Origin of the sequence: Paenibacillus algorifonticola (genome assembly GCF_000971975.1) — a bacterium.
GTDB lineage: Bacteria > Bacillota > Bacilli > Paenibacillales > Paenibacillaceae > Pristimantibacillus > Pristimantibacillus algorifonticola.
The window spans coordinates 1-57,078 of record NZ_LAQO01000049.1 but is presented as its reverse complement, the minus strand read 5'-3'; the positions used below and the strand labels follow the sequence as shown (position 1 = coordinate 57,078).

Annotated in this window: 52 protein-coding genes, 1 rRNA gene and 1 riboswitch; of the genes, 41 read left to right on the top strand and 12 right to left on the bottom strand. The window is 47.6% G+C overall.

Annotation, left to right across the window (positions count from 1 at the left end; translation table 11 throughout):
• Positions 1 to 238 precede the first annotated feature (238 nt).
• Complete coding sequence (mnmA, locus tag WH37_RS30390; RefSeq protein ID WP_046234405.1) at positions 239 to 1,375, bottom strand: tRNA 2-thiouridine(34) synthase MnmA; 1,137 nt, start codon at positions 1,373 to 1,375, stop codon at positions 239 to 241.
• A gap of 218 nt (positions 1,376 to 1,593) precedes the next feature.
• Here mnmA and cymR point away from each other — a divergent pair, with 218 nt between their 5' ends.
• The 12 genes from cymR to WH37_RS30335 all read left to right on the top strand — a co-directional run bounded on the left by cymR (position 1,594) and on the right by WH37_RS30335 (position 12,065).
• Entirely contained in the window at positions 1,594 to 2,013 is a 420-nt protein-coding gene (gene cymR, locus WH37_RS30385) for a cysteine metabolism transcriptional regulator CymR (protein WP_046234404.1), read from the top strand.
• 197 nt (positions 2,014 to 2,210) lie between these two features.
• Positions 2,211 to 3,482, top strand: coding sequence for a Kelch repeat-containing protein (locus WH37_RS30380; protein WP_046234403.1), 1,272 nt, complete (start codon positions 2,211 to 2,213; stop codon positions 3,480 to 3,482).
• A 194-nt stretch (positions 3,483 to 3,676) separates the two neighbouring features.
• The gene (locus WH37_RS30375) at positions 3,677 to 4,819 is read left to right on the top strand and encodes a cysteine desulfurase family protein (RefSeq protein WP_046234402.1); all 1,143 of its coding nucleotides are present in this window, start codon (positions 3,677 to 3,679) and stop codon (positions 4,817 to 4,819) included.
• A 15-nt stretch (positions 4,820 to 4,834) separates the two neighbouring features.
• The gene (locus WH37_RS30370) at positions 4,835 to 5,380 is read left to right on the top strand and encodes a PRC-barrel domain-containing protein (RefSeq protein WP_052737344.1); all 546 of its coding nucleotides are present in this window, start codon (positions 4,835 to 4,837) and stop codon (positions 5,378 to 5,380) included.
• Between the two features lie 3 nt (positions 5,381 to 5,383).
• Positions 5,384 to 5,581, top strand: a complete 198-nt coding sequence (locus WH37_RS30365) for a hypothetical protein (protein ID WP_046234401.1) — start codon at positions 5,384 to 5,386, stop codon at positions 5,579 to 5,581.
• A gap of 253 nt (positions 5,582 to 5,834) precedes the next feature.
• Positions 5,835 to 6,002, top strand: coding sequence for a sporulation killing factor (gene skfA / locus WH37_RS35115; protein ID WP_074905031.1), 168 nt, complete (start codon positions 5,835 to 5,837; stop codon positions 6,000 to 6,002).
• Between the two features lie 91 nt (positions 6,003 to 6,093).
• Positions 6,094 to 7,299, top strand: coding sequence for a sporulation killing factor system radical SAM maturase (gene skfB / locus WH37_RS30360; protein WP_046234400.1), 1,206 nt, complete (start codon positions 6,094 to 6,096; stop codon positions 7,297 to 7,299).
• Between the two features lie 74 nt (positions 7,300 to 7,373).
• A complete protein-coding gene (locus tag WH37_RS30355) occupies positions 7,374 to 8,885 on the top strand; it encodes a CPBP family intramembrane glutamic endopeptidase (protein ID WP_052737342.1) in 1,512 nt (503 codons plus the stop codon).
• 11 nt (positions 8,886 to 8,896) lie between these two features.
• Positions 8,897 to 9,625 carry an ABC transporter ATP-binding protein gene (locus WH37_RS30350; protein ID WP_046234399.1) on the top strand — a complete coding sequence of 243 codons (729 nt, stop codon included), beginning with the start codon at positions 8,897 to 8,899 and terminating at the stop codon, positions 9,623 to 9,625.
• A complete protein-coding gene (skfF, locus tag WH37_RS30345) occupies positions 9,618 to 11,081 on the top strand; it encodes a sporulation killing factor system integral membrane protein (RefSeq protein WP_046234398.1) in 1,464 nt (487 codons plus the stop codon). Before WH37_RS30350 ends, skfF begins: the two co-directional genes overlap by 8 nt.
• Positions 11,082 to 11,098: 17 nt before the next feature.
• Positions 11,099 to 11,605, top strand: coding sequence for a HEAT repeat domain-containing protein (locus tag WH37_RS30340; protein ID WP_046234397.1), 507 nt, complete (start codon positions 11,099 to 11,101; stop codon positions 11,603 to 11,605).
• Between the two features lie 19 nt (positions 11,606 to 11,624).
• Positions 11,625 to 12,065, top strand: a complete 441-nt coding sequence (locus WH37_RS30335; RefSeq protein WP_046234396.1) for a TlpA family protein disulfide reductase — start codon at positions 11,625 to 11,627, stop codon at positions 12,063 to 12,065.
• Positions 12,066 to 12,105: 40 nt separating this feature from the next.
• Here WH37_RS30335 and WH37_RS30330 read toward each other — a convergent pair whose 3' ends face one another.
• A complete protein-coding gene (locus tag WH37_RS30330) occupies positions 12,106 to 13,464 on the bottom strand; it encodes an Nramp family divalent metal transporter (protein WP_046234395.1) in 1,359 nt (452 codons plus the stop codon).
• Positions 13,465 to 13,721: 257 nt separating this feature from the next.
• On the opposite strand from WH37_RS30330, the gene WH37_RS30325 reads away from it, so the two are divergent.
• The 10 genes from WH37_RS30325 to WH37_RS30280 all read left to right on the top strand — a co-directional run bounded on the left by WH37_RS30325 (position 13,722) and on the right by WH37_RS30280 (position 25,226).
• Positions 13,722 to 14,792 (top strand): AI-2E family transporter, encoded by a 1,071-nt coding sequence (locus tag WH37_RS30325; RefSeq protein WP_046234394.1) that lies wholly within the window; start codon positions 13,722 to 13,724, stop codon positions 14,790 to 14,792.
• A 498-nt stretch (positions 14,793 to 15,290) separates the two neighbouring features.
• The gene (alaS, locus tag WH37_RS30320) at positions 15,291 to 17,924 is read left to right on the top strand and encodes an alanine--tRNA ligase (protein ID WP_046234393.1); all 2,634 of its coding nucleotides are present in this window, start codon (positions 15,291 to 15,293) and stop codon (positions 17,922 to 17,924) included.
• A 59-nt stretch (positions 17,925 to 17,983) separates the two neighbouring features.
• Positions 17,984 to 18,247, top strand: a complete 264-nt coding sequence (locus WH37_RS30315) for an IreB family regulatory phosphoprotein (RefSeq protein WP_046234392.1) — start codon at positions 17,984 to 17,986, stop codon at positions 18,245 to 18,247.
• Positions 18,248 to 18,268: 21 nt separating this feature from the next.
• Positions 18,269 to 18,694, top strand: coding sequence for a Holliday junction resolvase RuvX (gene ruvX / locus WH37_RS30310; RefSeq protein ID WP_046234391.1), 426 nt, complete (start codon positions 18,269 to 18,271; stop codon positions 18,692 to 18,694).
• A gap of 45 nt (positions 18,695 to 18,739) precedes the next feature.
• Positions 18,740 to 19,036 (top strand): DUF1292 domain-containing protein, encoded by a 297-nt coding sequence (locus WH37_RS30305; RefSeq protein WP_046234390.1) that lies wholly within the window; start codon positions 18,740 to 18,742, stop codon positions 19,034 to 19,036.
• Positions 19,036 to 19,350 carry a DUF1292 domain-containing protein gene (locus tag WH37_RS30300; protein ID WP_046234389.1) on the top strand — a complete coding sequence of 105 codons (315 nt, stop codon included), beginning with the start codon at positions 19,036 to 19,038 and terminating at the stop codon, positions 19,348 to 19,350. The genes WH37_RS30305 and WH37_RS30300 overlap by 1 nt, the downstream gene beginning before the upstream one ends.
• Positions 19,351 to 19,439: 89 nt before the next feature.
• Positions 19,440 to 20,537 (top strand): endolytic transglycosylase MltG, encoded by a 1,098-nt coding sequence (gene mltG, locus WH37_RS30295; protein ID WP_046234388.1) that lies wholly within the window; start codon positions 19,440 to 19,442, stop codon positions 20,535 to 20,537.
• A 14-nt stretch (positions 20,538 to 20,551) separates the two neighbouring features.
• Entirely contained in the window at positions 20,552 to 21,484 is a 933-nt protein-coding gene (locus WH37_RS30290) for a peptidase U32 family protein (protein WP_046234387.1), read from the top strand.
• Between the two features lie 26 nt (positions 21,485 to 21,510).
• Positions 21,511 to 22,797, top strand: coding sequence for a peptidase U32 family protein (locus WH37_RS30285; protein ID WP_046234386.1), 1,287 nt, complete (start codon positions 21,511 to 21,513; stop codon positions 22,795 to 22,797).
• Positions 22,798 to 23,159: 362 nt separating this feature from the next.
• Positions 23,160 to 25,226 (top strand): methyl-accepting chemotaxis protein, encoded by a 2,067-nt coding sequence (locus tag WH37_RS30280; protein WP_414812633.1) that lies wholly within the window; start codon positions 23,160 to 23,162, stop codon positions 25,224 to 25,226.
• A 224-nt stretch (positions 25,227 to 25,450) separates the two neighbouring features.
• Here WH37_RS30280 and WH37_RS30275 read toward each other — a convergent pair whose 3' ends face one another.
• Together WH37_RS30275 and WH37_RS30270 are read right to left on the bottom strand one after the other, a co-directional pair.
• Complete coding sequence (locus WH37_RS30275) at positions 25,451 to 26,464, bottom strand: GtrA family protein (protein ID WP_046234385.1); 1,014 nt, start codon at positions 26,462 to 26,464, stop codon at positions 25,451 to 25,453.
• 5 nt (positions 26,465 to 26,469) lie between these two features.
• Positions 26,470 to 27,429: a phosphodiester glycosidase family protein gene (locus tag WH37_RS30270; protein WP_046234384.1), complete on the bottom strand. Its 960-nt coding sequence runs from the start codon at positions 27,427 to 27,429 to the stop codon at positions 26,470 to 26,472.
• A gap of 177 nt (positions 27,430 to 27,606) precedes the next feature.
• Between WH37_RS30270 and WH37_RS30265 the strand changes: the two genes are divergently transcribed.
• Positions 27,607 to 29,439 carry a peptidoglycan D,D-transpeptidase FtsI family protein gene (locus WH37_RS30265; RefSeq protein WP_231594437.1) on the top strand — a complete coding sequence of 611 codons (1,833 nt, stop codon included), beginning with the start codon at positions 27,607 to 27,609 and terminating at the stop codon, positions 29,437 to 29,439.
• An 8-nt stretch (positions 29,440 to 29,447) separates the two neighbouring features.
• Here the strand turns inward: WH37_RS30265 and ytvI are convergent, their stop codons facing one another.
• Entirely contained in the window at positions 29,448 to 30,593 is a 1,146-nt protein-coding gene (ytvI, locus tag WH37_RS30260; RefSeq protein WP_046234382.1) for a sporulation integral membrane protein YtvI, read from the bottom strand.
• Positions 30,594 to 30,761: 168 nt separating this feature from the next.
• Between ytvI and WH37_RS30255 the strand changes: the two genes are divergently transcribed.
• A complete protein-coding gene (locus WH37_RS30255; protein ID WP_046234381.1) occupies positions 30,762 to 32,156 on the top strand; it encodes a polysaccharide deacetylase family protein in 1,395 nt (464 codons plus the stop codon).
• A gap of 246 nt (positions 32,157 to 32,402) precedes the next feature.
• Here WH37_RS30255 and ilvD read toward each other — a convergent pair whose 3' ends face one another.
• Positions 32,403 to 34,088: a dihydroxy-acid dehydratase gene (gene ilvD, locus WH37_RS30250; RefSeq protein WP_046234380.1), complete on the bottom strand. Its 1,686-nt coding sequence runs from the start codon at positions 34,086 to 34,088 to the stop codon at positions 32,403 to 32,405.
• Positions 34,089 to 34,314: 226 nt separating this feature from the next.
• On the opposite strand from ilvD, the gene WH37_RS30245 reads away from it, so the two are divergent.
• Positions 34,315 to 34,785 (top strand): MarR family winged helix-turn-helix transcriptional regulator, encoded by a 471-nt coding sequence (locus WH37_RS30245; RefSeq protein WP_052737340.1) that lies wholly within the window; start codon positions 34,315 to 34,317, stop codon positions 34,783 to 34,785.
• 128 nt (positions 34,786 to 34,913) lie between these two features.
• Here the strand turns inward: WH37_RS30245 and WH37_RS30240 are convergent, their stop codons facing one another.
• Positions 34,914 to 36,296 carry a hypothetical protein gene (locus WH37_RS30240; protein WP_046234379.1) on the bottom strand — a complete coding sequence of 461 codons (1,383 nt, stop codon included), beginning with the start codon at positions 36,294 to 36,296 and terminating at the stop codon, positions 34,914 to 34,916.
• 238 nt (positions 36,297 to 36,534) lie between these two features.
• Between WH37_RS30240 and WH37_RS30235 the strand changes: the two genes are divergently transcribed.
• The 7 genes from WH37_RS30235 (at position 36,535) to WH37_RS30205 (ending at position 43,020) form a co-directional block, all read left to right on the top strand.
• Entirely contained in the window at positions 36,535 to 37,605 is a 1,071-nt protein-coding gene (locus WH37_RS30235) for a BMP family lipoprotein (RefSeq protein WP_046234378.1), read from the top strand.
• Positions 37,606 to 37,677: 72 nt separating this feature from the next.
• Complete coding sequence (locus tag WH37_RS30230; RefSeq protein ID WP_046234377.1) at positions 37,678 to 39,165, top strand: ABC transporter ATP-binding protein; 1,488 nt, start codon at positions 37,678 to 37,680, stop codon at positions 39,163 to 39,165.
• A gap of 4 nt (positions 39,166 to 39,169) precedes the next feature.
• Complete coding sequence (locus tag WH37_RS30225; protein ID WP_046234376.1) at positions 39,170 to 40,222, top strand: ABC transporter permease; 1,053 nt, start codon at positions 39,170 to 39,172, stop codon at positions 40,220 to 40,222.
• Between the two features lies 1 nt (position 40,223).
• Positions 40,224 to 41,147, top strand: coding sequence for an ABC transporter permease (locus tag WH37_RS30220; RefSeq protein WP_046234375.1), 924 nt, complete (start codon positions 40,224 to 40,226; stop codon positions 41,145 to 41,147).
• 44 nt (positions 41,148 to 41,191) lie between these two features.
• Positions 41,192 to 41,863 (top strand): sulfite oxidase-like oxidoreductase, encoded by a 672-nt coding sequence (locus WH37_RS30215; protein WP_046234374.1) that lies wholly within the window; start codon positions 41,192 to 41,194, stop codon positions 41,861 to 41,863.
• Position 41,864: 1 nt separating this feature from the next.
• The gene (locus WH37_RS30210) at positions 41,865 to 42,590 is read left to right on the top strand and encodes a nucleoside phosphorylase (protein ID WP_046234373.1); all 726 of its coding nucleotides are present in this window, start codon (positions 41,865 to 41,867) and stop codon (positions 42,588 to 42,590) included.
• A gap of 22 nt (positions 42,591 to 42,612) precedes the next feature.
• Entirely contained in the window at positions 42,613 to 43,020 is a 408-nt protein-coding gene (locus WH37_RS30205; RefSeq protein WP_269431357.1) for a VOC family protein, read from the top strand.
• Positions 43,021 to 43,119: 99 nt separating this feature from the next.
• Here the strand turns inward: WH37_RS30205 and WH37_RS30200 are convergent, their stop codons facing one another.
• A complete protein-coding gene (locus WH37_RS30200; RefSeq protein ID WP_046234372.1) occupies positions 43,120 to 43,914 on the bottom strand; it encodes an AIM24 family protein in 795 nt (264 codons plus the stop codon).
• A 201-nt stretch (positions 43,915 to 44,115) separates the two neighbouring features.
• Positions 44,116 to 44,159, top strand: a riboswitch (PreQ1 riboswitch).
• Between the two features lie 205 nt (positions 44,160 to 44,364).
• Here WH37_RS30200 and queC point away from each other — a divergent pair.
• The 4 genes from queC (at position 44,365) to queF (ending at position 46,885) form a co-directional block, all read left to right on the top strand.
• The gene (queC, locus tag WH37_RS30195; RefSeq protein ID WP_046234371.1) at positions 44,365 to 45,078 is read left to right on the top strand and encodes a 7-cyano-7-deazaguanine synthase QueC; all 714 of its coding nucleotides are present in this window, start codon (positions 44,365 to 44,367) and stop codon (positions 45,076 to 45,078) included.
• Positions 45,075 to 45,560 carry a 6-pyruvoyl trahydropterin synthase family protein gene (locus WH37_RS30190; protein ID WP_046234370.1) on the top strand — a complete coding sequence of 162 codons (486 nt, stop codon included), beginning with the start codon at positions 45,075 to 45,077 and terminating at the stop codon, positions 45,558 to 45,560. The genes queC and WH37_RS30190 overlap by 4 nt, the downstream gene beginning before the upstream one ends.
• Positions 45,523 to 46,290, top strand: a complete 768-nt coding sequence (gene queE / locus WH37_RS30185) for a 7-carboxy-7-deazaguanine synthase QueE (protein ID WP_231594436.1) — start codon at positions 45,523 to 45,525, stop codon at positions 46,288 to 46,290. The genes WH37_RS30190 and queE overlap by 38 nt, the downstream gene beginning before the upstream one ends.
• Before the next feature lie 97 nt (positions 46,291 to 46,387).
• On the top strand, positions 46,388 to 46,885 hold the full coding sequence (gene queF / locus WH37_RS30180) for a preQ(1) synthase (protein WP_046234368.1): 498 nt from the start codon (positions 46,388 to 46,390) through the stop codon (positions 46,883 to 46,885).
• Between the two features lie 587 nt (positions 46,886 to 47,472).
• On the opposite strand, the gene WH37_RS30175 is transcribed toward queF, so the two are convergent.
• The 4 genes from WH37_RS30175 to WH37_RS30160 all read right to left on the bottom strand — a co-directional run bounded on the left by WH37_RS30175 (position 47,473) and on the right by WH37_RS30160 (position 52,131).
• Positions 47,473 to 48,573: a GerAB/ArcD/ProY family transporter gene (locus WH37_RS30175; RefSeq protein ID WP_046234367.1), complete on the bottom strand. Its 1,101-nt coding sequence runs from the start codon at positions 48,571 to 48,573 to the stop codon at positions 47,473 to 47,475.
• A gap of 28 nt (positions 48,574 to 48,601) precedes the next feature.
• Positions 48,602 to 49,765, bottom strand: a complete 1,164-nt coding sequence (locus WH37_RS30170) for a Ger(x)C family spore germination protein (RefSeq protein WP_046234366.1) — start codon at positions 49,763 to 49,765, stop codon at positions 48,602 to 48,604.
• A gap of 18 nt (positions 49,766 to 49,783) precedes the next feature.
• Positions 49,784 to 51,286, bottom strand: coding sequence for a spore germination protein (locus WH37_RS30165; protein ID WP_046234365.1), 1,503 nt, complete (start codon positions 51,284 to 51,286; stop codon positions 49,784 to 49,786).
• Between the two features lie 431 nt (positions 51,287 to 51,717).
• Positions 51,718 to 52,131 (bottom strand): SDR family NAD(P)-dependent oxidoreductase, encoded by a 414-nt coding sequence (locus tag WH37_RS30160; RefSeq protein ID WP_052737338.1) that lies wholly within the window; start codon positions 52,129 to 52,131, stop codon positions 51,718 to 51,720.
• Positions 52,132 to 52,379: 248 nt separating this feature from the next.
• Between WH37_RS30160 and WH37_RS30155 the strand changes: the two genes are divergently transcribed.
• The 5 genes from WH37_RS30155 to WH37_RS30135 all read left to right on the top strand — a co-directional run.
• The gene (locus WH37_RS30155; RefSeq protein ID WP_082111079.1) at positions 52,380 to 53,954 is read left to right on the top strand and encodes a spore germination protein; all 1,575 of its coding nucleotides are present in this window, start codon (positions 52,380 to 52,382) and stop codon (positions 53,952 to 53,954) included.
• Positions 53,955 to 53,988: 34 nt separating this feature from the next.
• Positions 53,989 to 55,155, top strand: coding sequence for a Ger(x)C family spore germination protein (locus tag WH37_RS30150; RefSeq protein ID WP_052737337.1), 1,167 nt, complete (start codon positions 53,989 to 53,991; stop codon positions 55,153 to 55,155).
• 5 nt (positions 55,156 to 55,160) lie between these two features.
• Complete coding sequence (locus WH37_RS30145) at positions 55,161 to 55,409, top strand: hypothetical protein (protein ID WP_046234364.1); 249 nt, start codon at positions 55,161 to 55,163, stop codon at positions 55,407 to 55,409.
• Positions 55,410 to 55,438: 29 nt separating this feature from the next.
• Positions 55,439 to 56,533, top strand: a complete 1,095-nt coding sequence (locus WH37_RS30140; protein WP_046234363.1) for a GerAB/ArcD/ProY family transporter — start codon at positions 55,439 to 55,441, stop codon at positions 56,531 to 56,533.
• A 338-nt stretch (positions 56,534 to 56,871) separates the two neighbouring features.
• A 16S ribosomal RNA gene (locus WH37_RS30135) occupies positions 56,872 to 57,078 on the top strand; the annotation flags it as partial.

Sequence of the window (57,078 nt, the reverse complement as noted above, 5' to 3'; positions counted from 1 at the left end):
AAGCTACATGATCTATTACAATCATTATCGAGGTCAATGGAACTTAAATAAGCTGCCGCCTGTACGGTAGACAGCAGCTTGAAGTCGCCTAACCTTTTTTTAATTGTCCTTTACAAGGGGTACATTTTACTCCGGGCGATGCCCATCAGGAGAAAGGTTCCTTGCCTTAGCTTGATCTGCTTACTTGTAACTGAAGTTCTTGTTTCAAATGCAGCTAGCCATGCAAGCTAAAAAATGCTTAATGAGCGGCGAGGAAAGCCGCTTCGTCGACTTCAATCTTTTGTACGATGTCGATTGTTCCGCCCGCTAGGCAAACATCGCCATCATAGAGAACGACGGCTTGACCGGGCGTGATCGCCTTTTGCGGCTGATCGAACGCAATATGTGCCGTTCCGTCAGCGCCAGGTGTCACGGTAACGCCTTGGTCTGCTTGGCGGTAGCGGAACTTGGCCGTGCAGCGGAAGGAGCCTTCCGGCTGCTGTGGTGCGATCCAGTTCATGCCGCTGGCGATTAGCCCTGTCGAATACATGCTCGGATGCTGCTCACCCTGCACCACATACAAAATATTGCGCTCCAAATCCTTGTCCGCAACGAACCATGGCTCGCCATTGCCGGAGCCGCCAATGCCAAGGCCTTGGCGCTGTCCGAGCGTATAATACATCAGGCCGTCATGCTTGCCTTTGACTTCTCCGCTGCGAATATCGACCATGTCGCCTTTCTGGGCTGGCAAATAGCCGCTCAGAAATTCCTTGAAATTGCGCTCGCCGATGAAGCAGACGCCGGTGCTGTCTTTTTTCTTCGCGGTGTACAAGCCTGCCTCCTCGGCAAGCCGTCTTACCTCGGGCTTAGGCAGATGGCCAATCGGGAACATCGCTTTCGCGAGCTGCTTCTGGTTCAGCGCACTGAGGAAATAAGTCTGGTCCTTGTTGCTGTCAACGCCGCGCAGCAGCTTCGTTTCGCCATCCGGCGTACGTTCTACGCGCGCGTAATGGCCTGTCGCCAAATAGTCGGCGCCCAGCTCATTCGCTTTTTTGAGAAAATCGCCGAACTTGATTTCCCGGTTGCACATCACGTCGGGATTCGGCGTACGGCCGCGTTTGTATTCATCCAGAAAATAAGTGAATACTTTATCGAAATATTGCTTCTCAAAATTAACCGTATAATACGGAATGCCGATCTGGTCGCATACGCGGCGAACGTCTTCCGCGTCTTCCTCTGCTGTGCAGTGACCAAATTCATCGGTATCATCCCAGTTTTTCATGAAAATGCCGACAACATCATAACCTTCCTGCTTAAGCAGCAGTGCGGTTACGGAAGAGTCTACACCGCCGGACATGCCGACAACGACTCTGGTTTCTTGTTTGGATTTTGCCATTTGCTCACACCGCCTTATATTCAAACTCTAAAACGAGTATCTCTCATTGTAGCATATATTTATCGCTGCACAAAAAACTTTTTTATGAAGAATAACAAGCTTTTCTCGCATGTTGAACGCACTATATGCTAACATAGAAGCTGTATGGGAATACCATGATTTAAACCCAGTCATGGATGGACTAGGCAATACAACTAATGAAAACGAGGTGCCCTTTTATGAAAATATCAACCAAAGGCCGTTATGGCCTCACGATAATGATGGAGCTTGCAGGAAAATTTGGCGAAGGCCCGATTTCTTTGAAAAGCATAGCTGAACGCAATAGTTTGTCTGAGCATTATTTGGAGCAGCTGGTTGCTCCGCTTCGCAACGCTGGACTTGTGAAAAGCATTCGCGGCGCCTACGGCGGCTACATTTTGTCCAAGGAGCCTGAGCATATTACAGCCGGAGATGTGATCCGCGTGCTGGAAGGCCCGATTTCCCCAGTAGATTTTACCGAAGAGGATGATCCAGCGAAGCGTGATCTGTGGCTGCGTATTCGTGACAGCATCGCCTCTGTACTAGATTCGACTACGCTTCAGGACATGGTCAGCTTCCAGGACCCGGGCAAAGCGGATAGCTATATGTTTTATATTTAGATACCTAAAACTTCATACTCAACATCTATTTAAACAGACTGGCTGAAATTCAATTCGCCGGTCTGTTTTTTGTTGCTTAAAAAGGGCGATGAAATCTGTAAAACTTAATTGTATTACATTATTTGCTTTTATAAAAGACTATTAATGCTTAATAATTTGTAATAAAGTTATTGAAAATGAATTTAGGAGCTGAGAATGTGGTTGGCAAATTCAAAAAAATAGGTTTATTTTTAATGGTTTTAAGTATGGTAGTTACGAGTGTGGTCTTGAACCCTAAAGCAGAAGCAGCAGAAACGACTTATGAATGGACCATTAAAGAAAGCATTACTTCACCAAGATCGTCGCCTGCCGTTGTGGAGTATAACGGAGAAATTTACATTTTCGGAGGAGCGGGTACCGGGCAGGAATCTTTTTACGGGACAGCAAGTAATCTTACTTATAAATATGATCCGGTTAGCGATACCTGGACAAGGCTGGCCGACATGAATACTGCAAGAGCCGCTTTTTCAGCAACTGTGTACCAGGACAAAATATATGTGATTGGCGGCTATGCTAGGAATACAGCTACAAGCAAAACGCCTAGAACGCAATCGGTTGAGATTTTTGATCCTTCAACGAATAGCTGGAGCACTGGGGTAGCTTTGCCTGCCGAAAGATCTTGGTCTGCAAGTGCTGTAATTAATGACAATCTTTATGTTTTTGGCGGCTCCGATGATAATAACAGCTACCAGAAAAACGTTTATATGCTCGATCTTGAGGCCAATAAATGGATAAATAAAACCAACCTGCCAGCTGCTCTTTTCAATATGGATGTTGTCCAAATAAACGGGAAAGTATATCTGTTCTCTGGCGAGGCTGTATACGAATATAAAGTTGACACGGATAGCTATAATAAATTAGCCACGATAAATGCTTCGAATTCTTACAATAATGTTGTAGCTGTGAATGGGGAAGTTTATGTGCTTTCCAACAACAAGGTGAGCAAATACAACTTTGAGACTAATACTTTAGAATCTGTAACGAATATGAATAGCACAAGAACGCAGTACGTATCGGCTGTTGTAAACAACAATATTTATGTCATTGGTGGTGTGTCAAATCAATCTCCATCAAAAGCTGTTGAAATGCTTTCCATTTATACCCCGGAGCCAACTCCAACGCCAGAGGTGACACCAACGCCGGAGCCAACGCCAACTCCGACCCCTGTAGTGACGCCGACGCCAACTCCGACCCCAGATACCAACGGCAGAGCTATTCTAATCATTACGATGACCAACGGCCTCGAAAAAGAGTATGATCTGTCAATGACTGAGGTTAATGCTTTTATCGACTGGTATGATGGGAAGGACCGCGGCATCGGAAAAGAACGGTACACCTTCAATAAAACATGGAATATGGGCCCCTTTAAAAGCAGAACGGATTACGTTATTTTTGATAAAATCCTTTTCTTCGAAGTGAATGAATATTGATTTTCAATTCTATCACGCCAGCCGAGAGGCTGGCGTGTTGTGTTGTTAGAGCCGTTGTCGTCTGCATAAAACGAAACAAAGGTTTTACTTTCTTTTTCAGTGCGAGCGGTAGTGCTTGTTGATTCGCCTTGTGCTATACTTTTGAGGATACGATGATAAGTTCTACTTTTATAATAGAAGGAGCTAGACAAGCTATGCACTATTTCGATCATGCCGCAACGACGCCGATGCATCCAGAAGTCGCGCGCGCGATGCTGGAAGTGATGCAGGGTCCGGGAGGCAATGCATCGAGCATGCATGCCTTCGGACGTGCAGCGCGGCAGCATATTAATCGTTCCCGTGACGGGATTGCTGCAGCTATCGGCTGCAAGCCTGCTGAGCTCGTATTTACGTCTGGCGGCACTGAGAGCAACAATATGGCGCTCAAGGGAGTTGCCCGCGCGCAGGCGATGCAAGGCAAAAACCATATTATTACAGCGGAGGCCGAACATCATGCGGTGCTGCATCCATGCGAAGCGCTTGCGCACGAAGGCTTCGAGCTGACGCTGCTTCCCGTTGACGAGCATGGGCAAGTGTCGCTTGCTGATGTGGCTGCGGCAATAAAGCCAAATACGGGGCTTATTAGCATTATGCACGGCAATAATGAGGTAGGAAGTATGCAGCCGATTGAAGACATCGGGCGCCTAGCGCATGAGCGAGGCGTTATTTTTCATGTCGATGCTGTGCAAGCGCTTGGGACAGCCCATTATCAGCTGAGTGAGCTGCCTGTCGATTTGATGAGCTTTTCCGCCCACAAAATCAATGGGCCGCAAGGAGTTGGCGCGTTATATATTGCTGCTGGCACCCCATTTGAGGCGACCTCGCAGGGCGGATCGCAAGAACGCAAGCGCCGTGCGGGCACTGAAAATGTCGCAGGCATTGTCGGTTTTGCCAAAGCTGTTGAAATTTGTGTGAACGAAGCGCAAAATAAGCAACTTTTTTTGAGCGAGCTTCGTATGGTATGGGTAGAGCTGCTTAGGAAAAATGTGGATATAGATATCGTCATCAATGGTGCGGAGCAGACGCTGCCGCATATCGTCAACATCAGCTTTATCGGGATAGATACCGAGACGATGCTGATGAATCTCGATATGGCAGGCATTGCAGCGGCAAGCGGATCGGCCTGTACGTCAGGGGCGCTGGAGCGTTCCCATGTTCTGCGGGCGATGAAGCTGCCGGAGGAAAGGCTGGCTTCCGCCGTAAGATTCAGCTTCGGTTTGGGGAATACTAAGGAGGAACTGGATGCCGCAGCGCAAAAAGTTGCAACGATTGTGCAGCGCATCCGTACTAACGCCTAGGAGGCTTCCCCGGCCGTGATTAAACTACAGCAATTGATCGGTCTGCCCGTGCTGGTCATTCATTCCGGCAAGCGCGAAGGTACGATCAAGGATGCGATTTTCGACTCCCACTGGAAAGTTACAGGACTCGTGCTCGAAAGCAGCGGCTGGTTCGTAAGTGTCGTCAAGACGGTGGACTGGAATGCGGTGCTGACATGCGGCGTAGACGCGATTATTATTTCCGACGAAGCAGCTGTGCAGAAAACAAAGCTTGAGCAGCTGGGCAGAACCTTTTGCACCAGTAAGATTCAGCTCAAGGGTATGCCCATGGTGACCGTACACGGCGTGATGCTTGGACAAGTATCGGACGTTTATTTTCATCCATTTATGGGTACACCAATAGTAGGCTTTGAGCTTACGGACGGTTTTATATCGGATCTGATGGAAGGGCGCAAGTGGCTCAGAGCCCCCGAGGATTCAAATGCCGTGCTGCTCGGGGAAGACGCGATTATCGTTCCTGCTGTCAGTGAAGCAGAATTGGAGCCTGTCGCAGCTTCCAATTCGAAGAATAGGGAGAAATGAAAGATGATGAGATGTCCCAACTGCAATTCGAAAGATATAGGCAAGATAGGTTCCCATCAGTTTTATTGCTGGGGCTGCTTCATTGAACTGACCGTCAACGGAGAGAAAATGTCCGTTTACCAAGTGGAAGAAGACGGGACGCTTAGTTCACTTGATGATCTGTTTTTTGAAGATGAAATGCCACAAATCCATGCAACTTAACGTAAGACGAATCGTTTAATTTGGCGAAGGTATATCCTTGAATTGAAATAAAATAGCAAAGCAACCTAGAGACGGATAAATTAAATTCCGTCTTTTTTTGCATTGTGTAAATTTTTTTTGAACAATTGTTTCACGATTCGACTGAACTTGACAAGAATACATATTTAAATTGGTACTTTTTTGCTATTCCTAATACGATAATTTTAATTTAAAATTGTAATTGTAGTTAAAATATGTAATAGGAGAGTGTTTTATGAAGGAAAATAAAGCGACGTGGGAGTCATCTGTTTCTACTGGTCTGGATAAGCCGGCTGGCACAACTCTTGTCAAATCCATAGGATGTGCAGCGTGTTGGGGAGCTAAAAGTATTTCTTTGACGCGTGCTTGCTTGCCTCCTACCCCTATTAATCTAGCGATATAGAAAACAGGGACACAGAAGAGACCGGAGTTAAGGTTTCTTCTGTGTCCAATTCATTATTCAATTATTTTTAAAAATAGAGATGAGGGATTAAATGGTAAATGATGTTGCTTCTGTCTCATACGAACCCAGTTACTTTCTTCATTTACAACCAGATGGAGCCATGCTGGTAGAGCGTAACAGCATGTATTATTTTCGTTTAAGCGGAACAGCTGTCCAATTGGCCTTATTGCTTGCCAAAACGAAAAGTGTAGAAAAAACCGCAAAAGTGTGGAGCAATATAAATGGAATACCGTTTAGTACAGAGCAATTAATCCATGAATTGAATCAGCATCCGCTCACCGAGAGCTGGATGCAAGGAGCTCTTGGAAAGCTTCGGCTTACAGGATCAACAAAATCTTATTTGCCAATTAGCTGTACACTTCAACTAACAAACGGCTGTAACTTATTTTGTTCTTTCTGTTACGCAAGCTCAGGCAAGCCTTTAGAACAGGAGCTGGCGGTTGAGGATTGGATGGAAATTTTACAGAAGCTTTCAGCGAGTGGCGTCTCGGATATCACCTTAACGGGGGGAGAAGCGAGGCTGGCAAAAGGATTTAAAAGAATCGTAACTACTGCTAGTATATTATTTACAAATGTACATTTATTTAGCAATGGTTTATATTGGAAGGATGATGAAATCGAGCTTATTAGCGCACTTGGCAATATTTTTGTGCAAGTTAGTGTTGATGGTTCAGCACATATACATGACAAACTGCGAGGGAAAAAAGGCGCTTACATAGAATCTATGAGAAACATAAAGCGATTAGCCGAAAGAGGGATACCGTGTCTAATCGCAATGACGGTTAATCCGCAAAATTATGAAGATATCCGTGCTGTTATTCAAGATGCTGTGCATGCTGGAGCCGCAGCCTTCAGAGCAGGTGTTACTTTACCAGTTGGCAGGGCTGACAATCATTATTTTGAACTGAGCAATGAGCAATATTTATACGTGGATGGCAGGTTAAAAGAAGCCGTTAGTGAGTGGGGTGATCGTATGCTTATTACCGATTGGGGAGATGAGGGAAATGAGGGGTGTAATGATTTTTGTACGCCAGGCTACTTAGCTTGGTATATTCGGGCAGATGGAGAGGTCACTCCTTGTCAAATTGAAGGGACCAGCATGGGTCATATTTTAAAAGACTCTCTCGATGATATTGGAACACCTGAGAGGCTGCTGCATGCGCGGAGAAATGCTACTTCTTGCAAGTGTATCGGCAAAGTCGAATTACCCAAAGAGGCGGATTTGCCTTTTGTTTAAATGGACGCTGCCTCCAAAGGAAGGCAATGCCGTTTACGCTTGATTAGGCTATAAAGAAAGGACTGAAGCAAAGAATGGTAACGATCCTCTTCATAGTTGCGGCGATTATTGGGCTTGTTTTGTTTATCAAAAATCGCCCTCGCTCTTACCCGTCTATATTAATGCCTAAAGATCAAGCTATTGCAGTTGCTGCAGATTATTTGCAAATGCTTTGCGGATTAGATGTTTCAGGATGGCGTGCATATGGTATGTATTGGAATGATCGAGAAACGGTAAATCGCTTGCATCATTTAAATATGCTGGATCGTCTTCGGTCGATTTTATATCAATGGGGGCTGGTGGAATCATGGAGAATCCGTTTCGTGAATCAAGGCAGCTCGGTAGCAGTAGGCATAAATGCGAAGGGTGAAATTACATTTTTGCATGTGGATGCAGGCGCACAGCGATTATCGTCTCCCCAGTCATTACTGACAAAGAAAACGCCAGCTGAAATTAAAACGATCCTTGACAGAAACAACAATGGACTATGGGGCAAAGCAAAAACAACAGGGGAAGGCATTCGTGAAGAGGATTTGTCTGATATTGTCACTTATTGGTATATGCTTGAGTCAGACGAGATAAGAATGAAGCTTTCCGTACAAACACAGGATAACTGTATCGTTCGTATACTTAGTGAAACGGATATCCTTACAGAAACGATGGGCAAAGTCGTCAGACAGGAATTTCGTGATTCTGCGCTTAATTTGTCCGGGTTTGTCGGCTCGTTTTTATCGACGATTGCTGGCGTTCTTCTGCTCATTTATGTGGAGGGCTCACATAATTCTATGCTTAGCTTAGGCATAGGCCTAGCCATTGCTGCTGCTGTCCTGCTTACGGTCAACAATGATATTTCGATGAGTATCGTTAATGCGTTTGATTCCCGTTTGACTATTAAATCGGTGTATACAATCGGAATTGTCTCAGCTGTTGTAGCAAGCATCGCTTATGGCAGTATGGCATTCATTACATCGCTTGCGGGGCTAAAATTAGCTGCTCAGCAGTCACTTTTGTTATTTAATGACGCACTCCTGCAAATTACGATAGGTTGTTGTTCAGCATTAGCTGCACTAGGGGTTTTTGCTTATTTATTTAAGCTTCTTGAATCGAGAGGTGTTGTTCGAATATCGCCAGAGCTTTCTGACCGTTCCATTTTTTTATCCGGCTTCAGGCTCAAGCAATGCCTAAGCATTAGTCTGCAAAGCTCTATTTTGGAAGAAATTGTTTTTCGGTTGTTGGGCATTTCAACGCTATTATGGTTTTTTCAAAATGAATGGCTTGCAGTCGCCATCACCTCGATCTTATGGGCATTTTTACACCAAGGAAGCGGGTATAATCCAGGATGGATTCGATGGGGTCAATTAGTAGTATTTGGAATTTTTTTAGGGTTCATATTTATTCATTATGGTTTTCTAGCGGTAGTGGTTGCTCATTTTGTTCATAATTTTGTTTTGCTCTTTATCCCGATTCTTTACTATAAACTACAGTTGAGGAGCACAATTGGGGTCAAGGCGGAGCCTGCTCCACACCACTCTTTCATCAATAAATAAGGAGGCAGCATATGGAGCAGCTGTTGCTTGTGCAGGATTTGGTCAAGCAATATCCCGGCAATGAAGGAGTCGATAACATTGGTTTTACGGTAGAACGAGGGGAAATTGTCGGTCTGCTTGGCGCGAATGGAGCTGGAAAAACGACAACCCTGCGGTGTATTGCAGGTCTCTATAAGCCCCAGAAGGGCACCATTACAATTGATGGGAATAAGGCGGGCTCTGAGCAAGCTCAAAGGCTGCTCTCCTTTATTCCTGATAGTCCCTCCCTGTATCCCATGCTCACAGTTGCTGAACATTTGCAATTTAAAGCCAAAGCTTTTCGTATTCCCCCGAAAAAGCTGGAGGAAGCCGTACTTTTAGCGCTTAAAGAGGTGAATCTGGAGTCATATGCAAACCGTCCTGCTGGCAATTTGTCAAGAGGCCAGAAACAGCGCGTCGTACTTGCAGCAGCTGTAATTCAACAGGCGGACTTATACTTGTTTGACGAGCCCACTGTGGGGCTTGATATTCCCTCTAAAGAATGGTTGGCGCAATGGCTCCTTAAGAATAGAGCCAACAACAAAAGCATTATCGTTTCCTCACATAGTCTTGAGTTTGTTATGGAAACAGCCCAGCGGGTTATTTTAATCAAAAAGGGCCGAATTGTCGCTGAAAGCATGGTCCCAAGCGATGAAGAACAGCGATTGCTCTGGAAAAAAGAAGTGATTGGGCAGCTAGGGGGTCATCTGCCAGATGATTAACCTTGCTGTCTTTTTGCTCAAAAATAGCACGAAGCAATGGCTAACGAATAAGAAGGGCAGCAAATTTATTATTATTGCACCGCTGCTCATTCTTGCATTGTTCACTTTGCTGCAAATGAATGTATTGTCCAAGCCAGAAGAGGCTACGGCACAACTTGTTGGTTGGGTTGTATTAGTTATTTTATTTGTTTTTATTCTCTTTGGCTTATTATCAAATAGGCTTCCTTCCCGTATGGAGGATGTCATGTGGATTTATATGCTGCCTATGTCAATGAGTCGCATCGTCTGGACATGCCTCTGCTGGCAGCTGCTGCTTCGAAGCAGCTTTTGGTTAGGCTCAGCCCTAATTGCAGATACGATTCGCTTTTTGTTGGGTCATACCTATGAGCATTTATTTTTCCAAGCATTCATGAGCTTGGCGGTTATAAGCTTGCTTGAAGTAGGGTTGTTTGCTGCCTCTTCATCGCGAGGGAAATGGGGAGTTTCGATAGCTGTTGGCATGGTCGGTGCAATTGGACTTGTGCTTACTGCGTTTTCTTTCTTTGTTACTCAAATGGAGAAATCTTTATTTCCTTCCATTACTGCGGCGATGGAGCTTCTTGCTTTTTATGTCGGCGCATTTATGATGGGGAAATTTCATCTTGAGGGGTTCCTGTTTGTAGTTGTCTTTATTGTACTGGCTATAGTCGTGATTCAGGCTGCGGCGAAGGGATTGGAATTAAAAGAGAAGCTGACAAGAGAAGCTGATTTTTGGTCTAGCTTCAGCAGCTTTAGTTCGTTGGCCGCTGCTGCGAAGGGGGGGGATCAAGCCAGCTATTGGGGCGGAAAAGCATGGACGGGGGTATTTTCCTTTGTCTGGTTCGAATGGGTTTTATGGCGCAAGCATCGTTCGGCTCTTGTTTTCCAATTCATAGCAGGGGCAGGTTTGGCCATTGTTATGGCTATCAAGTGGCCTTCATGGCTAATGATTTATTTTGGGATTATTTTAGCTTCGGCTTTAATAGGCGGTTTTTTCTCTGGTTTAATTAGACACGCGCAATCGGGAGATTTGCTGCTTTTACCCGGTTCTAGATTGAAAAAAATAGTTTTGCTTGAAATCGTAGATTTAATTCCACCTTTTGCAACCGTATGGCTCTACTACAGCATCAGTATAGCAATCGGTGCAAACCTGTCCTTAAAGCCAATAGCCTTTATAGGTTGGCTGCTTGTTCTTATTGTGGCCATAGCGTGTTTCCGCATAAGCCTCTTTGTCGATGTATTTCTCAAAAACCTAGATATATCTATGGGATCTTATTATAAGAGGCTGTTCATTTATAGTATAGCTATTGCTGGAATCATTTTTATATTATTATTCCTTGACTCAACCTTGATTGAGTTGTCCATCGGAATGCTCGTAGCAGCTGTTATGGCGACTGTAATCCTGTATGGAGTAATCCGTATATATACATATAAATGATATAAGGAGATGTGATTATGTCAGATTTGAAGCCAGTAGATGTCCAGATTATGAAGCTTGGCAGCTCAGATACTAGTGAGGCAATGGGGGCACTGCAGATATTGAAAAATCAAGGGGGACAAGTTATTCCAGCGCTTCTGGAGCAATTGAAGTCGGCGGATGATTCCATACGCACGATGATTGTTGTCGTGTTGGGGGAAATTGGCTATGAAGCTGCAGGCAGCGCTGAACAGGTGGCAGCACTTTTGCTTGAGAGCAATGAACAGCTCAGAATGGCTTCCGCTCTAACATTAACAAGAATTGGAAGTGAAAGTATTTCTCCTTTACTGAAGCTTCTTCATGTGGACAATCGTAAAGCGCAGTTCTGGGCAGCTTGGGCAATGTCCTTTCTAGATCCGGGACAGGTAGACGAACAAGCGATTGAATGTTTAAAGCAGCACCGGGAACAGCCTGATAGCCCGATAGAGGCGTTTGCTGCGGAAGAAGCGCTTGCAAAGGTTTTGGCTCGAAAAATCCAATCCTAATGTTTAAGGAGGGAGTACAGTGGATGCAGCGGTGGCACATAGCCCGAAATGGGAATGGGAGGATGAAGTAAACTGGTTGAACTGCAGCTACAGAAGCGATGAGTCAGAGGGTGACAAAAAGCTTTTTGTTTATTTATGGTCAATCAGCTGTGGCTATTGTAAAGAGATTATTCCAGATATTTTACAGATGCATCAGGATAATGCGTCTTTGTTTCAGCTTGTATCCATTCATGTGCCGATTAGCGACTCAGATTTAGATCGCGAAAAGGTACATGAAGTCGTAGGGAAGCTTGGAATCAATGGACCTGTGCTGCTTGATAATGAACATAGATGGATTTCTCTATATGAAAGTGAGGTACTTCCCTCATTTTATTTATACGATGCACAAGGCAAGTTGGTCAGTTCTAAAGTGGGAATCGGAAATATAAAATCCTATTTGAGCAGCCTGATACACGAATAGGCTGCTCAAATAGGATTTAACTAAAGAAGATAAATAACGGTTAGCCGAGCTCATGCCCGGTAACGAACAAATACAGCACAAGGAATAGATTAAGCGCCGTAATGATGCCGACGCACAGCCAAGCGAGCACTTTGACCCAGGGCTTGTTGGCGAACACGCCCATTTTGGTTCGGCTGCTTGTGAACAGCACGAGCGGAATAATCGCGAAGGGAAGCTGCAAGCTGAGAACGACTTGGCTCCACAGCAGCAGTTCTCCCGTTCCGCGCGTGCCGAACAGCCAAGTGACGATCAGCGCAGGGATGACAGCCAGCAGACGGGTCACAATACGGCGCAGCCAAGGCGGGATCGAAAATTTAATAAAACCTTCCATTACGATTTGCCCCGTTAAAGTCCCCGTAATCGTCGAGCTTTGGCCTGATGCGAGCAAAGCAACGGCGAATAAGGTGCTGGCAATGCTGACGCCAAGCGTCGGGCTAAGCAGCTGATAGGCACCTTCGATTTCCGTTACATTCAAGCCCGTTCCATAAAAGGCCGCAGCTCCCAAAATCAAAATGCTCGAGTTAATCAGAAAAGCTATCGTTAGCGAAACGCCGGAATCCCATTGGGAATATTTAATCGCTTCCCGCCGTCCTTTTTCCGTCCGTTCAAATTTTCTCGTTTGTATGATGGAGGAATGCAAATACAGATTATGCGGCATGACCGTTGCGCCAAGGATGCCAAGGGATACGAAGAGCATAGCCGGGCTGCTCACAATTTCAAACTTTGGCACATAGCCGGAAAGCACCGCTGATATATCCGGCCGCGAAATAATGACCTCGAACACAAAAACCCCGAATATTGTAGCCATCAGTACAATAATGAGCGATTCAATCAGTCGAAACCCTTTCTTCTGCAATAGCAGCAGCAAAAATACATCTAGCGTCGTAATGAGAATGCCGCCTATTAAGGGAAGGCCAAATAGCAAATTCAGCGCAATGGCGGAGCCGATAACCTCGGCAAGATCGGTTGCGATAATGGCAAGCTCGGCGAGCAGCCATAGGATGACAGCGCCTTTCATGCCGACGGAGTCGCGGGTCGCTTGTGCAAGATCGCGGCCGGTAACGATGCCGAGCCTTGCAGACAGATTTTGCAGCAAAATCGCAATTAAATTGGCGATAAGAATAACGGCAAGCAGCGTATAGCCGAATCTTGCGCCGCCTGCTATAGACGTTGCCCAGTTGCCGGGATCAATATATCCAACGGCGACCAGCATGCCGGGGCCAGCGAAGGCGAGAAATTTGCGAAAGCCGCTTGCATTTTTCGGTATATGAATAGAGGAGTTAACCTCTTCAAGGCTGACACTTCCACTCGCGCGGAGCCAGCCAGACTTTTTATCCAGTTGATCGGACTGTGTGCTCATAAAAACCCTTCTTTCGTTTACGCTCAGATGTCGGAGCTGATGCATTTGTTTGTGCCATGAAACAATATTGCTCCTGGGAAACATTTTTGTCAATGAAAAATGTTAAGTGCTAAAGTTTTTTTAAAATCCCTTGTACTTAGTGTATGACCCTTAAAGTTACCTTTCCCATTCAGCATGGATGATTTTCCCCGCTTGTACATATACTGTAGCAGATTGGCCTATGGGCCTATCTGGTAAGCGAGCGGGGGTGAGGGAAAGTGGAACGGTTCACAAAAAGCCGTCTGTTTGTGTGGTTGGTCTATGTGATTCTAGGCTTGCTGGCGCTTTATTTGCTCATATTGGTCAAGCCGATGTTTATGCATATTTATTTTTTTCTGAAGGCGATACTTGCGCCATTTATCGTAGCCATGATTATTTCCTACGTGCTGAATCCGGTTGTTACGATGCTGCATGAACGTAAAGTTCCGCGAACGATGGCTGTACTGCTCATCTATACGGTATTTTTCACGGCGCTGACGGTGCTGCTGGTCAATGTTATTCCGATGCTGGCGATGCAGGTGCAGGAGCTGAATGAGCGGGTTCCGGATCTGACGATGAAGGCGCAAAGCTTGGTGTCGGACATTAACAATACGTCGTTTCTGCCGGACAGCCTGCGCGATGGCATGAACCAGTCGCTGCTACATATGGAGCGGAAGCTGTCGGAAACGCTGATCCATTTTATCAATAATATTGGCTCAGTGCTGAATACGGTGTTTATTGCGTTTATTGTGCCGTTTCTAGCGTTCTACATCTTGAAAGACTTTGAGGTGTTCGAGCGGACGATCATTATGTATGTGCCTAAATCGCATCGTCAAAATACGGTTCGGCTGATGAAGGATATTGACTCGGCGCTCGGCAGCTACATACGCGGGCAGTTCCTCGTCTGTCTGATCGTCGGCGTGCTCGCCTATACCGGCTATACGATCATTGGAATGGAATATGCGCTGCTGCTTGCCGGCATTGTAGCGATTACGAACATTATTCCTTACTTGGGCCCGTTTCTGGGGGCAATTCCAGCGATTCTAATGGCCTCGACCATATCGGTCAAAATGATGATTCTCGTCGCGGTGATCAATACGCTTTGCCAAATTTTAGAGGGCAACATCATTTCCCCGCAGGTGGTGGGGAGGACGCTGCATATGCATCCGCTGGCGATTATTTTCGCCCTGCTGGTTGGAGGAGAGGTGGCTGGTGTGGCGGGTATGATTCTCGCCGTTCCGATTTTCGCGGCGCTAAAGGTCATCGTCCAGCATATGTTTGCTTATTATGTGCGGCGAAAGATTATTTGACAGCGGGCCTTGCTGCCGATATACTCATTTTTAGTACAACTCAAGCAAAAACGACTTCGTCGTCCTTCTGGGACGAGCGAAGAGCTTTGTCGGAGAAATATAAGCCTATGTATAAGTGCAAAACTTATAAATTCTTATATTTTAAATGGAAATCGTTGATGAAAAGGAAGTAAGCTATAGACCGTCAATCAGAGAGGAAGCTTCTTCGCCGTTATCCGGCGTTGGCTGCAAGAGCTTTTATGGCGAAGGATGGCTGAAAGCTGCTTTCGGAGTGTGAATGAACTTCACCGGGAGGACCCGTTATCGTCCATACGAGGAGATTGCTGCTGCATTGCTGTGCCGCTAGATAATAGGGCAAGGCTGATGCCGGCGATAACCAGGGTGGTACCGCGAGTTTTCGTCCCTGTCATAACTGACAGGGACTTTTTGCTGTTTTAAAGCAGGTTTGGCCACAAAATGCAGGCGCAAATAACGAAACTTATTGGAGGCGTATCAACTATGAAGGCTAGTGAAATTCGGGCAAAATGGCTTGCTTTTTTCGAAAGCAAAGGACATACTATCGAGCCGAGCGCATCGCTCGTGCCGCACAACGATCCATCGCTGCTATGGATTAACGCAGGCATGGCGCCGCTGAAAGCTTATTTTGACGGACGTGTCATTCCGGAAAATCCACGGATTACGAATTCGCAGAAGTGCATTCGCACCAACGATATCGAAAATGTCGGCAAAACGCGCCGCCACCATACGTTTTTCGAAATGCTCGGCAATTTCTCCATCGGCGATTATTTCAAGGAAGAAGCGATTACTTGGGCTTGGGAGTTTCTAACGGGCAAGGAGTGGATCGGCTTCGATCCAGAGCGCCTTTCGGTCACGGTTTACCCGGAGGATGAGGAAGCTTACGAGTTCTGGAATAAAAAAATCGGCCTGCCAGAGGAGCGCATCTACAAGCTGGATGAAAACTTCTGGGATATCGGCGAAGGCCCATGCGGACCATGTACGGAAATTTTCTATGACCGCGGCGACAAATACGGCGATTTGAACGATCCAGAATGCTGGCCGGGCGGCGAAAACGAGCGTTTTCTGGAAGTATGGAACCTCGTATTCTCGCAGTTCAACCATAACAAGGACGGCAGCTATACGCCGCTTCCAAACAAAAACATCGATACAGGCGCAGGCCTGGAGCGTTTCGCTTCGATTTTGCAGGACGTAGATTCGAACTTTGATACCGATCTGTTCATGCCAATTATCGAGCGTACGTGTGAGCTTGCTGGCGTACAATATCATGTGAACGATGAGCATGATGTGGCGCTGAAAGTAATCGCCGACCATATTCGTACGGTTGCTTTCGCTGTAGGCGACGGCGTTATGCCTTCTAATGAAGGACGCGGCTACATTATCCGCCGTTTGCTCCGCAGAGCGGTTCGTTACGGAAAAACGATCGGCATCGACCGTCCATTCCTGCATGAGCTGACCGCTACTGTTGGCGAAGTGATGGGCGTATACTACGACGAGGTTGTGTCCAAACGCGAATTTATTGAGAAGGTTATCCGTACAGAGGAAGAACGTTTCCACGAGACGCTATCCGATGGGCTGGCTTTGCTCACGACGCTGGTAGACACGGCGCGCACAGCAGGCGGCAAGGAAATCGGCGGTGAGGATGCATTCCGTCTGTATGACACGTATGGCTTCCCGTTTGACCTGACTGAGGATTTTGCAGCGGAAAATGGCTTGACTGTTGACCGTGCAGGCTTTGACGCAGCCATGGAAGCGCAGCGTGAGCGGGCGCGGGCAGCTCGTCAGGATACAGGCGGCATGAAGATTCAAGGTGGCGCACTTGGCGAATTCACGGTTAAAAGCGAATTTGTTGGCTATAATGAATTGGTAATTGAATCAACAATTACGGCAATTGTGCAAGAGGATGCGCTGATTGACAGCGCAAGCGAAGGCAGCGAAGTGTTTGTGCTGCTTGACCGCACCCCGTTTTATGCAGAGAGCGGTGGACAAATTGGCGACCGCGGCATTATTTCGGGCCAAGGCTTCTCGCTGCAAGTGAAAGATGTGACGAAAGCGCCGCATGGCCAAAGCGTGCATCATGCGCTCGTTGTATCAGGCACAGTGAAGACGGGCGAGAAAGTACAGGCAGCTGTAGCGAAAGCGGTTCGTGAGGACGTCATTAAAAACCACACGGCGACCCATTTGCTTCATAAAGCGCTCAAGGAAGTGCTAGGTACTCATGTCAATCAGGCTGGTTCCCTTGTTGAGGCGGAGCGTTTGCGTTTTGACTTCTCCCATTTTGGCAGCATTACCGATGAGGAGCTTGTAGAAATCGAGCGCCGTGTAAATGAGCAAATTTGGAACAGCACCGATGTGACCATTACGAACAAGTCGCTTGCAGAAGCGAAGGAAATGGGCGCAATGGCATTGTTTGGTGAAAAATATGGCGATGTCGTCCGCGTCGTGCAAGTCGGCGACTACAGCCTTGAGCTATGCGGCGGCTGCCACGTAGCCAGCACTTCGCAAATCGGCGTGTTCAAGCTGGTCAGCGAAAGCGGAATTGGCTCCGGCGTGCGCCGGATTGAAGCTGTTACAGGCCGCCATGCTTACAGCTATACAGAAAGCCAGCTTGATTTGCTGGGGCAAGCAGCAGCATTGCTGAAATCGAGCAATGGGGATGTACCTAAGCGTATTGAAGCGCTGCATGTGCAGGTGAAGGAGCTTGGCCGCGAGAATGAATCACTGCAAGCGAAGCTGAGCAGGATCGAAGCAGGCTCACTTGAGCAGCAAGCGAAGCAGGTCGGCGAAATTACTGTGCTAAGCGCTCAAGTAAATGCGCCATCTATGGATGCGCTGCGCGGCATTTCTGATGAGCTGAAGCTTAAGCTGCCTTCGGCAGTCATTATTCTTGGCGCTGTACAGGAGGATAAAGTTAGCCTCGTAGCGTCGGTATCGGCGGATCTAGTGAAGAAAGGTCTTCACGCTGGCAAAATAATTAAAGAAGCAGCAGCAGTATGTGGCGGCAGCGGCGGTGGCCGTCCTGATATGGCGCAGGCAGGCGGCAAAGATGCTTCCAAATTGGAAGAAGCACTGAAACTTGCGGAAGAACTGGTTCTCGCCCAAGCAAATGTGATATGATGGAAATGTGTATCGATAGTAATCTCATTGAAATGTAGTTGGAAAGCGAGGTGCTGGCGATGAGTTCCATGGATAAAACGATGAAGTTTGATGTGTTGCCGGAAAGTTTGGAAACCTCCTCACAGGACATTTTGCTTACTGTTCATGAGGCACTTCTGGAGAAAGAGTACAATCCGATTAATCAGATTGTAGGCTATTTGCTCTCCGGTGATCCCGCTTATATTCCGCGGCACAACAACGCCAGGAGCCTGATTCGCAAGAAGGAACGCGATGAACTCATTGAAGAGCTTGTCCGGTTTTATTTGAACAATAAGAAAACATAATAGTCAGGAGCCGGACAAGCAATGAGAACAATGGGACTCGATTACGGCGATCGCAACATTGGTGTTGCGGTAAGCGATCCTTTTGGCTGGACTGCGCAAGGGGTCGAGGTCGTGAAGAAGCGCCGTGACAATGGTGAATTGGATCGGCTCGCCGAATTGGCGCAGCAGTATGAGGTTAGTGAGATCGTCTTGGGACTTCCGAAGAATATGAATAACACCATCGGTCCGCGAGGCGAAATTAGCATTGAATTTGCAGAGCAGCTTCGACAGAAACTACACTTGCCTGTTCACCTTTGGGACGAACGGTTGACTACTGTAGCCGCAGAGCGTACTCTCATAGAAGCGGATGTCAGCCGTAAGAAGCGAAAGCTGGTAGTGGACAAAATGGCGGCAACGCTCATTTTACAAAATTATCTCGATTCTAAGGGCTTGCGTCGAAACGAGTAGAAGCTGATTCGGCGCAATGCACAAAACGAAAAGGTGAGGGTTAAGATGACAAAGGATGATATGCAGTTCGAAGAGCCGGAAATTATTTATATTCCGGATGAAGACGGCAATGAAGAAGAATTCGAAGTCATCATGAAGTTTGAAGTGGATGGCTCTGATCAGAAATATATGATGGTCGTTCCGCTCGTTGGTGAGAGCGAAGAGGAAGATGAGGTTTACGCCTTCCGCTATGAGGAAGATGGAGACGATCTCAAGCTGTACACGATTGAAGACGAAGAAGAATGGAACATCGTGGAGGAGACGTTTAATACGCTGCTCGGCGAATTGGAGGAAGAAAATTAATGGATCAAGGCGAGGTACTGATCCCGCAGCCGCTTGAGCGGCTGCGGGAAGCCTTCGGTCCTCAAATCGAGCTGCTTGCGGGCGGCGGCGTTATGGAAACATTCGTCATCAAGGCGGAGTTTAGGCTCGGCTCCTACGTTTATGCTGCGCTCCAGTCGGAAGCGATGAAGGGCGAGGATGAAGTGGAGCTTTTCCGCGTCATTGGCGGTGCTGGCGAAGAGCCGGAGCTGGAAACGATTGAGGATGATGAAGAATGGGAACTGGCGTCCGAGGCTTATGACGATTTGTTATTTGCTGGCGATGAGCGACCTTAAGCAAGCTTTATTATACGTATACATCGAGAAAAAGAGCGGTGCACACCGCTCTTTTTCTCGACGTATTGGGGAATTAGGAGGAAAGCAGGTTGGACAACGCAAAGAGGCAGTCACCTAGGCCTAGCAAGGTTCGTATCGCTTTTTACGTATTTTTAAGCATTTTAGGCGTTATTACTACAGTGGTGGGCGGCGCATTTATTTATGTGTGGCTTCAATTAGAACCAACCAAGACGGCAGAGGCCAAGCAGATTGTTATTCCAAACAGCGCCTCAGCTAGCCAAATTTCCGATGTGCTTCAAGAGGAAGGGATTATTAAAAATGCCCTGATCTTTAAATATTATTTGAAGCTGGAGAAAGAAGGCGGCAAATTCCAGGCGGGCACGTATTCGATGAATCCCGGCATGGATAAGGCAGATGTCATTGCTATGCTGAACAGCGGCAGCACGGTCAAGCAGGAGACGATCCGGTTTACGATTCCTGAGGGACTTACGGTGCTGCAAATTGCCGATAAGCTGGCGGAAGAGAAGCTGATCGACAAGGATAAATTTTTGGAGCTGGCCGATAAACAGCAAACGTGGAGCAATGCGGAGGCGGTCAATGAAATTTCGGCTGATGCCAAGCTGCACCACCGGCTGGAAGGGTATTTGTTTCCGGAAACGTATGAAATGAAGAAGGGCAGTACGGAGCAGGAAATATTAAACCGTATGATTTCCGAGCTTGATGTCAAGCTTGCCCAGCTTCCGAAGGATTGGACCATTCAACTGGAAAAACGCAAGCTGACGATTCATCAGCTGCTTACGATTGCTTCACTGGTCGAGCGTGAGGTGGTCGTTGACGAGGAGCGTGCGACAGTTGCGAGCGTTATATATAATCGCCTGAACAAGCCGATGAAGCTTCAGATTGATGCAACGGTGCAATACGCACTGGATAAGCCGAAGGAACGCTTGTATAATAAGGATCTCAAAGTAGACAGCCCTTATAACACCTATTTGGTAGATGGGCTCCCGCCGGGACCGATTGCGGCACCAAGCCTTAGCTCGATCAAAGCGGCGCTTTATCCGCAGGATACGGAATATTTTTTCTATGTAACGAAGAAAGATGGAACGGGACAGCATCTGTTTGCTAAAACCTTTAGCGAGCATAACAATAATATTGCTAACAGCAACAAGACTGCGCAGTCTAAGTAAGGAGTGTAAGGAACATGGCTGTAAAGCCCGAATTATTAACAACAGCTTCATCTTTGGAAGAGCTGGAGCGCCTGATTGCTGCCGGAGCTGATGCTTTCCTGATTGGAGAAGCTCGCTACGGCATGCGGCTTGCAGGACAATTTGATCTGGATATGATCAAGCAAGCCGTGAAGCTGGCGGCGCCTCAGGGCGTAAACATTTATGTATCGGTAAATAATTTGATCGAAAATAAAGTCGTTGAGTCTTTGCCTAGTTATTTGCAGGCACTGGCTGAAGCTGGGGTAAACGGCGTTATGTTTGGTGACCCGGCTGTATTAATGGCTGCACGGAGTGCTGCTCCTAATATGCCGCTGCATTGGAATGCCGAGATGACGTCAACGAACTATGCGACTGCTGAATATTGGAGAAAACGCGGCGCTACGCGGTTCGTGCTCGCCCGCGAGCTGAATATGGAGCAGGTCATTGAAATCAAAGAAAACTCTACGATGCCAATCGAGGTGCAGGTTCATGGCTTGACGAATATTTATCATTCCAAGCGTTCGCTCGTCAACAGCTATTTGGATCATCAGGAAGACTCCGGCAAGCTTGGCAGCGCCAGCAAGGAGCAAGGACTGTACGTGATGGAGGCTGAGCGCAAAGACGAGCGGTTCCCTATTTATGAGGATGCCAACGGCACGCATATTTTGAGCTCGGATGATATTTGCATGCTGGAAAACTTGCATGAGCTGATGGAAATCGGCGTGGAGAGCTTGAAGATTGAAGGGCTGCTCAAGTCGGTGGAATACAATGAAATCGCAGTGCGGGCTTATCGCAACGTCATTGACGCTTATATGGCTGATCCGGAAGGCTATCGTTTTCAGGATGAGTGGCTGGAGCCGATTACAGAAGCGCAAGATCAGAAGCGTGAGCTGAGCTTTGGTTTCTTTTATAAAGAACAGGTGTATTGAGTAATAGAGCAGGAGGTGCAGCAACTATGACAGTCGCAGAAAGCACGTATTCAGGGGCGACGAGCTCGGTGAAAACCCGCTATCAGGGGAAACGCCATAGACTCGATCGTCCCGAGCTGCTTGCCCCGGCAGGCAATTTGGAAAAGTTGAAATTCGCCATCCATTATGGCGCAGACGCTGTATACATTGGCGGACAAAAATACGGCCTTCGTTCCAACGCAGGCAATTTCAGCTTTGAGGAAATGCGAGAAGGCGTCGAGTTTGCCAATCGCTATGGTGCGAAGGTGTTCGTTGCTACGAATATTTACGCACATAATGAGGACATCGGCGGGCTTGAGGAGTATTTGCGCAATTTGGAGGAAGTCGGCATTTCAGCGATTATCGTAGCTGACCCGATTATTATTGAGACGGCTGCGCGAGTAGCTCCTAAGCTGGAAGCGCATCTGAGCACTCAGCAATCAACGCTCAACTGGCAGGCGGTACAGTTTTGGAAGGAAGAAGGATTGCCGCGCGTCGTTCTTGCCAGAGAAACGAGCTTTGAAGAAATCGCAGAAATCAAAAAGCATGTCGATATTGAAATTGAAGCCTTTATTCATGGCGCGATGTGTTCTTCATTTTCTGGCCGCTGTGTACTCAGCAATCACTTCACCGATCGGGACTCCAACCGTGGAGGCTGCTCGCAGTCGTGCCGCTGGAAATACGATTTGTTCGTTGATGATATGCCGATGTATCCCGAAGGCGAAGATCAATTCACGATGGGCTCTAAAGACCTGTGCATGATTGAATATTTGCCGGAGCTGATTGATGTTGGCGTAGACAGCTTCAAAATTGAAGGCCGCATGAAGAGCATTCATTATGTTGCTACTGTTGTAAATGTGTATCGTCAGGCGATTGATTCCTATTTTGAAGATCCGGAAAATTTCGTACTGAAGCAAGAATGGCTGGATGAAATTTTCAAAGCGGCGAACCGTCCGCTCAACACGGGATTTTTCCTCGATACACCGGGGGCAGAGGATCATATTTATGAGCCGGAAGATAAGCCAGCCCCTTATGATTTTGCCGGAGTTGTTTTGGAATACAACGAAGAGACTGGAATTGCGGTTGTGCAACAGCGCAATTACTTCAAACTGGGACAGGAAGTCGAGTTTGTAGGACCCGGCGGCCGCTTCTTCAAGCAGACGATTACGCAGATGACCGATGACAAGGGACAAGAGCTGGATGCTGCAAGGCACCCGCTTCAGCGCATCCATATTAGGACGCTTGCTCCTGTTGAACCAATGGATATGCTGCGTAAACTAATGATAAAAAAATAACTAGAACTACGACACTGTTTTCGTTTTTCGAAAGCAGTGTTTTTTTTATTATTTATTAATTATTTGTGATATGAAAACCGATATATAGAATTAGGGGCTACATAAGAAAAGAGAGTACAAGGATTCATTGACAACATATTGAACGCTTCTAGAGACCTAGTCTGTAACAAATAAAAAAGGCGGTGTCATCATTGAAAAAAAATGAGGACAAAACTCAGTCGAAGAAAATTACAATGAAAAAAGCAGAAGCAGGAAAAACTATGAAAGCCCTTTCCCGTTTCTGGAGCGGATCTAAGCCGATTATGAAAAAACTAGCTTCGAAGACAGGCAAGTATGGGAAAAGCTCATCCAAGCAGCTTATTATGCTGTCGAAGGAAATGAAGCTGAACCAGGTTAATAAATCGGTAGGAACGAAGCTATTTTTAATTATATTTGCCAGCATCGTAACCTGCGTTCTGGCAGTAGGTCTAATTTCATATTCACAAACGAAAACGATTGTCGAACGGAAAGTTTCCGGGGCCAGCTTTCAGACGGTCAGCCAGGTAACGACGAACTTGAATATTATTTTGGACAACTATGAAGAGATGACGATGCAAATTTTGATTAACAAAGACTTGCATACGCTGATCGGCAAAATGCGCGATGGCGAAGACGATTATACGAGATTTGAAGCAAGCCGCGAGCTGTCAAACAAAATGCAGGATTACGTGCTTGGAAACTCCAGCATTAAGGCGCTCTATTTGCTGCCGCTGGATGACAAGCTGCCCGTTGTAACAGCAGGAAATGCTTCCTCTGTTGCATCCGATGCGATGAAGAAAGAAGAATGGTTTGGGAAGGTCCAAGAGTCGAACGGCAAGGCATTATGGATTGAGACCCAGCCGAAAGGCTTTGGCGGTGCGAACGGTGCGCCAACAATTGGCATCAGCCGTCTTTTGAAGGATAGCACGCTTAATGAGGTTTCCTATATGCTGCTGATTGAAATTAATTTGGTAAGCGTCCAGGAAAGATTCAAGGAGGTATCCTTGGGACTAGGCAGTGAGCTTTCGATCGTAGATGGTCAAAATAACTATATTTCGGCCCCTAACAACGACCTAATTGGCAAGCCAGCTCCAGTCGCGCTGCCAACAGAAGGCGACGCTGCAGTAGAAGGATCGAAAAAGCTGGAAACTAGCGATGGCGAATCTATGCTGACGGTCTACAAAACATTTGATTCCGTTGATTGGAAGCTGCTGGGTCTCATTCCGGTAGATACGTTGGTGGAGGATGCAAAGGTTATTCGCAATATGACGATTATTACCGCGATTGTAGCTGTATTCATCGCGATTGCGATCGGCTTCCTCGTTATTAGAACGATTGCACAGCCACTAACGAACTTGCGCAATTTGATGAACGAGGGGCAACGGGGCAATTTGACGGTTCGTTCTGCTATTCGGAAACGTTCCGATGAAATCGGTGAGCTGAGCGACAGCTTTAACGATATGATGACGCAAATTACCCAATTGGCGAAGCAGGCTACGCAGTCTGCGGATACTGTTCTGCATACTGCAGGCGAGCTGACGGATGTATCACGGAAGACAGCTATCTCTTCACGGGAAATATCGGTTGCAACCGAAGAAATCGCAAATGGCGCCTCAAGCCTTGCTGTTGAAGCAGAGCGCGGCAGCGATTTAAGCGGCAATATTTCGACGCAAATGGAAACGGTGAAGCAGGCGAATGCAGAGATTGTGCGTGCAGCTGGTGAGGTAGAGAAGGCAAGTGAGCGTGGAGCGGCCTATATGGGCGAGCTGAGCCACAAGACTGGACAGACCGAGCAAATGACTCGTTCTATGGTTGAAAAGGTAGACAGCCTCAAAGACAGCACAGGCTCTATCGTGAAAATATTGGATGTATTGAACAATTTGACGAAGCAGACAAACATTCTATCCCTGAATGCAGCGATTGAAGCGGCGCGTGCAGGTGCAGCGGGCAAAGGCTTTATGGTCGTTGCCGATGAAATTCGCAAGCTGGCCGATCAATCCCGTCAATCGATTGATATCGTAGGACAAATCACGGAAAAAATCCAGGAGGAAATTGACAATACGGTTAGCGTATTGTCGGATGCTTATCCTTTATTCCAAGAACAAATTGTTTCTGTGAAGCAGGCGACGGATATTTTCGTAGGCGTTCAGGAGCAAATGGTGCAGTTTGTACACAAGCTGGATTCAGTTACGGATTCTATCGGCGAGCTGGACAAGTCGCAGGAAGTATTGTCCGAGGCGATGACGAATGTCAGCGCAGTAGCGCAGCAGTCTTCCGCAACATCGGAAGAGGTGGCTTCCCTCAGCAGCGAGCAGCTTAGCATTAGTGACGGTCTCGTCAACTTGTCGGAAGAGCTGGGCAGCGTATCGCGCGAGCTGAAAGATTCGCTCTCGAAATTCAAAATCGAATAATATCGACTTTCATTCAGCCGTTTGAACGGGGTGCTTCCCTTGTTCAAACGGCTTTTTTTTAAATTAAGGTGAAAAATGCGTAACGGAATGAAAAGGTTGTGCTGGAGAAGCGTCAGCGTTCGCTTTTACCCTTGCATTTTTACATTTAGAGGCTTATTAGAAGAAATGCAAGGGTAATGGCGATCGGAAGCCAAGCTTTTCATGCAGTGAAGCCCGTTTTCACTCTAATACACATATTTGCGTTGGGCCCAATAACTGAATAGGAAAATGGATGCCTCGGTCAGCAATTTGGCGATAACAAGGGGAATAATCAGCGTTTCATTATAAAAATAAAGTAATCCATAATTCAATAGCAGCACAAGGATGACCAGCAAAAAATATTTAGGCAACGATTGGTGAACTTTGGATACTTTGCCGCCCGTGAACACGTACTTTCTGTTCATTGTATAGTTGAAGATGGAGCTGCATAATCTTGCTGCTACGACAGACAAGAACAGGTTGTGGCTAATGCCTTGAATAAGGAACAAGAGCGTGAAGTCGAGTAACGCCGACAGCAGGGAAGACGTGCTGAACATTAAAATTGGCAAATAAATTCGGAAAGAGTCGATCAGCGGACGAAAATGGGAAGATTTATTATGATCCAAATATACCGTGTCGATATATTCCTCAGTAATTTTATACCCATCTCGGTGGGCAGTCAGCAGCATGTTCATTTCATATTCGAATCGTTCGCCAGGAATCTGGCACAGCCAGTCCAGCATTGAAAGTGAAAAGCCGCGCAAACCGGTCTGCGTATCATAAATTTTAGTGCCAGTAGTGAGGGAGAAGACTGCCCGAGTGACCGAGTTGCCGAAGCGGCTGCGCAGTGGAATGGTTCCGCTAAAACGGCGGCTGCCCAGCACAATGCCTGGCGTTGTCTGACTGAGCAGCTTTTCAAAAATCCGCTTAATGTCATGAGGCAGATGCTGCCCATCACTATCCGCACAGACGACATGGCCCGGCAAACCGGCTTCTTGTATATAGCCGAACCCTGTTTTCAAGGCACGCCCTTTCCCAAGGTTGACCTCGTGGGTCAGAAGGATACAGCCTGAGGCTTCAGCCGCTTCGAAAATTTCGCGGTAGCTTGGCCCGCTTCCGTCATCTACAATGACGATGGGCTCAAGCTGGAACGCATGCAGCTGTTCAATTAAATCAAGCAGTCGATTATCAGGCTCATAGGCCGGAATTAATATAGTCATGATGGTTACTCCTCTTTGATATAAAGTATGTCGCTGACGCCCCGCTCTTGGTTTTTACCAAGCGGGTTGTTGACAACTCTGCCCATGAAATACATCGTAGATGAACCTCCGCCATCCAAATTGTAAGCTTCTGTAGCCCCAAGGCCAGCCATGACTTCGGCAAGCTCGGTCAGTGTCATTCCGCGGCTGTATCCTTCCTTCCGCCCGTCTACGACGACAAACACATAATGGTTTGGAGCGATCATTCCGATCGCGGTTCTCGGATTCGCATTTTGAATCGAGCGGTTTCCGAAATTGGTATCGATTTTGACATTGCTGAAATCACTTGTGATTTTGCCGTCTTGAATCAGTATGGGCCCGAATGACAAAGTATTGGTGACGCCGTCTGCAAGCAGATCAGACGAGGAAATCTCTGTTTCATCATAAGTTTGGATTGTTCCATCATCCAGCAGTGCCAGCGCATCCCGCACCGGATCATCGCGGTACACGGTGCCGTTGCGAATAATGACGCCGTCATCACGGAAACCATAATAATCGCCGTTGATTGCAAAAATGGCATTATTGCTGGAAGCGATGTCCGACGTATTTTCCACAATATTCGTTCCAAAGCTGTTTTCGGCGAATGCAGAGCGCAGGCTGCTGGCATCATTAACGGTGACATCTGCGACAAAATACGTAATCAGGTCTGAGCCAGAGCCTGTCTGCACCTGGTTGATTTTGATTTGGATATCGTCGCTGGTGTAGTTCCAGTCATCTGACGTTGCTTGAACTTCAGTCGTTGTAGAAGCTGCATCGCTTGAGCTATTGGATGTTGCGGCATTGTCTGTTACGACGACTTCGACGTGCTTGATCAAATAACGGTCTGCGAGACCATATGTCAATGAGCCAAGGCCTAAGAGCGTTACGATCGTTGCAATCATCCATATCCGTTTCGTTTTTTTGGTTGCCTTCTTGTGCGTCCTCATAATAGAAGCATCACCTCTTCGTGTAAGTTCTTGAGGGTTATCATACTTGGGGTACCTTAAATGAAACTGAACTATTTTTTGGGGCAACTGAAGTGAGTGTTGGAGAGCATGAGGAAAGGGCGACTCCGTTTACGAGATGGCATTAAGGCCATACTGAGAGGGAAGGGGGCCGTGGAAATGATCAGGCGACGTGCAGCAATTGTAGCAATACTTTTAACGGTTTTAATGGCAGGTTATATGATCAGGCTGGCGACGCTGCAACTGGTGCCAAGCTTGGCGCAGCCTGCTGCACCAATGCTTGGCAAGCATACTGACTGGAAGCAAAAGGCGGCTATTCAGCGGCAGCGAAATTTGGTGCTCGATTCAGGACGCGGCGATTTTATTGATCGTTATGGGCGGGCGATTACGGGGGAAAGCTATTCTGCATTGGCGCTGTTTCCAGTGGAGAGCAAGGCACGGGGAGAAGCGGCAGAGCTGCGCAAGCTGGCGAAGCTATTGCATGTGTCCTACGAGCAGTTAGTGGAAAAATGGGACTCGCTGAAGGGGGCCGATTTTTGGCGGGAGGAAGGGCAGAAGGCGCCTTTGAGTCTATCGGCCAACCAGCTAACAGGACTTGCGCAGCTCCATATAAATGGTGTCAAGGTGCTTCCTTATCATAATCGGTATTTGCCGCAGCTTAATGCCAGACAAGCCATTGGCTTTATAAGCCAGCACCCAGAATGGCTGGAGCAGGCTTATGGGGCGGAGCTGGCGTCAGGCAAGCGCAAGCTGACAGATGAAATCGGTGGTGCTGGACTTGAAAAATCGCTGGATACGCTGCTCCGGGGCAACGGGCCAACGTCGGTATCCTTTTTTCTCGATGGGCAGCGCCATCCGCTTCAGGGGCTGGGCCTGCGGGTTTTTCAGCCGGATAGCGTCTATTATCCGCTGAAAGTAAAGACGACGCTCGATTTAAAGCTCCAGCAGCAGCTCGAGCTTTATGCGGATGCAAATGGCTTGAAAGCTGGAGCAATCGTCGTGCTGGATGTGCAAAATGCGGATATCGTCAGCATGGTATCGAGACCGCAGATGAATCCGCAGCAGCTGGATCGGAATGAGGAAACCGATTGGTCCAATCATGCGCTCCACGCGGTTGCCCCGGGTTCGATTTTTAAGCTCGTAACGGAAGCGGCGGCGCTTGAGGCGGGTGTCACGGACGAAAAAGAAGTGTTCACATGCAGCGGGCAGTATGGGAAATATGGTTTAACGTGCTGGAAGCAGGATGGACATGGAAAGCTAACGCTTGAGGAAGGGTTAGCCCAGTCCTGCAATATTGTGTTTGCGACGCTTGCCGAGCGGCTGAGCGGCTATCAGCTGTATCAGACGGCGGCTGCGCTTGGCATCGGTGATCCGGCTGGCTGGCATGCCGAATCCGCATTTGGCCCGTTTGCCGGACGTTTGCGGCTGCTGGGCGAGGAGGAGAGCGGGCAGTTGTTTGCTACAAGCATCTGGCAGCAATTGAAGGACAAGCCTACCCTTGAAGTAGACGGGGGCATTATGGCCCAAAGCGGAATCGGCCAAAGGGATGTGAGGATGACCCCGCTGCAGGCGGCGAATCTGGTAGTGACGATTTTGCATGGCGGTCAGCGGCTGGAGCCGCGAATAGTGAGTGAAATTCGTTATGCAAACGGACAGCTGATGGTGGAGCTGAAGCCTATGCAAGCTCGGCAGGCGGGAACGCCGATACATGTCAGAACCGCGGGCACGCTGCTCGAAGGGATGAAGGCGGTCACCCAGCGTGGAACGGGACGCTCTATTCGCGAGGGCGTATGGCCAATTGCCGGGAAGTCCGGTACGGCACAGACGCTGCTGAACGGCAAGGAGCGCGTCCACCAGTGGTTCATCGGCTACGGACCGACAAATACGCCGCGATACGCCGTCGCCGTGCTTGCTGAGAACCGAAGTCCCGGTACAAGCAATCAGGCGACGAAGCTGTTTCGCGGCGTTATGGATATTATAGCGGAGCGTTAAAACGAATTTTAAACGTTTGGAGGAGCTGGCGGGTTGCCTGTGCCTCCAGCTCCTGGAGGCGGCACCTGGCTGTCGAATTCGCCTTGCGGCGCTCTGATCCAGCGATGGAAGAAGCCTTGGTCATACAAGGTTTTGAGCAAAATAATGAGCACGGGCGATAAAATGACGCCAGCAATGCCGAACAGCTTGAGCGAAATAATCATAAATGCCAGCATCGTAAAGGCAGATACGCCGAGCGTATCTCCGGTAATTTTTGGCTCCAATAGCTGTCTCGCCAGCACAACAACGATATACAGGACGGACAGCCATACCGCAAGCGAAGTATGCCCCACGATAAACAAATAAATGATCCAAGGAATAAAGATCGTTCCTACCCCCAGCAGCGGCAGCACATCAAAAATAGCGGAGATTACAGCGACTACAAGGGCATTTTTGACACCGAGCAGCAGCAGCGAGATGAAGATGACGAAAAACGTAATCGTAATCATCTTGGCTTGCGCCTTCAGGTAGCCGGAAATGCCCTTTAATACATTTTCACGCAAAAAGAAAAAGGCTTTTTTAAACGTTTTTGGCGTTTTATCCGCCGCTGTTTTTTTCCAGTCATTAATTTCGATACTAAGGAAATAAGCTAATATAATACCGACCAGAAAATTAAACATAAAGCTGGAAAACGAGGAGACGTAGCCGACAGTTCCGGCAAAGATCGCTTTAACCAAATTCGGCACATATTCGGCAGCGCCCTGGATGTATTCTGTAATTTGTGCGACGAGCTCAGGCGGAAGGGCCTGAATTTTATTTTGCACCTGTGTAGTGTTGCGTTCTACCTGCTCCTTGAGAATGGCCTGATATTCCGGCAGCTTGTCCAGAAACTCGGAGCCCTGCTTCGAAATAATGTAACCGAGTCCGGAGAAGACGGATAGAATAAGGATGGAAAACAATAAAATCGATATGCCTGAAGCGATGGATTTTTTTATGCCAATGTTGTTCAGCCTGCGTGCCAGCGGCTCAATACACATAAAAATAACGAAGGAGAAAATGATAGGTGTAGCCAAACGATAAAAATGACTAAAGGCAAGCATAATTAAATAAACCGTTAGCGCGATCAGGGCAATGTCGAATGCGGTTCGCCAATATTTTTTGTAAAAGGGTAGCATAGCTGAAAACCTCTCTTTTCCAAATTCATATATCTCGATTTGATTGTACTATAATTTTAATTTTGATGCCTATTTTTTGTAGCCATATGATACAATTAAAGTTATCGTTGTTGGTTTATCGCCGATTTCATGCAGCTAAAAATATTAATAACGGTGGGGAAAACATATATGGAGAACCTTGTTGTCTGGACTCTTTATTTTTTCTCGTTCTACGCTTTCCTCCCTGCTTTTATCAGCCGTACTTTCGGATTTCGAGTATTTAAGAAAGGCCTGGTAAAGAAGGAAATTGCCCTTACCTTTGACGATGGCCCGGATGCCGTCTATACGCCAAAGCTGCTGGAGTTGCTGGCTCGCTATGATGCGAAAGCGACTTTTTTCATCGTTGGCGCACATGGCGAAGCGCAGCCGGAGCTATTACGCAAAATACATGAGGAAGGCCATACGCTTGGCATACACAATTATGTGCATAAGACGAATTGGTTCATGCGGCCAAGGTCCGTCAAGCGTCAGATCGAGCGTACATGCGAAATAATACGAGAGGCGACGGGGAGCCGTTCCAATTATTATCGGCCTCCTTGGGGCATTATCAATGTGTTTGATTTTGCTGGTATTGGACATTTGCAAATTGTATTATGGTCGTCGATGTTCGGCGATTGGAACAAGAGACTGGGAGCGGAGCGCCTTAAGCGAAAAATGCTAAAGAAGCTTCGCCCCGGCGAGGTGCTGCTGCTCCATGATTGCGGGCAAACGCCTGGTGCCCATCATGAGGCTCCTGCTAATATGCTGGTCGCTCTTGAGGCCTATTTGCAGGAAGGCTCTAAGCAAGGTTATCGTTTTGTTGCGATTGAAGAAATGATTAAGCTGACAGAGCAGGCCAAGGAGCGTCAGCTGTCTTGGTGGAAAAAATCACTTATAACGCTATGGCTGCAATATGAGCGTTTATTCCATCTCCTGTTTCATCTTAAGCAGGTAGGGGAAGAATCACCGGCGTTCCATTATCGAACGATTTCCTACAGCGGCCACCCTATTGAGCTTGCAGAGGGTGGACGTTTAAACAAGGGAGACCGCGTTGTGGAGCTGCATTTTGACAACCGCAAGCTGTCCGGCATTGCTGCAGAAGCAGCTTCGCCACTGGCTGCTGGAATCAGGATGCTGCGGGAAGTAGAAGCTGCATTGCCTATGCTTGCCAGCCAATTGGCGCATGATCCTGAGGCAGTGGATGCGAAGGCGATATATGGCGTTACAATGATTCATCGGGGGGCGGATCGGCTTGGTTTTGAGGTGTTCCCTTTGCCTAGCGGTTTATTTGCTCGCACGACCCGAATTTATTTGCGGCTGCTTATGCGCGTGTTGACGAAGAAACAAAGGAATGCGAAAAGCAAGGAGCGCAGGAAAGCGATTGATCCGTGTATGCTGTTAATGCCAATGAGCAAAATACAAGCTTATCAAAATACGCACGCAGCGCTGCTGCGGGCAAGCATAGGCCAAGAGGCGAGCTTGCAGTCGGCGCCATCTGCTGCAGGGGATTCTGTTCCCGTGAAGGGCAGCACCTCTGCCGTATAATCGGGCTCCGGCGCCTGTTTACAGGCAGCCGGAGTTTTAAATCGCACGGCAGGATGCATTGGCGCTTGAGCTGTACGATCGTTATGAACGACCCGTCTATTCATTCGTTTATCGAATGTTGAAAGAGGTATGACCATACAAAAAGCACGCTTGTTCGCGGTTAACGCGGATAAGCGTGCTTTTTTGTTTTTTCATTTACATAGGGGCAAAAAGAAAAGCAGCGCCGAAGCGCTGCTTGGTGTCATGCTACATTTTCATTACGCCGCCACGGCTGGCGTTTGTAACGAGGTGAGAATAACGCGCAAGGTAGCCGCGTTTGATTTTTGGTTCGAAGCCCGGCCATGCGGCACGGCGTTTCTCGAACTCCTCGTCGCTGATCAAAACGTTCATTCCACGGTTGTTCATATCCAGCTCAACGATATCGCCGTCCTGAACGAAAGCGATTGGTCCGCCTTCAGCCGCTTCCGGTGAAACGTGACCGATACTGATGCCGCGGGATGCGCCTGAGAAGCGTCCATCGGTTACGAGACCGACTTTAGCGCCAAGGCCCATACCAGCGATTTGCGAAGTTGGAGCCAGCATTTCCGGCATGCCAGGTCCGCCTTTAGGTCCTTCATAACGAATAATAACAACATGTCCTTCTTTAACTTTGCCGTTAGCGATGCCAGCAAGAGCTTCATCCTGGGAATCAAAGCAAATAGCAGGACCTTTATGATAGCCGTTAACCGATTTGTCGATCGCGCCGACTTTAATAATTGCGCCGCCTGGAGCGAGGTTGCCGAACAGTACAGCAAGTCCGCCACGCTCACTATGCGGATTATCAATTGTCCGAATAACGTCGGTATTTTGAATTTCACAGCCCTCTACGTTTTCGCGAAGCGTCTTGCCCGTTACAGTGATGCAATCGCCGTGCAGAGTGCCTTCTTTTTTGAACATTTCATTCAATACGGCGCTTACGCCGCCAGCAAGATGCACATCTTCGATATGATAGTCGGAAGCCGGAGCGATTTTAGCCAAATGCGGCACGCGCTCAGCAATTTCGTTGATGCGCTCAATTGGGTAGTCAATGCCTGCTTCATGTGCAAGTGCAAGGGTGTGAAGAACGGTATTGGTGGAACCGCCCATTGCCATATCAAGGGCAAAAGCATTATCAATCGTATCTTTCGTTACGATGTCGCGAGGCTTAATGCCAAGCTCAATCAGCTTCATCAGTTGAGTAGCCGATTGCTTAACGAATTCCTTACGCTCAGGTGCTACGGCAAGAATCGTACCGTTTCCTGGAAGCGCGAGGCCAAGGCCTTCAGCAAGACAGTTCATCGAGTTGGCAGTGAACATGCCTGAGCAAGAGCCGCAAGTCGGACAGCCGAACTGTTCAAGCTCCAGCAAGCCCTTATCATCGATGATGCCTGCTTGGTAAGCGCCAACGCCTTCAAAAACGCTGGAGAGCGAGATCGAACGGCCGTCGGATGTTTTACCCGCTTTCATCGGTCCGCCGCTGACAAACAGCGTCGGGATGTTGACGCGAAGCGCGCCCATCATCATGCCCGGTGTAATTTTATCACAGTTAGGAATGCAGACCATGCCGTCGAACCAGTGCGCATTTACAACGGTTTCCACGGAGTCGGCAATAATTTCACGGCTCGCCAGCGAGTAGCGCATGCCGATATGTCCCATTGCGATACCGTCATCAACGCCAATGGTGTTGAATTCGAAAGGAACGCCGCCAGCATCGCGAATCGCTTGCTTAACCAGCTTGCCGAATTCCTGCAAATGAACGTGACCAGGTACAATATCAATATAGGAATTACAAACAGCAATAAAGGGCTTGTCGAAATCTTCCTCCGCTACTCCCGCTGCACGCAGCAAACTGCGGTGGGGTGCACGGTCAAATCCTTTTTTTATCATGTCTGAACGCATCTTCTTAGGTGCCATTAAAATTCCCTCCTGTATGAAAAGTCGATACCTTTGAGTTTAACACAGAGGACAAGCATTGGCTAGTAATGTTGATGGACTTATATGCTTAAAACGGCTTCTGGCTTGGCTATCAAGGAAAAACACGCTATAGTAGTAGGAAAAGTATAATTAACGTGGTTTTCGTATGGCGTGAAAAAAATATTTCATTGAGCCGTGAAGAAATCCAGTATCGCGAGGGGTATAAATGAATCAGGAAAATACGGAGAAAAGAATAGAAAAAATGCGTGAGATGGACGAAGCCTTTCGCCAGCTTAGACGGCTTATCCATGCAGAATGGAACCGGTTTAATGTACAAGGCCTTGGCATGACGGATGCAAAGATGGTTTTGCTGCTATCGGAGCATGGGCCGCAGAAAGCGTCGGTTATGGCGGAATTGCTGCAAATTACGAGCGGTGCCGTCACCGGAATCGCCGACCGATTAATTAATTTTGGGTATATCGACCGCGAACGCAGCGAAGAGGATCGTCGTATTGTGCTGCTTACGATAACGGATGAAGGGCGTAAGCTCGTTGATGGCATTATGCGGGTTCGCGAAGATTTAATGCTCAGGCTTTACGAGGGTTTTTCACTGGAGGATATGGATATTACCATCAGCATGTTTATGAGAATGAGTGAAAATTTGGAGCGCAAGCGCGAGGACAACAGCGACGCTTAGCCGCGCTGAAGGGCTTGTGCTTCCGCATTCTAGCCCGTCAGCTTCCGCTGCGTTCCTATCATAAAAAGGGATTCGCTTCGTTTTCACGAAGGAATCCCTTTTTATGACCAGCTGGTTCAGTATTAAGCTTACAGTCCTTCGCCATTCAAGTAGTTATGGAATGGTTTATCTACCCAAAACGTATAGGAATTAATGTTGACTGCCGGATCAAGCTTGCGGAAGCCCTCTACAATGTTTTTCGACTGATCATTCAGCGAGAAGGACTGGGCATAATAATAGCCGCTGCCCGTAATTTTATTGTTCGTAATGACCTCGTATTCATCAAGCTTGGTTGATGAATAATAAAGCGGCTGGAACCATGAGCCATAGATCAGGCCAGGCTGATCGGCTTTGTCTTTTTTCGCATATTGCAAAATAATAGGCTGGAAGCGCGCTTTATCCGCTGCATTGTTGAATTCAAAGGCGATATCGAATTCCTTCGCATACGTAATATAATTGCCGTTTTCGATTTGGACAACTTTATAATTTTCAGTATCCTTTGTTGGCGGCTCGCCCCATTCCTTCATGAAGATGTAAGCAGACGTTTTAGGCTCAAGCTGAACTTTGGCGTCAATGCCTTCGCTGCGCAGCAGCCCAATAAGCTGGATGACATGCAGCAGGTCGCTGTGTCCATAATTGAGGGATAGGGATGGCGTGAAGTTGGCGTCAAAACGCGCGTCCTTCAAGTTGTAGCCCGTCACCAAATTATTTTTGAGCGCCGTATCTACAATCGTTTGCAGCTCGAGTGCTTGAATAATATTGGATGTTTTGAAAGCATCATGCAATTGGGCATAAATGGTGCTATCGTTGATGTTGCCGATATAATGCTTGTATTCTCCTTTAAAGGAAAGAATTTGCACGATCAGCGTTTCGGCAAGCTGCGGCGTCAGCCCTTTGCCTTTAATGGCATTGTACTGGGAGGCTGGCAGCAAGCCCGTATCAACGGCTGCGGCAAGCTCTTGTGCTGCCGCTGTTCCGAGAGAGGAAGCCGGAATATTCAGCTTCTTTAGTCCAGCTGTAATTTTCGCCTGTGGGTATGTATGGGCTAGCTCTTGTAGTCCTGCTGCTTTAACGGCGATGTACAAAGCGGAAGCTGCTGTCAATTTTTGCTCAGCGTTTACGGTTGTTGAAGTGAGAATGCCTTGTTTATGAAGGGCAGCTGCTGCAGCATAATAAGGGCTGGTCTCAGTCAGATCAGTGAAGGCAGGAAGCTCCTCCGGCTGCTCCAGCTTAAGCGCATCGGCTACGGCTTGAATGAACTGTCCTTTTGTAATCGTGCTGGTGGTGAAGGTTATACCGAACTTCTCTTTGAGGAACAGCTTGGCTTCGGATGAAGCGGCAGTTGTTGCTGCACTTGTTGCTGTTGTAGTAGAAGTAGCTGCATAAGTAGGGACAGCCGATGATAAAGCGATGGATAAGGCCAGAGATGCGGACAATAAGGATCTGGTTAGTGCAGGATATTTTGTGCTCATAAATTCCCTCCGGTATTGGATATTATTTTCCAAAGTATATTAAATAACTCGGAATAGTACGATTATACTAGCATTGTTACAATTTTGTGTCAACATCGTATTTTTATAACTAACTTTCATGAAAATCATGTAGAATAAACGAGAGTTTTGTCGAATATTCGCTATTGACAAAATCCGATAAGCTTACTAGGATAAAGAGAAAAATACAAGCTATTTTAAGGGAGAGAAACGTACACAAATGAAAAAGACACTGGCGTTAACATTATCATTATTGATGGTTGTCGTTATACTGGCGGCTTGCGGCTCGAATGGAAAGAACAATAGCAGCAGCGGCACGAATGCTGGCACGGCTACTAACGCTGGAACAGCTGCAGCTTCTCCTGAAAATGAAAAGCAAAAACGCGTAGCGCTCGTGCTTCCTGAGCAAATCGGCGTTAACCCGTTTTTCGCATCGATGGATGAAGGCTTCAAAAGAGCCGGCAAAGATTTTAATGTAGAAGTGAAAACGATTGAGTCGACTGACCCTGCTGCATTCGAGCAAAACCTGCGCGCAGCGGTAGCAGACAATTACGATCTGATTATTACAGCAACTTTCCAAGCGGAAGATGCACTTAATAAGGTAGCTCCTGAAAATCCGGACAAGCCATTCGCTATTATTGATACAATTGTTGATCAGCCTAACGTTCGCAGCGTCGTGTTCCGTGAGCAGGAAGCAGCTTACCTGCTTGGCGCAGCTGCTGGCCTTTCCACTAAAACGAATGTAGTAGGCGCAGTAGTAGCGATGGATACACCGCTGCTTAAGAAATACACATCGGGCTTTGAGCAAGGGCTTAAAAACACAAACCCGGACGCAAAATTTTTGATTAACTATGTAGGAAACTTTACGGATTCAGCAAAAGGCAAGGAGCTTGCGCTGCTGCAATATTCCCAAGGTGCAGATTTCGTAGCGGGCATGTCGGCTGTTGGCGATCTTGGCGTATTTGAAGCAGCGAAGGAAAAAGGCTTATACGCTTCCGGTCAAGATATTGACCGTACGGAGCTTGATCCTGAGCATATCGTCCTTTCCCAATTGAAAGGTACAGATGCAGTAGCCTATGAAACGGTTAAAGCATTCGCAAACGACCAATTCGACTTTACAGCGACTGACTACGGCTTGAAGGAAAAAGGTGTAGGTCTTACATTCGTTACACAAGACAGCAAATCAGCACTTAGCCCATTTGTTGGCGAAGATGCGGTTACAAAAGTGAAAGCCATTGCCGATGATATCATTTCAGGCAAAATCGTCGTGGAGCTTCCAGCGGCGAAATAAGAAGAAGCACCGGCTGCCAGCGGGCAGCCGGTTTGCTTGTTGTTGGTTTATTGTGAGAGGAGAGCTGCCCGCATGCTGCTGCAAATGAATAAGATTACAAAATCCTACGGAGCGCTAAAGGCCAATAGCGAAGTGGATTTTTCGCTGCGTAAAGGGGAAATTCATGCGCTGGTCGGAGAAAATGGCGCTGGAAAAACGACATTGATGCGCATATTGTACGGCATGGAGACGCCAACTTCTGGCAGCATCGTTGTGAACGGTAAACAGGTGGCGTTTCATAGTCCATCGGATGCTATTAACAGTAAAATCGGCATGGTGCATCAGCATTTTATGCTTTTTCCGACGTTCACCATTTCTGAAAATATCGTTATCGGCCGTGAGCCTGCCAAAACAGCGCGCTTCGACCGTAAACAAGCTGCACTTATAACAGAGCAATTGGGAACTTCTTACGGCATGCCGGTTGATCCGTGGAAAAAGGTGGAGGATTGCTCGCTAGGCTTGCAGCAGCGCGTAGAAATATTGAAGGTGCTGCATCAAGGAGCAGAAATCATTATTTTGGACGAGCCGACGGCAGTATTGACTCCTCTTGAGGTCAAGGAGCTGCTTATTGCGATCAAGCGGCTGGCCGCACAAGGCAAAAGCTTCATTCTGATCAGCCATAAGCTGCAGGAAATTATGGATGTAGCTGATCGCATTACGGTGCTGCGCGACGGCAAGCTTAGCGGTATGGTTAATGCGGCAGATACGAGTATTGAGGAGCTGTCGCGGATGATGGTTGGCCGCGAGCTGCTGGATTTGCATAAAGAGGCTCCGGCTAGAGGCGAGAAGGTGCTGGAAGCGGTGCAGCTTACGATAAAAGGCGAGCATGGGAAGCCGAAGCTTGATCAAGTGAGTCTCAGCGTTCACGCCGGAGAAATTGTCGGCATCGCCGGTATTTCCGGCAATGGGCAATCGGAGCTGCTGCAGGCGATTTCGGGACTTGCCCCTGTCGATTCTGGCAAAGCTTTGCTGAGAGGCAGAGATGTTACGGGCAAGTCTGTGCGCAGCATTCGTGAGCAAGGGCTTGCTCATATACCGGAGGACCGCTATCAATGGGGAGTGGCCAAGGACGCTACGGTGCTGGAAAATGGCCTAATGGGTCATGCCCGCCGCTATCAGCGCGGAGGCGTGCTGCGCGGCGCTGCTATTCGCCAGCTCGTAAGCGGCTGGGTCGAGCATTTTGGCATTAAGACAGGTTCGATTCATACGAAGGCGCAATATTTATCGGGAGGCAATTTGCAGAAGCTGATTGTGGCGCGGGAGCTTGCCCAGGAAACACCATTTCTAATTGCGGCGGAGCCTACCCGTGGCGTCGATATCGGCGCGATGGAAATTATTCATGGCGAGCTGTTGAAGCGGCGGGCTGATGGTGGAGCGATTTTGCTCGTGTCCTCGGAGCTGACGGAAATACTAAAGCTGTCCGACCGCGTGCTCGTTATGAATGAAGGCCGGATCGTTGGCGAGCTGCCGGGCTTAACGGCTACGGAAGAAGAAATTAGTCTTTTAATGGCGGGAGGATAAACGGGTGGACAAGCTAAAGGGAATACTCAGGGCATTATTGCAGCCGCTTCTCGCCATCGTTGTCGGTCTCGGAGCGGGCGCTATCGCCATTGCGATTGTAGGCGGGTCTGTAACCGAGACATACGCCGAGATGTGGAAGGGCGCCTTCGGCAGTTTTTATTTTTTCACTAATACATTAAGCCGCGCTACACCTATTATGCTGATTGGGCTTGGGGTGGCGCTCGCCTTCCGCGCAGGCTTTTTCAATATGGGCTCCGAAGGACAAATGGTGCTCGGCGCGCTAAGCGCCGCGGTGACCGCGATTTATTTGCCGGGTCCAGCTTGGTTTAAGCTTGTCGCAGCACTGCTGGCCGGCGTAATTGCTGGCGGACTATGGTCTGCTTTTGCCGGATGGCTGGATGCCCGGTTTCGCATGAACTTATTGATTACGACCTTATTGCTCAATTATATAGCATCCTTATTTGCCGGTTATGTCGTTTCCTACCCATTGATGGACAGATCTGGCTCGGCCGCTATGGCGCAGACGGTTATGGTGGACAAGAGCGTGTGGCTGCCAAAGCTGTTTCAAGGGATGAGCCTGCATGCAGGATTTCTGTTCGCGCTGATTGGGGCTATAGCGCTTGCCTGGTTTATGCGTTATATGGTTAAAGGCTACGAGATCCGGATGATGGGCGGCAATCCGCTATTCGCGAGCTACGGCGGCGTTAATCGCGGAAGACTGATGCTGTACAGCATGTTCGTCAGCGGTGGCTTTGCTGGTCTTGCCGGAGCCGGAGAGGTGCTGGGCACGCAATACCGCTATTTGGATGGCGCACTTACTTCACCTGGGTACGCCTGGTCAGGCATTATGGCGACGCTGCTAGCCGGATCGAATCCGCTAGGCACCGCGCTCGCTGCCATATTGCTGGCCGCGCTGCAAACTGGCGGCATGGGTGTCGAGCGCAATACCGATGTGCCGTTGGAAGTATCAAGCATTATTCAGGCCGTACTTATTTTGTTTATTTCCGCAAAGTTTACTTATTCGTTCTTTAAGAAAAAGAAGAAAGCGGGGGCTTAAGGTGGATCAGCTGTTTGATGTTTCCCTGTTCGCTTCGACACTCCGCATGATTACGCCGATTTTGCTTGCAGCGCTCGGCGGTGCGTTATGCGCGCGGGTCGGCCTGTTTAACGTCGGTTTGGAAGGGCTTATTCTTATTGGCGCCTTCTCGGCGATTGTCGGCAACCATTTGACGGGCAGTGTATGGCTCGCCGTGCTGTTCGCTATCGTCTGTGTGCTCGTGTTCTCCTTATTGCTTGCCTATATGGCCATTCATTTGAAGGCGAACGTCATCGTCGTCGGGATTTCGCTTAACTTTCTCGCTCTTGGGCTGACGACATTTTCCTTGCGGGCGATCTTTAATGTCAAAGGCGCTTATTACGATAAAAGCATGGTCGGCTTGCCCAAGTGGGATATTCCGCTCATTAAGGACATTCCCTGGGTGGGAGATGTCGTTTCCGGTCATTCTCCGCTCGTCTATTTATCGATCGCTCTCGTCGCTTGTTTGCAGTATTATTTATTTAAGACCGTTTCGGGCTTCCGCTTGCTTGCCGCTGGACAAAATCCGGTTGCCGCGAGAAGCCTTGGCATCAAAGTGACGCATATCCAGTACGGAGCCGTTCTGATGTGCGGCGTATTGTGCGGGCTAGCTGGAGCGCAGCTGTCGCTTGGTCAAGTAACGATGTTTACCGAGGGCATGACCGCAGGCCGCGGCTTTATCGCGCTAGTTGCGACGATGCTCGGCCAGTCCAATCCGCTTGGCGTTGCGGGCGCGAGCTTGTTATTTGGGTTTATGGATGCGCTCAGCACCCGGCTTCAGGGCTATGCGCTGCCGGTCCATTTTACAATGATGCTGCCTTATGTAGTGACGATTATTGCGATGTTTTTCTTCAAGGATAAAAGCTATTTGGCGGAAGCGCGCAAGGCGAACGAAAGCTCGCGCTAGGGTCGCTGCTGCAAGCCGCATAATTGAAGGAGGTTTGATCCATCATGATCAGTAAAGCTGAACGTTTGAAAAAAGCGCCGGTTCGGCATATTGAAGTTGCTGCCGAAATCGCTCACCGGGTTCCGTCTGGACAAGCGCTGACGGAGCGTTTTCCGATTTTGCATGAGAATGAAGTGCCCGAATATAATATGGCGGAATGGACGCTGACAATCAGCGGAGCTGTCGAGAAGGAAACGGTGTTTTCCTATGAGCAGCTGATGGCCATGCCGCAAACGACGCAAGTAAGCGATATTCATTGCGTGACCCGCTGGTCGAAGCTGGATACGAAGTGGGAAGGCGTCAAATTCAAGGATTTGCTGCCGCTGCTTGGCGTGAAGCCGGAGACCAAATATGTGATGATTCATGCCGATCAGGATTATGAAACGAATCTGCCGCTTGAAGATTTATTGCGGGAGGATGTTTTGCTCGCTCATAGCTATGATGGCGAGCAGCTGACGCCGAAGCATGGCTGGCCGCTGCGCCTCGTAGTGCCGCATTTGTATTTCTGGAAAAGCGCGAAATGGATTCGCGGCTTTGAATTTATGACGGAAGACCGTCCGGGCTTCTGGGAGCGCAATGGCTTCCATAATTACGCTGATCCGTTTGAGGAGCAGCGCTTCTCGGGAGAAGATTTAGGGCTGCCAGAAGATGAATGGCATAAAAAGGAGTGGGATTAACTTGCTGCTGCCGATTTTACAAGTGAATACAGAGGATTTGCCCGCTATTGCTATCGTTTGCGGCGATCCGAAACGCGCCGAGACCATTGCAAGGCATTTGGATGAAAAGCGTGAGCTGGCATTCAGCCGCGAATACCGCAGCTTCGTTGGAACCTACAAGGGAGTACGCCTAGCGGTAGTCAGCCATGGCGTAGGCTCGCCTGGTGCGGCCGTATGCTTTGAGGAGCTGATCAAGGGCGGCGTTACTACGCTAATTCGCGTCGGGACAGCGGGCTCCTATTCGGCTGATTATCCGGCCGGCAGCCTTGTTGTAAGCACGGCTGCGGTTCGCGCAGACGGCTTGACGCGGCAGCTGGTGCCGGAAGGCTTTCCAGCGGTTGCCGATCATGAAGTAAGCAGTGCCCTTTATGCGGCAGCTGTGGCGGAAGGCGGCATTGTGAAAAAGGGCATTACCGTCACGCTCGATGCTTTCTTTACAGGAGTCGTGGACATTCCGCATAAGCAGTACAAGCAGGCTGGGGCGCTTGCGGTCGAGATGGAAATCGCTGCACTTTATATCATTGCAACGCTGCGCGGCGCACGCGCCGGAGCGATCGTCGCTTTGGATGGCTACGCCGATGCAGATTTGGCGCAAGAATATGATCCGCATACGAACGTTGTAGCGGAAGCGATCGAACGGGAAATTGCTGCTGCTTTGAACGCGGTCGTGAAACTGGCAAGCGCATAAATGGAAAGGGAGTGAAAGGCAAGTGGAACAGAACGTATTTGCGTTTTTAATGTTTTCGGGACAAGCTGACGAGGCGATGAAGCTATATGTTTCCGCGTTCGAGGATGCTGACATTGTAAGCACAAAGTATTATCCGGAAAGCGAGCCTGGCGCCAACCCTAAGGTGCTGCATGCTATTTTTTCAATAAAAGGCCAGCAGGTGATGTGCATTGACAACCAGTTCAGCGATTCGCATCCACATGCCTTTACTCCCGCGCTTTCCTTATTCGTAAATTGCAATAGCGAGGCGGAAATGGAGCGGGCTTTCGCGAGGCTGGCGGAAGAAGGCAAAGTATTGATGCCTTTGTCGCCATCGCCCGTTAGCGCTCTGTTCGGCTGGCTGGAGGACAAATATGGCGTGTCGTGGCAGTTGAACTTGCCTGTGCGCTAATATGCGTTAATACGAAAGACCGCTTTCCCTTGTGAAGGGGAGAGCGGTCTTTTTTGTGTGATTGCGTATTCGATAAGGCTAATTTGTTTGGATTGCGGATTAGCGTCTGGCACCTGCTTGAGGTATCGGTTTGTAATCGGTAAGCGGCGCTAGCCACACTAGGCCAGTTCCTCTGTATACGTTAACGAGACCTTCGCCCGAAGCAGCGGAGCCTAAAAGCGATTTTCCTGATTTTTCTACAGTGAAATCAAGGGAGCTTGACCACATCAAAGCAAAGTTGCCGTCTACCTTAAGCACATCATTTTGCAGCTCGACAACAACAGCTTCTTCTGAAGGAATCGGCGCTTCCACAGCGAGCACGCCTTTTCCTCTAACGCTTAAATTAAACAGCCCTTCGCCGCCAAGCGCGGCTGAGGAGAGCGTTTTGCGTGCGCTTACGCTTAATTCGAGTGTCGAGTGGCAAGCTAAAAATAGACCGTCCTCGATAACGATATGGTCATTGTCCACGTCAATGAGCCACAAATAGCGATAGGTCGGCTCCAGCATAATCGTGCCCGTCCCTTTGTATACGGGTTTGACGGCGGTCGTGCCGGATACTGCTCCAGCGACTAAATTTCGCATCAGTCCGCCGACGCCTTTAATGCCGGAATTCATTTCAATATTTCCGATCATATACTGCATGGCTCCTGCGCTCATCATAATTTCATTGTTGCTGAGCTCAATCATCAGCTGTTTTTTGCGCATATTGCTTTGATTCATAAAATAGTTCGCTTGTGCTTCCATGGCGTTTGTGGAGCTGAGATCCTCTTTGTATTCCAAAATGCTGAATCCGCCCATTTGATCTTGAATGAAGACGTTTTTGTTTTCTTTAACATTATTTAATTTAAAAGCCATTGACGCATCTTCCTCCTGTTGCATGCATTTTATTGGATGATGAAGGTGAAGTATTTCCTTTCCCTCATGTATTCGACAAAAAGTCTCACTTTCCTTGTATGAGCCGAGCGACTTCCCTTGTTCAGCGGCCTGCAGCTGTGCTATAGTACGAGAGGTATGAAAATATAAAGTCTGGAATGAACGCCATGGCGGCGCATCACGACAGGAGAGGTTCGCGAACTCCCTCTATAAAAAACTAAGGAAAATGGAATGGCAGGATGAATTCCGTTTTTTAAAATATAAGAAGGTATAAGTTTCACCTTTATACACTCTTATATTTCACCTTTGAAACGGTAGCTTTGCCACCAGAGGATGGCGACAGCCGTTTCACCTTGTTTTATGGGCAAAATGTTCGAAGGATCTCTCTGCATGCTCCGGCTCTCGCCGGCATCGAAGAGAGGAGAATGAAAGATGACAGCAACACAGAAAGCGCAACAGAATCAAGCAGCATCAGGCGGACAAGCGGTGAAAAAAGCCGTCGTCGTATTTAGCGGAGGGCAGGACAGTACGACCTGTTTATTTTGGGCGCTAAAGCGTTATGACGTAGTGGAGGCTGTGACGTTCAATTACGGTCAGCGCCACAAGCTGGAGCTGGACTCCGCAGCACAAATTGCAGAGGAGCTCGGCGTCAAGCATCATGTGCTAGATATGTCACTGCTTAATCAGCTGGCTCCAAATGCGCTGACCAGGGACGATATTGCGATTGAGCAAAAAGAAGGCGGCCTGCCGACGACATTCGTAGATGGCCGTAATTTGCTGTTTCTATCGTTCGCAGCGATACTTGCCAAGCAGATTGGCGCACACACGGTCGTAACCGGTGTATGCGAGACCGATTTCAGCGGCTATCCCGACTGCCGCGACATCTTTATAAAATCAACGAATGTGACACTTAATCTCGCGATGGACTACCCGTTCGTCATTGAGACCCCTTTAATGTGGCTGAATAAAGCACAAACTTGGCAGCTTGCCGATGAGCTGGGCGCCTTCGATTTCGTCAGAAACAAGACGCTGACCTGCTACAATGGCATCATCGCAGATGGCTGCGGCGAATGCCCGGCATGCAAGCTCAGATCGCAGGGCCTCCAGCAGTATTTGTCTTCCCGCAAGGAGGATGTGGCAGAGTGATTCAGCAAATTTACCCTTCCGTTTCACATCCTTACAGCTATGAGCTGAATAAAGATATGCATTTTGCCGCCGCGCACAGCATTCCGAGCGCAGATGCAGGCAAATGTGCGCAAGTCCACGGGCATACGTATTTCGCCAATGTTACGATCGCTGGCGATGAGCTGGATGCATCCGGTTTTCTGGTCAATTTTGCACTCATTAAGCGGCTCATTCATGACCGCTTTGACCATACGTATTTAAATGATGATAACGAGCATTTCCATGCGCAAAGCGCGGATTACTTTCCGACAACGGAAGTCGTTGCGCGCACCATCTATGAAATTACGCAAAATTATTTGGATCAGCTGGCGAACAAGCCGCGCTGTGTCCAAGTGTATTTGCGCGAAACGCCAACGAGCTACGTCATTTACCGCCCCAAAAAGACGGATCAGCAGTTAGCGGCTAATGAAGCTCAAAATAAGGCGGCTGCTCCCGATGCTTAAGCAGGCCGAAGCGCGTATCCCAGTTATGGAAATTTTTGGGCCGACTGTGCAGGGGGAAGGCATGGTCATCGGGCAAAAAACGATGTTCGTCCGCACGGCTGGCTGCGACTACAGCTGTGCTTGGTGCGATTCTGCCTTTACATGGGACGGCACAGGCAAGGATGACATCCGCATGCTGACCGCAGCGGAAATTATATCGGAGCTGCATGCTGTCGGCGGAGAAGCGTTTTCGCATGTGACGCTGTCCGGCGGCAATCCGGCGCTGCTTCGCCATGCGGGCGAGCTGGTGCAGGGGCTGCATGCCGCAGGCATCCAGGTTGCGCTGGAAACGCAGGGCAGCAAATGGCAGGACTGGCTGCTCGACATTGACGAGCTGACCTTGTCGCCCAAGCCGCCGAGCTCCGGCATGGACACGAGCTGGGAAATGCTCGACGAGATTGTTCACCAGCTGTCGGCGGCGAATCGCAGCTTTAGCCTGAAGGTCGTCGTATTTGACGACGCTGATCTGGCGTATGCGGCGAGTGTCCACGCGCGTTATCCGGGGGTGCTTTTTTTCGTCCAAGCGGGTAATGATGACCTCGCCGAAGGCGATAATGGCAAGCTGCGAGATAAGCTCGTGGAACGATATGAATGGCTAATTGAGCGTGTTATGGTACGCAGCGATATGAATCAGGTAAGGGTGCTGCCTCAGCTGCACGCCTGGGTGTGGGGCAACAAACGCGGCGTTTAGCCTAGCGGCGTATCGCTTTATTTTTCACTGTGAATGGTATAGAAGTGTTTATAAATAGTAGGTTTGCGATGAGTGATAAGAGAAGGAGCGAACAACGATGAGTGGAAGAAAAGAGGGAGAGCTGCAGGGGATCAGCCTGCTTGGCAATCAGGGAACGGCGTATACGTTTGAATATTCACCGGAAATTTTGGAGTCCTTTGACAACAAGCATCCGTACCGGGATTATTTTGTGAAGTTTAACTGTCCGGAGTTTACGAGCCTTTGCCCGATGACGGGTCAGCCGGATTTTGCTACGATTTATATTTCCTATGTTCCCGATGTGAAAATGGTAGAAAGCAAGTCGCTCAAGCTGTATTTATTCAGCTTCCGTAATCACGGAGATTTCCACGAGGACTGTGTAAACATTATAATGAACGATCTGATCAAGCTGATGGACCCCCGCTATATTGAGGTATGGGGCAAGTTTACGCCGCGCGGCGGCATCTCCATTGACCCTTATTGCAACTATGGCAAACCGGGTACCAAATATGAGCAGATGGCGGAAAATCGTCTGATGAACCATGATCTATACCCGGAAAAAATAGATAACCGCTAGTAGGGTGAGCTGTCTCGCAAGGCGCTAACACAAGCAAAGCATGACCCATTCTCGTATATTATTATCCATGAGAAAAGGAGATGCGAGCAAGGATTCCTGCCATAAAAGCCGCCGCAGCCGTGGAAGTCACGGTAGCCGTGGCAACAGCTATATTTCGAAAGCGAAAGCTTCTAAGAAAGCGTCCAAAAAGTAGAACGCTAATAGAGTAGGCATTGTGCTCATGCCTGTTTAATCGGTGCATGCAGCGAAGAGCTGGCCCTGCGTTACCAACTGGTGATGCAGGGCCAATTTTTTTATCCGGATAGCTCAATGCTTGCTCAATAAAACGCGATTACATACCGTATACCCAATAGTATCGTTGAAATTCTCTGGTAGCCTGTAAAGGTGAACCGGAAGCAGCTCTGTGCTGGGGAAGTCCGGCTCGTTAGGAGAATCCGGATCATGCTGCGTTTCCAGACAGAAACCGGCATAAGGCGGGTAGGGTCTTCCTCGTTTGCCCATATCGCTGCCATCAAGGTTCCCATCTTTCCTGTATAAATTCCTTTCATATCGAGATATATGTGAATTCCCTATAGAAAACAACCGATTCAATGAGAAACGGACTTGCTTTTCTTCTGTTTTATTTTCCCTACGATAAGTAAAAGCAAAGGCAGTGCAATCATGTTGACAGGCAGCGCAAAAGGCACCCAGTAATTCATTAAATAATTAGAAGTAGCCTCAGATACATTTGTTGGGAAATAAGCAAATACCATTATCACCGGGGCGATAAGCCAAATCATGACCTTCCAGTTTTTGATCTTCAAAAATTGAGCGGTTCCATAGCTTGAAATGAACAAATAAATGGCTAATTTAATGAACACGCTGGCAACCCAAATTACGATCGAAAGCGGATCAAAATTTTCAATGAAACCAAATAGGGATATTTTTCGTGACATTTCGAAAAAAGGATACCACATTTTAGGAAGGATATTGACTCCTAGCGTGATAGTAGCCATCAGCATCGCAATCAGCGCAAAAAAAGCGGCGGTGATTACTCCCCAATAGGCATAGGGCGCTCCTTTACGCGGTTGATACAAAAAGGACGCAAGCATGAGGTATTCAACGGAATGTCCAAGGTAGGAGGCAGGAGCTAACGTCCCCTTTGCAATTCCGCCTATCCCGCTGTCCGCATATACCGGCAGCAGATATTTCAAGTCTATGTTATTAAAACTTGCGGCCATGGCAAGGAGGACCATTAATATAATAATCGGTCCGAGAATTTCGCTGCAGCGGGCGATAGATACGATACCTCCTGAGTGGGTTGTATATACGATTAGGAGAAGCATGATGAGCATAACCGCTGCTTTTGGCGTCTCTGGGAGAATCATAATCTGAATGACATCAACAAATTGGCGGAGAACGATCGGGGTAATGGTATACCATTGGACCAAATAGATGAGCACAACGACTTTACCGATCCATTTCCCTAAAATGGTGTGACTGAGCTGGATTAAATCCTTCTCAGGGTAAAGAACCGTTACATTTGTCACGAAAAAAGTGACCAGCAGAATGAGGCATCCGGCAAAAAGCATAGAAATCCATACATCCTGCTTGGCGGACTGCATGCTTGGTGAGAGCGTCATGATTAATGTCATGCCCAAATCCATAATGGTGATCATCCAGAAAACTTGTAAACCGGTTATTTTCATCCCTAACCCTCCTCTTCCACTTGGTTGATTAATTTTCCTGAAGCTGCGCGGGGGCCTGTGTTCTCCCAACCCGTTCGATTCGGAAATCTGTTATTAGCTGAATGGAAATCTCAGGATAGCGCATATTCCAATCATTTTTGATTTTTTTCCAGACATAAGGATGCTGGATGTGGAATTCTCGTCCAATACCTACAATATCAGCTTTAAATTTTTTTTGAGTACGCGAGAGCATGCCCATAATCGCTTTGTGGCAATCCTCCGAAAATCGTTCTTCAACGCGGTTGATCGTTTTGCTCAAATCCATATTCGTATCGTTGGATAAAACTTTGGCTACAGCTTTAAAATAAATCGAAACTTCCGGTTTTCCATTTTTTAATTCGGTGTGGATATTTGTCTCAGCCTTTATCATTTGAACGCTGATCGTGCCTTTTTGCTTTTTTGTTGGCGGCTCCATTTGCGTGGTGAGATGGATGCCATCGAACTTTCTTGTCAGCAAACGAAAGGCTTTCAGTTCGTCCCCTGATAGAAAACCGACTAATTTATTGCTGCGGTATACGGCAGCCTTATCGAGGATGAAGCCTTGCTGTTTGGAGCCATGCTTAGTGACCCGAATTGCACCGGTAACCGGTTCTTTATCGAAAGAAGAAAGCGCGTCTATAAATTTATCAATTTGAATGGACAGGCTGTAGTCATTGTATTGCAGCTTGTTGATACCAATAGCCGGTATTAGCTCCAGCTGGTAAGGAGAGTTTAAGATCTCTTTAGCTGTAGTGCCATATGTTGTAACGATATAGCTGTTGTATCGGCTTTCCGACGAACGGAGCAATGTATCAAGAATCCGATCAAAGCCTTGCCGGGCATATTTTTCTCCAATTACAATTACCCCACGGTGACCAAGATTGATCCGACGAGACATTTGCTGCTGGAGCTGATCAAAAGCGTCTATTGAATCCTTTCCAGCGGCCGAAAGAACTACAATGGGGTTTGCAGCTTTCCCGCTAGATTGCAGGGAGCTCGGAATTCCGGTAGGAAGGGCGATTTGCAGGGTTATTTCGACCTGCCCCTCGTCCGTCAGATCGACGCCGCTCGCCAAGACCAATGCCAGATCGTCCATCTCTTTGCGATCCCAGCAGCCAGTTAGTAAAGCAAGGCAGCTGATAAGAGACACAAAAAATATCCGGTTCAGGATCATTTTTCTCCAACTCCCGTGTTATCGTTTATTCTGTCGCTTGTGCATAATTTGCCAAGGTGCTCTGATCAATACATCCATTAGGCCAGATCGATTGAATGGCGCGAGCGGAGTTAAATAAGGAACACCAAAGGAATGCAAATTGGTCAGATGGATCAATATGGCAATCATGCCGGCGCTCACCCCGAAAAGACCAAAGGTTCCGGCACAAATGACCATCGGAAAACGAAGAAGGCTGAACGCTTGACTCATACCAGGGTGAGGAATGAGAAAGGATGCGATTCCGGTCAAGGAGACAATAATGATAATAGGGGCGGATATGATGCCCGCCTGAACCGCAGCTTGTCCAATGACAAGTGCGCCTACGATGCTGATCGTCTGGCCTACCGGACGGGGAAGACGGACTCCCGCTTCGCGCAGCGCCTCAAAGGTAATCTCCATAATCAAGGTTTCCACCATCGCCGGAAAAGGAACAACTTCCCGCGCTGCGGCAAGGCTCAAGGTTAAGCTAGTCGGAATCATTTCCTGATGAAAGGTCGTTATTGCCACAAAGATGGATGGGAGGGCGAACGCTAGAAAGGCAAATAAATATCTCAGCCATCTCAGCATCGTTGCGAAAATAAAATTCATATAGTAATCCTCGACCGTCTGGAAGCCAAACCAGAGTGTGATAGGCATAATCAACGCAAACGGAGATCCGTCAACGAGAAGCGCCACTTTTCCTTCAATAAGGGATGCCGAAACCAAATCGGGTCTCTGGGTTGCCTGTATGACCGGAAAGGGCGAGTAGGGATGATCACTGATCAATTCCTCGATATAACCAGACTCCAAAATGCTTTCCATATCGATTCCAGCCAGACGTTGTTTTACATCATCAATCACCGTCTGTGGCGCTTTGTTTTCAATATAAATAATCGAAACGTCAGCACGAGAGATCGACCCTACGCTTAGTTTCTCCATCTTGAGATACGGTGTTCGAATTCGTTGGCGGATCAAGGCCATATTGATATGGAGTTTCTCAATAAAGCCGATCTGCGGACCTCGTATAACCGCCTCGGTGCTAGGCTCCTCTAATTGACGATGCAATTGATCTTTGATGCTGAAGCGGAGTGCCTGACTGGACGACTTTATGAATAGGATGACATCTCCCTTGACGATGCGCTGCACGATTTCTTTCAGATTGCTGGCGATTTCCGGCTTTGCGACAGAACCTAATTTGTTTTTTATTTGTTCGATAAGTTGGGCGGGGTTATCGGACTCTATTTTCTCAGGGAGCATTAAAGGGGCTAACAAACCATTGTCCCACAAGGTGTCATCGACCAATACATCGAGATATGCCGTTACGCAGGGAAGTACTCCAAATATGTGCAGATCCCTAACAACGAGATCATCGCAGTTGGAAAAGGCTTGCTGTAATGCCGCTTTATTTTCGTCCAGATTATCAGACAGATTTACTTCAGTCGTATATTCAAGCTCCTTATGCTTTTGCTTGATTTTTCCTGGAATGCCTTGTTTTCTTATCATATGGGTTCTCCCTGTTAAGCTGACTCATGATGAAGAGGATGGTAGGGATGGGCTTATCATCCATCTCGACGTTAACTTCCCCTATAATTTTCTTGTTTATTCACATTAAGGAACTGAGCTCTTGGGCAGGCTATCATTCGCAAATTTGCTTTCCAGTGAGCGGTTTTCATAATAAAAAGGTTTAATTTACCTTCAGGCGAGCATGCTACGTATATATTGATGGAAAGCAAACGGGGGGACGTGCAGATTGATGAAAAGCTTAGGAAAGGCTGTCGCCTTTTTATTTATTGTTGCTTTATCAGGGACGGTGCTTTATTTTTCTGTTTCCATGAAATGACTAGAGTTATAAATTTAAGCGCGTCATAGGAGTCATATGGCTGAATAGAGGCAACATATAATTTCATACAAAGGATGTGAGTATGTATGAGAATCTATGTCGCGAACAATGTATACGAAGGAGTTCGAAAAGTACGTTCTAGCTGCTCGGCGCTAATTTGCTCAATACTTTTCTGGATGTGCTGCTCGGCTGCATTGTTGATCAAAATATCAATCCGATCAAATGCCGCTAGCGTTTGCTGAACAGCATGCTGGCAGAAGGCTTCATCCCCGTTATCCCCAGCAATCGTCAAGCATCTTCGGCCCAAATGCCCAATTCTGGCCTCCGTTTCCCGAGCATCTCCATGCTCATGGAGATAGACGATAACGATGTCTGCTCCTTCTTTCGCGAATAGATAAGCGATTGCGCGTCCAATGCCGCTGTCGCCTCCTGTTATAATCGCTACTTTATCCCGTAGTTTCCCGGTACCGATATGATTTAGGTTTTTAGAAATAGGTCTTGGAATCATGATGGATTCGATACCAGGCTGCTCAGGCTGATACTGCGGCGGGAACTCAATGGTTAATTCTCACATTTTGTTACAGTACTGAAGTGTGGATACATGTTGTATTCCTCCATCAAATGGTTTATTTCAAGTATATTCTTGGATAGCAACGAGGTAGTGGCATTGCTGCAAGGAATTCCTGCATAAATCCTTGCGTTATGCCCCATACTAACTCCAATTTAAACCATAAACCGAAAATAAGGTGATCGTAGATGGGTACGGATTTATCGGGAAATTCATCACAACAGACAAACGGAACGAGGCAGGATAGCAGAAGCTCAAAGCCGAGCAAGAAGCAAACAACGGACAAAGTAGAGCGTCCAATTTTCACTCAATTGGATGAGAACCTCCGTCAGCTTGAAGAAGTATTTTCCAGAAGTGTTGATATTATATTCAGGCATTGGGCTTATGGTCCCGAACTGCAGCATACGGCTTGCTCCGTTTATTATGAGTCACTTATGCAGGGTGAGATTATTAATTATATGAAGGCATCTCTACAGGATCTCGTCACTTATGAAGTCGGTCCCGCTGAAGGGATTAAGCCGGAGGATGTCTTCACGTTTTTTGAGCATGGCGGGGTATCCGAGAAAAAAGCGGATATTCTTGACAATCTTGACCATGCGGTAGAACAGATCACATACGGCAATATCGTTATTTTTTTCAATCATTGGGACAAGGCTCTGGTTTATAAATCGTTGGAGGTCGAGTCGAGGCAGATTTCGGAGCCAGCGAATGAATCGGTTGTGCAGGGACCTCGGGAAAGCACCGTCGAAAACTTGAAAAAAAACATCGGTCTGCTTCGCATGCGTTTAAGTACCCCGAAGTTCAAGGTGGAATCTCTCACTGCGGGTGGAGCAACCAAAACCCAGGTCGTTTACGGATATATCGAAGGTATGGCAGATCCAGAGCTGCTGAAGGAATTTGAAGCCAGAATAGACCAAATCACCAATCTGGAAATATTGGAGACCTCCTATATTGAGCAAATAATAGAGGATGACACCTGGTCGCCCTTTCCCCAGCATCGGTATACGGAACGTCCTGATGTGGCGGTGGCGGCTCTGCTGGAGGGCAAAATTGCAGTTCTCGTTCAGGGAACGGGAAGCATTTTATTATGCCCTGGCTTATTTACGGAGTTTTTCCAATCCAGCGAGGATTACTACCAGAGAACCGTATATTCGACCATGATCCGCTGGCTTCGAATAATTGCGTTTCTATTAGCATTGACGCTGCCCAGCATATATATTGCATTATCTACCTTTCACACGGAGCTCATCCCTACCGTTCTGCTGCTTACGATCATTGATACGCGGGAAGGAATTCCGCTGCCGGCTTTCTTCGAAGCGCTCATTATGGAGTTTTTCTTTGAGCTGCTTCGGGAAGCGGGAGTTCGGCTGCCTAAGCCGATTGGCTCGGCCGTCAGCATTGTTGGAGCGCTTGTCGTTGGCGAAGCAGCCATCAACGCTGGCATTGCCTCGCCGATCATGGTTATTATCGTTGCGCTCACGGGTATCGCTTCATTTGCTATTCCCCAATACAATATTGCGATCGCGCTGCGTATTTTAAAGTTTCCGCTTATGATTTCGGCGACCGTAATGGGCGGCTTCGGAATAATGATTGTCTTTCTGCTCATTTTACTTCATCTTTGCAAGCTTCGTTCGATTGGACAGCCTTATATGAGACCGCTCGCTCCGTTTCAGTTCAATCAAATGCGGGATGTTATTGTAAGGGTGCCGTTGAAAAAAATGCTTCAATCACCGCGAAAGCATATAGCCCATCCAGAGAAGTAGCTGAAGGCAAATAAAAAACCGGAGAGAATGAGAAATGATGAAAAAGTGGATGGTTTTTATATTCGTATTAACTTCATTTCTGCTCCTTACGGGATGCTGGAATAAGATGGAATTAGATGAATCTGGTTTTGTGATGGCAATCGCGCTGGATCAAGGGAAAGGAGGCAGGCTTGAATTGACAACCCAAATGTATCGCCCGAATGCGGATAAAGGGGGGGATGGGGGAACGTCAAATCATTCCAAAAATCTTCTGATCAAAACAGAGGATGATTCGGTATTTGAAGCGATTCGCGACATTCCGCTTCATTTGGGGAGAAAAGCCAATTGGACCCACACTCGTATTATATTGATTGGTGAAAGGCTTGCAAGGTCAACTGACGTTGGTAAGCTAATCGATTTTTTTTACCGTGATCATGAGACAAGGCATACGATATCGATTATGATCACGAAAGGGCGAGCGGGTAAGATATTGGAAAAGCAGCCAGCCATTGAGCAGACGATAGGTCAGCAGCTTTTGTTGACCAAGCAAGTATCCTATAGAAATGCTGCTAAATCAATGGATACAACGCTGCTTAAATTGGGGTTGCAGATGAACAGTCCACAAAGTGATTCGTCTATTACTTATGTGTACGAAGACAAGAGAGCGAAGGATATGTTCAACGCCGCCGGTCTCGCCCTTCTAAAAAAAGGAAAAATGAAAAGTGTATTATCTTCGAAAAAAGTGGAGGGGCTGGTGATGCTGCGTAATGAATTCAAATCAGGAATTATTGAGTTATCCTGTCCGGGAAAAAAAAGTGAAACGGAGTCATTTGAAATTTTCAAGCTAAGGACGCAGCTAAAGCCCAGATTAATAGGGGATAAGGTAAGCGTTTTGGTTAAGACGGAAGCGGAGGGGGCAATCGGGGAGTTAAAGTGTACGGAATTAAAAACTAGAAAAGATGAAGCGGAATTCCTGCATAAAATGGAGGAAGAGATCAAGAAGCAAATGTTGGCGACCATTCATGATCTTCAAACCTATAAAATGGATATCATTGACATTGGAAACAAAATTGCCAGATCCCATTTCAAAAAATGGGAAGAAATGAAAGGAGAATGGGACAAGCAATTTGCGACCATTCCTTTTGACATCCATGTCAAATTAAAGCTAATAACGACCGGAACGGTCATCGGCAGGCCAACTGTGTCGGGAGAAGAGAGGTAATCAAGGTGTTAGAACGCGTTATTGTTCTGGTGCTTGTATACGGCTCAATGCTGCTGTATGACAGAATGCTGTTGAAAAACGAATCGAATAAAAGAGAAAAGTCTGCTTATATCTTCATTTTGCTTGTTTCGTTTTACATGGGCATTGACTATGTAGCTAATTTGAATTTTTTTGGTTTTTTTGAGCTGGTTGATGTCTTACTTACCAATCCAGCCCGGGCAATCGATAAATGGCTGACGATGCCCCCTAAATGATGATGCTGCTGCAGTGGAGGTGATTAAGCATGAGACAAAAGGAGAACGTTTCTCCAAAGCAAATGGGTGTGCTTTTTTTTACTTATATGACTGGATCTTCCATCATTAACATTCCGAGTCCTCTCATTGGGAAAGCAGGAAGCGACGCATGGCTGTCGCTTCTGATTTCAGGGGGACTCGGTATGGGTTTACTGGTCTGCATGCTTTTTTTATATCGAAGATATCCGAGCTTAACTTATGTGGAATACAGCCGTAGGCTGATCGGAGTTTGGCCGACCGCGATCCTTTCCTTGCTTCCGTTATCCTTTATTTTGCAGATGGTGACTGGAATTGTTCTTGATATCGGGCTGTTCATGCAAAGCTCAATGATGAGGGGAACACCCGTCTACGCCTTTTCCTTGCCCATCCTTATGGTAGCAGCTTTGACCGTACGGGCGGGGATTGAGGTCATGGCAAGAATGTTTGCCATAATCATAGTACTAGTAATCTGTTCTGTAACAGTGGTTCTGCTACTCAGCCTTGAGAATTATAATTGGGGCTTCCTTATTCCGGTAATGCCGCATGGCATTAAGCCTTTGCTGCACGGCGCATTTTTCTCTTTTGGTTTTCCGTATGCCGAGATTTTTTTATTCGCCATGCTGCTTCCTTTCGTCCGTGAACGCTCATCCGGCGAACTAAACCGTACTATGTTCATCGGTTTAATTTGGAACATCATCACTTTATGCATTTCTATTATCTGTACGATAATGATGTTCGGGCCGCTCGCCGGGGTGAAAAAATACTCGCTTTTTGAAGTTGCTCGAACGGTAGAGGTTCAAGAAATCATTTCAAGGATAGAGTCAGTGATGGGCATGTCGCTCATCGCTGGCTCTTATATGAAAGCGACGATTACTTTGTACGTGCTGAGCCTATATGTGTCACAGCTATTTAAGTTAAAAAATTACAAAGTAATTGCGATGCCTCTCGCACTAGTTGCTTTTTTGAATATACTTGTTGGATTTAAGTCGGATATGGATTGGACGGAGCTGGTTTCGGTCGTTCACCCGCTTTGGGTGTCAGTCTCGTTTGTTTTTCCACTATTATTAATAACCCTCGTAGCCTTGTTTAGAAAGCCGCCAAGCTGAACGCCCCGGAATAGAGCGTCTAGCAAATGGGGGGATTCCATCATCTTGTAGCAAGCTAGGAATGTTGCTTTCTGTGAGTTGGAAGGGACAGAGGAACGTAGTTCTTTTAGGAGCTTCGTCCGTAAAATTCTTTTTTAATTTAAAAAAATTGAAAAAACACTTGCAATAGTATAGGAACCCATGGTATATTCTAATTCCGGCCGAGAGATACACGGTTCGGATGCAAGAAACAAGCAAGAGAAATTGTTCTTTGAAAACTGAACAACGAGTGAAACTGCCACATTAACTTAGGTTGATGTAAAGCGATACAAAATGTAATGAGCAAGTCAAACACCACCTAAATGGAGAGTTTGATCCTGGCTCAGGACGAACGCTGGCGGCGTGCCTAATACATGCAAGTCGAGCGGACCAAGTGTTTCCTTCGGGAAACACGTTGGTTAGCGGCGGACGGGTGAGTAACACGTAGGTAACCTGCTCGTAAGACTGGGATAACATTCGGAAACGAATGCTAATACCGGATACACAACTTGGTCGCATGATCGGAG

Excerpts from the sequence above, each read along its gene's own strand:
- mnmA (WP_046234405.1), bottom strand. The coding sequence starts at position 1,375 with ATGGCAAAATCCAAACAAGAAACCAGAGTCGTTGTCGGCATGTCCGGC.
- cymR (WP_046234404.1), top strand. The coding sequence starts at position 1,594 with ATGAAAATATCAACCAAAGGCCGTTATGGCCTCACGATAATGATGGAG.
- WH37_RS30375 (WP_046234402.1), top strand. The coding sequence starts at position 3,677 with ATGCACTATTTCGATCATGCCGCAACGACGCCGATGCATCCAGAAGTC.
- WH37_RS30365 (WP_046234401.1), top strand. The coding sequence starts at position 5,384 with ATGATGAGATGTCCCAACTGCAATTCGAAAGATATAGGCAAGATAGGT.
- skfA (WP_074905031.1), top strand. The coding sequence starts at position 5,835 with ATGAAGGAAAATAAAGCGACGTGGGAGTCATCTGTTTCTACTGGTCTG.
- skfB (WP_046234400.1), top strand. The coding sequence starts at position 6,094 with ATGGTAAATGATGTTGCTTCTGTCTCATACGAACCCAGTTACTTTCTT.
- WH37_RS30355 (WP_052737342.1), top strand. The coding sequence starts at position 7,374 with ATGGTAACGATCCTCTTCATAGTTGCGGCGATTATTGGGCTTGTTTTG.
- WH37_RS30350 (WP_046234399.1), top strand. The coding sequence starts at position 8,897 with ATGGAGCAGCTGTTGCTTGTGCAGGATTTGGTCAAGCAATATCCCGGC.
- skfF (WP_046234398.1), top strand. The coding sequence starts at position 9,618 with ATGATTAACCTTGCTGTCTTTTTGCTCAAAAATAGCACGAAGCAATGG.
- WH37_RS30340 (WP_046234397.1), top strand. The coding sequence starts at position 11,099 with ATGTCAGATTTGAAGCCAGTAGATGTCCAGATTATGAAGCTTGGCAGC.
- WH37_RS30330 (WP_046234395.1), bottom strand. The coding sequence starts at position 13,464 with ATGAGCACACAGTCCGATCAACTGGATAAAAAGTCTGGCTGGCTCCGC.
- alaS (WP_046234393.1), top strand. The coding sequence starts at position 15,291 with ATGAAGGCTAGTGAAATTCGGGCAAAATGGCTTGCTTTTTTCGAAAGC.
- WH37_RS30315 (WP_046234392.1), top strand. The coding sequence starts at position 17,984 with ATGAGTTCCATGGATAAAACGATGAAGTTTGATGTGTTGCCGGAAAGT.
- ruvX (WP_046234391.1), top strand. The coding sequence starts at position 18,269 with ATGAGAACAATGGGACTCGATTACGGCGATCGCAACATTGGTGTTGCG.
- WH37_RS30305 (WP_046234390.1), top strand. The coding sequence starts at position 18,740 with ATGACAAAGGATGATATGCAGTTCGAAGAGCCGGAAATTATTTATATT.
- WH37_RS30300 (WP_046234389.1), top strand. The coding sequence starts at position 19,036 with ATGGATCAAGGCGAGGTACTGATCCCGCAGCCGCTTGAGCGGCTGCGG.
- WH37_RS30290 (WP_046234387.1), top strand. The coding sequence starts at position 20,552 with ATGGCTGTAAAGCCCGAATTATTAACAACAGCTTCATCTTTGGAAGAG.
- WH37_RS30285 (WP_046234386.1), top strand. The coding sequence starts at position 21,511 with ATGACAGTCGCAGAAAGCACGTATTCAGGGGCGACGAGCTCGGTGAAA.
- WH37_RS30280 (WP_414812633.1), top strand. The coding sequence starts at position 23,160 with ATGCTGTCGAAGGAAATGAAGCTGAACCAGGTTAATAAATCGGTAGGA.
- WH37_RS30275 (WP_046234385.1), bottom strand. The coding sequence starts at position 26,464 with ATGACTATATTAATTCCGGCCTATGAGCCTGATAATCGACTGCTTGAT.
- WH37_RS30270 (WP_046234384.1), bottom strand. The coding sequence starts at position 27,429 with ATGAGGACGCACAAGAAGGCAACCAAAAAAACGAAACGGATATGGATG.
- WH37_RS30265 (WP_231594437.1), top strand. The coding sequence starts at position 27,607 with ATGATCAGGCGACGTGCAGCAATTGTAGCAATACTTTTAACGGTTTTA.
- ytvI (WP_046234382.1), bottom strand. The coding sequence starts at position 30,593 with ATGCTACCCTTTTACAAAAAATATTGGCGAACCGCATTCGACATTGCC.
- WH37_RS30255 (WP_046234381.1), top strand. The coding sequence starts at position 30,762 with ATGGAGAACCTTGTTGTCTGGACTCTTTATTTTTTCTCGTTCTACGCT.
- ilvD (WP_046234380.1), bottom strand. The coding sequence starts at position 34,088 with ATGGCACCTAAGAAGATGCGTTCAGACATGATAAAAAAAGGATTTGAC.
- WH37_RS30245 (WP_052737340.1), top strand. The coding sequence starts at position 34,315 with ATGAATCAGGAAAATACGGAGAAAAGAATAGAAAAAATGCGTGAGATG.
- WH37_RS30240 (WP_046234379.1), bottom strand. The coding sequence starts at position 36,296 with ATGAGCACAAAATATCCTGCACTAACCAGATCCTTATTGTCCGCATCT.
- WH37_RS30235 (WP_046234378.1), top strand. The coding sequence starts at position 36,535 with ATGAAAAAGACACTGGCGTTAACATTATCATTATTGATGGTTGTCGTT.
- WH37_RS30230 (WP_046234377.1), top strand. The coding sequence starts at position 37,678 with ATGCTGCTGCAAATGAATAAGATTACAAAATCCTACGGAGCGCTAAAG.
- WH37_RS30215 (WP_046234374.1), top strand. The coding sequence starts at position 41,192 with ATGATCAGTAAAGCTGAACGTTTGAAAAAAGCGCCGGTTCGGCATATT.
- WH37_RS30200 (WP_046234372.1), bottom strand. The coding sequence starts at position 43,914 with ATGGCTTTTAAATTAAATAATGTTAAAGAAAACAAAAACGTCTTCATT.
- queC (WP_046234371.1), top strand. The coding sequence starts at position 44,365 with ATGACAGCAACACAGAAAGCGCAACAGAATCAAGCAGCATCAGGCGGA.
- queE (WP_231594436.1), top strand. The coding sequence starts at position 45,523 with ATGAAGCTCAAAATAAGGCGGCTGCTCCCGATGCTTAAGCAGGCCGAA.
- queF (WP_046234368.1), top strand. The coding sequence starts at position 46,388 with ATGAGTGGAAGAAAAGAGGGAGAGCTGCAGGGGATCAGCCTGCTTGGC.
- WH37_RS30175 (WP_046234367.1), bottom strand. The coding sequence starts at position 48,573 with ATGAAAATAACCGGTTTACAAGTTTTCTGGATGATCACCATTATGGAT.
- WH37_RS30170 (WP_046234366.1), bottom strand. The coding sequence starts at position 49,765 with ATGATCCTGAACCGGATATTTTTTGTGTCTCTTATCAGCTGCCTTGCT.
- WH37_RS30165 (WP_046234365.1), bottom strand. The coding sequence starts at position 51,286 with ATGATAAGAAAACAAGGCATTCCAGGAAAAATCAAGCAAAAGCATAAG.
- WH37_RS30160 (WP_052737338.1), bottom strand. The coding sequence starts at position 52,131 with ATGATTCCAAGACCTATTTCTAAAAACCTAAATCATATCGGTACCGGG.
- WH37_RS30155 (WP_082111079.1), top strand. The coding sequence starts at position 52,380 with ATGGGTACGGATTTATCGGGAAATTCATCACAACAGACAAACGGAACG.
- WH37_RS30150 (WP_052737337.1), top strand. The coding sequence starts at position 53,989 with ATGATGAAAAAGTGGATGGTTTTTATATTCGTATTAACTTCATTTCTG.
- WH37_RS30140 (WP_046234363.1), top strand. The coding sequence starts at position 55,439 with ATGAGACAAAAGGAGAACGTTTCTCCAAAGCAAATGGGTGTGCTTTTT.